The 57153-nt window shown below is 65.4% G+C and carries 48 protein-coding genes and 1 pseudogene (2 of these 49 running past the window's edge); 30 read left to right on the top strand and 19 right to left on the bottom strand.

Features of this window, described 5'->3' with window-relative positions:
- The 12 genes and pseudogenes from M3I56_RS04495 to M3I56_RS04440 form a co-directional block, all read left to right on the top strand.
- Positions 1 to 1271: the 3' portion of an amino acid permease gene (locus tag M3I56_RS04495; protein ID WP_254352739.1), read on the top strand. It extends 124 nt beyond the left edge of the window; only the last 1271 of its 1395 coding nucleotides appear in the window; the start codon falls outside the window, past its left edge; its stop codon occupies positions 1269 to 1271.
- 43 nt (positions 1272 to 1314) lie between these two features.
- On the top strand, positions 1315 to 2511 hold the full coding sequence (locus tag M3I56_RS04490; protein WP_254352738.1) for an amino acid aminotransferase: 1197 nt from the start codon (positions 1315 to 1317) through the stop codon (positions 2509 to 2511).
- 297 nt (positions 2512 to 2808) lie between these two features.
- Entirely contained in the window at positions 2809 to 3219 is a 411-nt protein-coding gene (locus M3I56_RS04485) for a DnaJ family domain-containing protein (protein WP_254352737.1), read from the top strand.
- Between the two features lie 98 nt (positions 3220 to 3317).
- Positions 3318 to 3911, top strand: a complete 594-nt coding sequence (gene tadA, locus M3I56_RS04480) for a tRNA adenosine(34) deaminase TadA (RefSeq protein WP_254352945.1) — start codon at positions 3318 to 3320, stop codon at positions 3909 to 3911.
- 25 nt (positions 3912 to 3936) lie between these two features.
- The gene (gene ldcA / locus M3I56_RS04475; RefSeq protein ID WP_254352736.1) at positions 3937 to 4863 is read left to right on the top strand and encodes a muramoyltetrapeptide carboxypeptidase; all 927 of its coding nucleotides are present in this window, start codon (positions 3937 to 3939) and stop codon (positions 4861 to 4863) included.
- A gap of 309 nt (positions 4864 to 5172) precedes the next feature.
- Positions 5173 to 5895 (top strand): GntR family transcriptional regulator, encoded by a 723-nt coding sequence (locus M3I56_RS04470; RefSeq protein ID WP_375541682.1) that lies wholly within the window; start codon positions 5173 to 5175, stop codon positions 5893 to 5895.
- 300 nt (positions 5896 to 6195) lie between these two features.
- Positions 6196 to 7710: an NCS1 family nucleobase:cation symporter-1 gene (locus M3I56_RS04465; protein WP_254352735.1), complete on the top strand. Its 1515-nt coding sequence runs from the start codon at positions 6196 to 6198 to the stop codon at positions 7708 to 7710.
- Positions 7711 to 7747: 37 nt separating this feature from the next.
- Positions 7748 to 8649 (top strand): annotated as a pseudogene (locus tag M3I56_RS04460) (aspartate/glutamate racemase family protein).
- A 144-nt stretch (positions 8650 to 8793) separates the two neighbouring features.
- Positions 8794 to 9753 carry an allantoinase PuuE gene (puuE, locus tag M3I56_RS04455; protein WP_254352733.1) on the top strand — a complete coding sequence of 320 codons (960 nt, stop codon included), beginning with the start codon at positions 8794 to 8796 and terminating at the stop codon, positions 9751 to 9753.
- The gene (gene uraD / locus M3I56_RS04450; RefSeq protein WP_254352732.1) at positions 9750 to 10271 is read left to right on the top strand and encodes a 2-oxo-4-hydroxy-4-carboxy-5-ureidoimidazoline decarboxylase; all 522 of its coding nucleotides are present in this window, start codon (positions 9750 to 9752) and stop codon (positions 10269 to 10271) included. Before puuE ends, uraD begins: the two co-directional genes overlap by 4 nt.
- A gap of 81 nt (positions 10272 to 10352) precedes the next feature.
- A complete protein-coding gene (gene alc, locus M3I56_RS04445) occupies positions 10353 to 11363 on the top strand; it encodes an allantoicase (protein WP_254352731.1) in 1011 nt (336 codons plus the stop codon).
- Positions 11364 to 11381: 18 nt separating this feature from the next.
- Positions 11382 to 11906, top strand: a complete 525-nt coding sequence (locus M3I56_RS04440) for an ureidoglycolate lyase (RefSeq protein WP_254352730.1) — start codon at positions 11382 to 11384, stop codon at positions 11904 to 11906.
- Between the two features lie 394 nt (positions 11907 to 12300).
- Here M3I56_RS04440 and M3I56_RS04435 read toward each other — a convergent pair whose 3' ends face one another.
- Both M3I56_RS04435 and uraH read right to left on the bottom strand, forming a co-directional pair.
- The gene (locus M3I56_RS04435; protein WP_254352729.1) at positions 12301 to 13494 is read right to left on the bottom strand and encodes a urate hydroxylase PuuD; all 1194 of its coding nucleotides are present in this window, start codon (positions 13492 to 13494) and stop codon (positions 12301 to 12303) included.
- A 214-nt stretch (positions 13495 to 13708) separates the two neighbouring features.
- Complete coding sequence (uraH, locus tag M3I56_RS04430; protein ID WP_028204021.1) at positions 13709 to 14062, bottom strand: hydroxyisourate hydrolase; 354 nt, start codon at positions 14060 to 14062, stop codon at positions 13709 to 13711.
- A gap of 579 nt (positions 14063 to 14641) precedes the next feature.
- Between uraH and M3I56_RS04425 the strand changes: the two genes are divergently transcribed.
- Positions 14642 to 16051, top strand: a complete 1410-nt coding sequence (locus M3I56_RS04425; protein ID WP_254352728.1) for an 8-oxoguanine deaminase — start codon at positions 14642 to 14644, stop codon at positions 16049 to 16051.
- Between the two features lie 71 nt (positions 16052 to 16122).
- Here M3I56_RS04425 and M3I56_RS04420 read toward each other — a convergent pair whose 3' ends face one another.
- Positions 16123 to 17055 carry a LysR substrate-binding domain-containing protein gene (locus tag M3I56_RS04420; protein WP_254352727.1) on the bottom strand — a complete coding sequence of 311 codons (933 nt, stop codon included), beginning with the start codon at positions 17053 to 17055 and terminating at the stop codon, positions 16123 to 16125.
- A gap of 254 nt (positions 17056 to 17309) precedes the next feature.
- On the opposite strand from M3I56_RS04420, the gene M3I56_RS04415 reads away from it, so the two are divergent.
- From M3I56_RS04415 to M3I56_RS04400, 4 genes are all read left to right on the top strand, one after another.
- Positions 17310 to 18938 (top strand): ABC transporter ATP-binding protein, encoded by a 1629-nt coding sequence (locus tag M3I56_RS04415; RefSeq protein WP_254352726.1) that lies wholly within the window; start codon positions 17310 to 17312, stop codon positions 18936 to 18938.
- A 76-nt stretch (positions 18939 to 19014) separates the two neighbouring features.
- Positions 19015 to 20121: an ABC transporter permease gene (locus M3I56_RS04410; protein ID WP_254352725.1), complete on the top strand. Its 1107-nt coding sequence runs from the start codon at positions 19015 to 19017 to the stop codon at positions 20119 to 20121.
- A gap of 37 nt (positions 20122 to 20158) precedes the next feature.
- Positions 20159 to 21088 (top strand): ABC transporter permease, encoded by a 930-nt coding sequence (locus tag M3I56_RS04405; protein WP_254352724.1) that lies wholly within the window; start codon positions 20159 to 20161, stop codon positions 21086 to 21088.
- A gap of 105 nt (positions 21089 to 21193) precedes the next feature.
- Entirely contained in the window at positions 21194 to 22279 is a 1086-nt protein-coding gene (locus M3I56_RS04400) for a BMP family ABC transporter substrate-binding protein (protein WP_254352723.1), read from the top strand.
- Positions 22280 to 22432: 153 nt separating this feature from the next.
- Here M3I56_RS04400 and M3I56_RS04395 read toward each other — a convergent pair whose 3' ends face one another.
- A complete protein-coding gene (locus M3I56_RS04395) occupies positions 22433 to 22642 on the bottom strand; it encodes a dodecin (RefSeq protein WP_254352722.1) in 210 nt (69 codons plus the stop codon).
- Positions 22643 to 22831: 189 nt separating this feature from the next.
- Here M3I56_RS04395 and M3I56_RS04390 point away from each other — a divergent pair, with 189 nt between their 5' ends.
- The 5 genes from M3I56_RS04390 (at position 22832) to M3I56_RS04370 (ending at position 29279) form a co-directional block, all read left to right on the top strand.
- Entirely contained in the window at positions 22832 to 23731 is a 900-nt protein-coding gene (locus tag M3I56_RS04390) for an NAD(P)-dependent oxidoreductase (RefSeq protein WP_254352721.1), read from the top strand.
- A 198-nt stretch (positions 23732 to 23929) separates the two neighbouring features.
- Positions 23930 to 25522, top strand: a complete 1593-nt coding sequence (locus M3I56_RS04385; RefSeq protein WP_254352720.1) for an ABC-F family ATPase — start codon at positions 23930 to 23932, stop codon at positions 25520 to 25522.
- 241 nt (positions 25523 to 25763) lie between these two features.
- On the top strand, positions 25764 to 27197 hold the full coding sequence (locus M3I56_RS04380; protein WP_254352719.1) for an aldehyde dehydrogenase family protein: 1434 nt from the start codon (positions 25764 to 25766) through the stop codon (positions 27195 to 27197).
- A 165-nt stretch (positions 27198 to 27362) separates the two neighbouring features.
- Positions 27363 to 28553, top strand: coding sequence for a nitronate monooxygenase family protein (locus tag M3I56_RS04375; RefSeq protein WP_254352718.1), 1191 nt, complete (start codon positions 27363 to 27365; stop codon positions 28551 to 28553).
- A gap of 126 nt (positions 28554 to 28679) precedes the next feature.
- Positions 28680 to 29279, top strand: coding sequence for an OmpW family protein (locus M3I56_RS04370; protein WP_254352717.1), 600 nt, complete (start codon positions 28680 to 28682; stop codon positions 29277 to 29279).
- Positions 29280 to 29339: 60 nt separating this feature from the next.
- On the opposite strand, the gene M3I56_RS04365 is transcribed toward M3I56_RS04370, so the two are convergent.
- Complete coding sequence (locus M3I56_RS04365; protein WP_028204006.1) at positions 29340 to 29543, bottom strand: DUF1289 domain-containing protein; 204 nt, start codon at positions 29541 to 29543, stop codon at positions 29340 to 29342.
- Positions 29544 to 30002: 459 nt separating this feature from the next.
- Between M3I56_RS04365 and M3I56_RS04360 the strand changes: the two genes are divergently transcribed.
- The 4 genes from M3I56_RS04360 to M3I56_RS04345 all read left to right on the top strand — a co-directional run bounded on the left by M3I56_RS04360 (position 30003) and on the right by M3I56_RS04345 (position 34131).
- Positions 30003 to 31103 (top strand): polyamine ABC transporter substrate-binding protein, encoded by a 1101-nt coding sequence (locus tag M3I56_RS04360; protein ID WP_254352716.1) that lies wholly within the window; start codon positions 30003 to 30005, stop codon positions 31101 to 31103.
- Positions 31104 to 31223: 120 nt separating this feature from the next.
- Complete coding sequence (locus tag M3I56_RS04355; RefSeq protein ID WP_302056661.1) at positions 31224 to 32384, top strand: polyamine ABC transporter ATP-binding protein; 1161 nt, start codon at positions 31224 to 31226, stop codon at positions 32382 to 32384.
- The gene (locus M3I56_RS04350) at positions 32381 to 33316 is read left to right on the top strand and encodes an ABC transporter permease subunit (protein WP_254352715.1); all 936 of its coding nucleotides are present in this window, start codon (positions 32381 to 32383) and stop codon (positions 33314 to 33316) included. The genes M3I56_RS04355 and M3I56_RS04350 overlap by 4 nt, the downstream gene beginning before the upstream one ends.
- Positions 33313 to 34131 carry an ABC transporter permease subunit gene (locus tag M3I56_RS04345; RefSeq protein WP_254352714.1) on the top strand — a complete coding sequence of 273 codons (819 nt, stop codon included), beginning with the start codon at positions 33313 to 33315 and terminating at the stop codon, positions 34129 to 34131. Before M3I56_RS04350 ends, M3I56_RS04345 begins: the two co-directional genes overlap by 4 nt.
- 83 nt (positions 34132 to 34214) lie before the next feature.
- Here the strand turns inward: M3I56_RS04345 and M3I56_RS04340 are convergent, their stop codons facing one another.
- Positions 34215 to 35636 (bottom strand): methyl-accepting chemotaxis protein, encoded by a 1422-nt coding sequence (locus tag M3I56_RS04340; RefSeq protein WP_254352713.1) that lies wholly within the window; start codon positions 35634 to 35636, stop codon positions 34215 to 34217.
- 256 nt (positions 35637 to 35892) lie between these two features.
- Between M3I56_RS04340 and M3I56_RS40985 the strand changes: the two genes are divergently transcribed.
- Together M3I56_RS40985 and M3I56_RS04335 are read left to right on the top strand one after the other, a co-directional pair.
- Positions 35893 to 36024: a hypothetical protein gene (locus tag M3I56_RS40985; RefSeq protein WP_256094777.1), complete on the top strand. Its 132-nt coding sequence runs from the start codon at positions 35893 to 35895 to the stop codon at positions 36022 to 36024.
- Positions 36025 to 36042: 18 nt separating this feature from the next.
- Positions 36043 to 36813: a class I SAM-dependent methyltransferase gene (locus tag M3I56_RS04335; protein ID WP_028204000.1), complete on the top strand. Its 771-nt coding sequence runs from the start codon at positions 36043 to 36045 to the stop codon at positions 36811 to 36813.
- On the opposite strand, the gene M3I56_RS04330 is transcribed toward M3I56_RS04335, so the two are convergent.
- The 4 genes from M3I56_RS04330 to M3I56_RS04315 all read right to left on the bottom strand — a co-directional run bounded on the left by M3I56_RS04330 (position 36810) and on the right by M3I56_RS04315 (position 41433).
- Complete coding sequence (locus M3I56_RS04330) at positions 36810 to 38300, bottom strand: NAD(P)/FAD-dependent oxidoreductase (protein WP_254352712.1); 1491 nt, start codon at positions 38298 to 38300, stop codon at positions 36810 to 36812. The genes M3I56_RS04335 and M3I56_RS04330 overlap by 4 nt on opposite strands.
- 111 nt (positions 38301 to 38411) lie before the next feature.
- A complete protein-coding gene (locus M3I56_RS04325; RefSeq protein ID WP_254352711.1) occupies positions 38412 to 39572 on the bottom strand; it encodes a tetratricopeptide repeat protein in 1161 nt (386 codons plus the stop codon).
- A gap of 127 nt (positions 39573 to 39699) precedes the next feature.
- Positions 39700 to 40380, bottom strand: coding sequence for a PspA/IM30 family protein (locus tag M3I56_RS04320; protein ID WP_254352710.1), 681 nt, complete (start codon positions 40378 to 40380; stop codon positions 39700 to 39702).
- 399 nt (positions 40381 to 40779) lie between these two features.
- Positions 40780 to 41433: a hypothetical protein gene (locus M3I56_RS04315; protein ID WP_254352709.1), complete on the bottom strand. Its 654-nt coding sequence runs from the start codon at positions 41431 to 41433 to the stop codon at positions 40780 to 40782.
- A gap of 600 nt (positions 41434 to 42033) precedes the next feature.
- On the opposite strand from M3I56_RS04315, the gene M3I56_RS04310 reads away from it, so the two are divergent.
- Positions 42034 to 44562 (top strand): penicillin-binding protein 1A, encoded by a 2529-nt coding sequence (locus M3I56_RS04310; RefSeq protein ID WP_254352708.1) that lies wholly within the window; start codon positions 42034 to 42036, stop codon positions 44560 to 44562.
- Between the two features lie 391 nt (positions 44563 to 44953).
- Here the strand turns inward: M3I56_RS04310 and M3I56_RS04305 are convergent, their stop codons facing one another.
- From M3I56_RS04305 to M3I56_RS04290, 4 genes are all read right to left on the bottom strand, one after another.
- On the bottom strand, positions 44954 to 45574 hold the full coding sequence (locus tag M3I56_RS04305; RefSeq protein WP_254352707.1) for a 2-hydroxychromene-2-carboxylate isomerase: 621 nt from the start codon (positions 45572 to 45574) through the stop codon (positions 44954 to 44956).
- An 84-nt stretch (positions 45575 to 45658) separates the two neighbouring features.
- Positions 45659 to 47245 carry an efflux transporter outer membrane subunit gene (locus M3I56_RS04300; protein ID WP_254352706.1) on the bottom strand — a complete coding sequence of 529 codons (1587 nt, stop codon included), beginning with the start codon at positions 47243 to 47245 and terminating at the stop codon, positions 45659 to 45661.
- A complete protein-coding gene (locus M3I56_RS04295; RefSeq protein ID WP_302056660.1) occupies positions 47242 to 50397 on the bottom strand; it encodes an efflux RND transporter permease subunit in 3156 nt (1051 codons plus the stop codon). The genes M3I56_RS04300 and M3I56_RS04295 overlap by 4 nt, the downstream gene beginning before the upstream one ends.
- A complete protein-coding gene (locus tag M3I56_RS04290) occupies positions 50394 to 51530 on the bottom strand; it encodes an efflux RND transporter periplasmic adaptor subunit (protein WP_254352705.1) in 1137 nt (378 codons plus the stop codon). The genes M3I56_RS04295 and M3I56_RS04290 overlap by 4 nt, the downstream gene beginning before the upstream one ends.
- Before the next feature lie 253 nt (positions 51531 to 51783).
- On the opposite strand from M3I56_RS04290, the gene M3I56_RS04285 reads away from it, so the two are divergent.
- Complete coding sequence (locus tag M3I56_RS04285) at positions 51784 to 52401, top strand: TetR/AcrR family transcriptional regulator (protein ID WP_254352704.1); 618 nt, start codon at positions 51784 to 51786, stop codon at positions 52399 to 52401.
- Between the two features lie 34 nt (positions 52402 to 52435).
- On the opposite strand, the gene M3I56_RS04280 is transcribed toward M3I56_RS04285, so the two are convergent.
- From M3I56_RS04280 to M3I56_RS04260, 5 genes are all read right to left on the bottom strand, one after another.
- Positions 52436 to 52666, bottom strand: coding sequence for a DUF2795 domain-containing protein (locus M3I56_RS04280; protein ID WP_254337638.1), 231 nt, complete (start codon positions 52664 to 52666; stop codon positions 52436 to 52438).
- A 243-nt stretch (positions 52667 to 52909) separates the two neighbouring features.
- Positions 52910 to 53182 carry a hypothetical protein gene (locus M3I56_RS04275; protein ID WP_254352703.1) on the bottom strand — a complete coding sequence of 91 codons (273 nt, stop codon included), beginning with the start codon at positions 53180 to 53182 and terminating at the stop codon, positions 52910 to 52912.
- Positions 53183 to 53427: 245 nt separating this feature from the next.
- Positions 53428 to 54786: a C45 family peptidase gene (locus M3I56_RS04270; RefSeq protein WP_254352702.1), complete on the bottom strand. Its 1359-nt coding sequence runs from the start codon at positions 54784 to 54786 to the stop codon at positions 53428 to 53430.
- A 151-nt stretch (positions 54787 to 54937) separates the two neighbouring features.
- Complete coding sequence (locus tag M3I56_RS04265) at positions 54938 to 56683, bottom strand: ClcB-like voltage-gated chloride channel protein (protein ID WP_254352701.1); 1746 nt, start codon at positions 56681 to 56683, stop codon at positions 54938 to 54940.
- A 159-nt stretch (positions 56684 to 56842) separates the two neighbouring features.
- On the bottom strand, positions 56843 to 57153 hold the 3' portion of the coding sequence (locus M3I56_RS04260; protein ID WP_254352700.1) for a glutathione S-transferase. 424 nt of this gene lie beyond the right edge of the window; the window shows 311 of its 735 coding nt (coding positions 425–735); the start codon falls outside the window, past its right edge — the gene reads right to left on this strand; its stop codon occupies positions 56843 to 56845.

Genomic DNA, 57153 nt, shown 5'->3' with positions numbered 1-57153 from the left:
CGATTCAGACCGCCGGCCCTTCGGTGCTGCTCGGCTACGGCATCGCCGGCATCATTGCGTTCTTCATCATGCGGCAACTGGGCGAGATGGTCGTGGACGAGCCCGTCGCCGGTTCGTTCAGCTATTTCGCCGACAAGTATTTCGGCCCGTTCGCGGGCTTTCTCTCCGGCTGGAACTACTGGGTGCTCTACATCCTCGTGAGCATGGCCGAGCTTTCGGCGGTCGGCATCTACATGCACTACTGGTGGCCGACTTTGCCCACGTGGGTCTCGGCGCTCGTGTTCTTCGTGGTCATCAACGCGATCAACCTCACGAGTGTGAAGTCGTACGGCGAGCTCGAATTCTGGTTCGCCATCATCAAGGTGCTCGCCATCGTCGGCATGATCGCCTTCGGCGGCTGGCTGCTGTTTTCGGGCTCGGCCGGTCCCGAGGCGAGCGTGTCGAACCTCTGGCGCAATGGCGGCTTCTTCCCGCACGGCGTTTCGGGTCTCGTCATGGCCATGGCGGTCGTGATGTTCTCGTTCGGTGGGCTGGAGCTGGTCGGTATCACCGCGGCAGAGGCCGATGATCCCTCGCATAGCATTCCGCGCGCGACGAATCAGGTGATCTACCGCATCCTGATCTTCTACATCGGCGCGCTCGGCGTGCTGCTCTCGCTCTACCCGTGGCAGAAGGTCGTGGCCGGCGGCAGCCCCTTCGTGCTGATCTTCCACGCGATGAACAGCGACCTCGTGGCCAACGTGCTTAATCTCGTCGTGCTGACGGCGGCGCTCTCGGTCTACAACAGCGGCGTGTACTGCAACAGCCGCATGCTCTACGGCCTTGCGCAGCAGGGCAATGCACCGAAGGCGCTGCTCAAGGTGAGCCGGCGTGGCATTCCGCTGGCGGCGCTCGGCGTGTCGGCGTTCGTCACGGCCGCCTGCGTGATCATCAACTACTTCATGCCGGGCAAGGCGTTCGAACTGCTGATGGGGCTCGTCGTGTCCGCGCTCATCATCAACTGGGCGATGATCAGCCTGATTCACCTGAAGTTCCGCGGCGAGAAGGCGCGCGCGGGTCAGACGACCACGTTCCGCAGCCTCGGCTATCCGCTGACGAATTACGTGTGTCTCGCGTTCCTCGGCGGCATTCTCGTTGTAATGTATCTGATTCCGGATCTGCGCATTTCCGTGTACCTGATTCCGGTCTGGCTGGGCGTGCTTGGGCTCGCCTACCGCCTGTGGTGCCGCAAGTCGGCGCCGGCGCTGCAACGCGGCGTGCCGGCTCCGTAAGCGCTGATATTCGTCCCGAATTTCGTCCAGAGAGTTAAACAGCATGTTCGAACACATCGATGCCTACCCCGGCGACCCGATCCTCTCGCTCAACGAGAACTTCCAGAAGGACCCGCGTCAGAACAAGGTCAATCTGAGCATTGGCATCTACTTCGACGACGAAGGCCGTCTGCCCGTCATGAAGGCCGTACACGCGGCCGAGGCGGCGATTCTCGAGGAGCCGGGTCCGAAGCCGTATCTGCCGATGGCCGGTTTCGCGCAGTACCGCGACGCCGTGCAGGCGCTGGTGTTCGGCGCTGACTGCCCGTCGCGCGCGGCCGGCCGCATCGCGACCGTGCAGACGCTGGGCGGCTCGGGCGCGCTCAAGGTGGGCGCCGATTTTATCAAGCGCTACTTTGCGACCAGCCAGGTGTGGGTGAGCGATCCGACGTGGGAGAACCATCGTTTCATCTTCGAGCGCGCGGGCTTCACGGTGAACACGTACCCGTACTACGACGAGGTGACGGGCGGCCTGAAGTTCGACGCGATGCTCTCGGCCATCGACGCGCTGCCGGCGAAGAGCGTCGTGCTGCTGCACGCGTGCTGCCATAACCCGACGGGCGTCGATCTGGATCGTGCGCAATGGGAGCAACTGATCGATGTGCTGCAAAAGCGCGACCTGCTGCCGTTCGTCGATATGGCGTATCAGGGCTTCGGCGCGGGCCTCGAGGATGACGCGTTCGCGGTGCGCGAGCTTGCGCGCCGTGGCGTGCCGGCGCTCGTGGCGAATTCGTTCTCGAAGAACTTCTCGCTCTACGGCGAACGCTGCGGCGGCCTGCACGTGATCTGCGAAGATGCGGCGGCCGCCGACCGTGTGCTCGGCCAGCTCACGGGCTCGGTGCGCGCGAACTACAGCAATCCGCCGACTCACGGCGCGAAGATCGTCACTCGTGTCTTGAGCACGCTGGAACTGAAGGCGTCGTGGGAGCAGGAGCTGACGGCGATGGGCGAGCGCATTGCGCGCATGCGCCGGGCAATTCACGACGGCCTGAGCGCCCACGCGAGCGAAGCGGCGCTCGCTCGCTACGTAAAGCAGCGCGGCATGTTCACGTACACGGGCTTGAGCGAGAAGCAGGTCGAGCGCCTGAAAGAGGAATTCGGCGTGTATGTCCTGCGCTCGGGCCGCATGTGTGTGGCAGGCCTGAACGAGAAAAACGTGAGCGTGGTGGTCGACGCGGTCGGCAAGGTAATGAAGGACTAAGGGAAGGGCAGGGCTGAGTGCCCCGATATCCTTCTAGCGCCGCTGGTGTGCCGGTATGAGCCGGACACACCAGCGGCGCTTTCGCATCCAGCCCCAGAACCGCGCTCCGGTGCCGCATCCACCGGCAACGCCGCCTGCCATCTGACGATTGCAGGATTCGCCGTTCATGCCGATTCATTCCGCATAAACCGCCAGTCTGTCAAGCGGCAGGGGGTAGATGGCACACATGCCAGCCGTGCACGGTCTTCCAGGTCTTACCCTGATAGAATGCGTGAGCCGCAACGTAGTGGATTGCTGATGAAATTGCTTGATGCCCTCGTCGAACAACGGATTGCCGCCGCGGCCGCGCGCGGCGACTTCGACGACCTGCCCGGCGCTGGTGCGCCGCAGACGCTCGACGACGACCTGCTCGTGCCCGAAGAAGTGCGCATAGCCCACCGCATCCTGAAGAACGCGGGCTTCGTGCCGCCCGCAGTCGAACAGCTGCGGGCCTTGCGCGACCTCGATGAAGCGCTCGCCACGGTGGGCGACAAGGCCGCGCAATGCCGTCTGCGCGCGCGCATGCTGGCGCTCGACATGGCGCTCGAATCCTTGCGCGGCGGACCGATGGTCGTGCCGCACGAATATCGCCGCCGCATCGCGGAGCGTTTGTCCGAACGCGCAGCGGGCGAGCCCGGCCGCCCGGGGCTCCCGGCGGGGGCCGCGTGACGGGCAGTCCCGTCCAGCCAGACGCCCCCGGCGGCGAACACGAAGAGGCGCACCCGGCTGCCGGTTTGCCTGCCAGATCGGTTCCCGCCGATCCCCTCATGACGGCGTCCGCGGCCGCGCCTCAATCCGACGTCCAACCCGATCCCGTCTCCGAGCGCGACCGGCATTTCATGCGCCTCGCGCAGGCCGCCGCCGAAGAGGCGCGCGCCGCCGGTGAAGTGCCCGTGGGCGCGGTGCTCGTGCGCGGTGACGAAGTGATCGCCTCGGGCTTCAATCACCCGATCGGCGCGCACGATCCCTCCGCGCACGCCGAAATGGCGGCCTTGCGCGCGGGCGCGCACGCGCTGGGAAACTACCGCTTGCCCGGCTGCGAACTCTATGTGACCCTTGAACCGTGCCTGATGTGCGCCGGCGCGATCATGCACGCGCGCATCGCACGTGTGGTGTTCGGCGCGCATGACCCGAAAACCGGCGCGTGCGGCAGCGTGGTCGACGCCTTCGCCAACGAGCAACTGAATCATCACACGAGCGTGTCCGGTGGCGTGCTGGCCCACGAGTGCGGCGAGGCGCTGCGCGCGTTCTTCGCCGATCGCCGGCGTGCGAGCCGGGAAGCGCGTCGCCCGGCTCGGGAACAGGCTGAGCAAGCGCGGGAAGGGACTGGCGGCGCCGGTCCGGCCGAACCCGCGGGTTGAATCTCACGGTTGAATCGAATTCGACATGACCATTCATCGCACCATCGAACTGATCGCACCGTCCGGCTATCCGCATGACCAGGAAGCGGTGCACCGCGCGCTTGCGCGGTTGCGGGCGCAAGGCCATCACGTCGACGGCGTGCAGGCGACCGAGCGGCGCTATCAGCGCTTTGCCGGCACGGATGGCCAGCGCGCGGCCGAACTGAATCGCCTCGCCGACCCGTCGCGCGAGTTGCCGGACATCGTACTCGCGGTGCGCGGGGGCTACGGCGCGGTGCGCATCCTGCACGGCCTCGATTACGACGGACTGCAACGGCGTTTGACGGATCAGCCCATTGCGTTCGTGGGGCATAGCGATTTCACCGCCATTCAGCTTGCGCTGCTCGCGCGCGCCGGGCTCACGACATTCGGCGGTCCGATGCTCTGCAGCGACTTCGGCGCCGAAAGCCTCAGCAGCTTCACGATGCATCACTTCTGGGATGCGCTCTCGAAACCGAAATACACGCTCAAGGTGAATGCGCCGCAGGCCCAGTCGACGAATGTTTCGGGCACGCTCTGGGGCGGCAATCTGGCCGTGCTGACTTCGTTGATCGGCACGCCTTATCTGCCGCCGGTCGAGGGCGGCATCCTGTTCGTCGAAGACGTGAACGAGCAGCCGTTCCGCATCGAGCGCATGATTTATCAGCTGCATCTAACCGGCATTCTTGCTCGCCAGCAAGCCCTGGTGCTGGGCGACTTCATCGGCCACAAGCAGTTCGATTACGACAACGGCTACGATCTGCGCGAAATGGTGGAGCAGGTGCGTGCCGTGGTCGGCATTCCGGTGGTGACGGGCCTGCCGTTCGGCCATATTCCGGATATGGTCACGCTGCCGATGGGCGCGCCGGCGCAGCTGACCACCACCCCACATGGTTTCGAGCTGACCGTGAGCGGGTATCCGCATCTGGGTTGATTTCGCACTGGCACAGAAGCGCTTCCGGGCGCTTTTTTCATGAAGTCTTATGCAACTAACAGCCAATACCGGACGGCATCAGACAATGTTCACGTCAACGCTTCTTCTCTAAATTGTTGACAAAAAATGTGACCGGTTTGGGGCGACGAATCACCATGCAGGTGCTGAATTCCCCGAAATAAAGCGCGTTTCACCGATAAGAGGCATGTGGCAGCCGACGCGCAGGTGGGGATCTTCCCCAGGTTCGCCCACAAAATTGTTGACAATATTTATGTCCAACCTAGGATACCCAACATAGAGACCCGAGCCATGCGAAAGACCGATATCGACGCCGAAGCAATCGGCATGAAGCCCGAGGCAATCGCCGCGCGAATCCGCGCCGCGATTCTCGAGCACCGGCTGCCGCCCGGCGCGAAGTTGACTGAAGCGCAGTTGTGCGAAGTATTCGGCGTGAAGCGTGGCCCGATCCGCCAGGCGCTCGCGCTGCTCGCGAAGGACCATCTCGTGGATCTGGAGCCCAATCGTGGCGCGTTCGTCGCAAGCCCGTCGCTCCAGGAAGTGCACGAGGTGTTTGAGATGCGGCGGATCATCGAGTTGGCAGTGGTGGGGCGCATCTGCAGCGCGCAGCACAGCAGCCGTCGGCTGAAGACCATCGGCGAGACAATCAGGCGCGAGCGCAAGGCCTTTGAGGGGCGCGACTTTCCGACGTGGATCCGCCTTTCGGGCGAGTTTCACACGTCGCTGGCCACGCTCACCGGCAATACAGTGCTGTGCGATTGCCTGGGCGGGCTCGTGGCGCGCTCGACGCTGATTTCAGCGCTCTACGAATCGCCGGGACGCAGTCCGTGTTCGTTCGACGATCACGAGGCGATTCTCGCGGCGCTCGAGGCCGGCGACGAGCAAGAGGCCGTCGACCTCATGGTGCGCCATTTGCAGGGTGTCGAGCTCAGGATGCTCGACCGGCCGGCTGGCGCTTCGGTCGACTTGCAGGAAGTATTCAGCGCTCGTGAGGCGACCTCGCTTGCACGCTGATGCGCTTCTGGCGCGGCACTGGAACGGATTGAAGTAAAGGATTGCAGTAAAGCGCGGTGGCCCACAACGAACGGTGGCCGCCGCGGCTGAAAAGGATGGAGTGGGGCGCATGCAGGGCATGCGTACGGCTCGAACAAGCACAGCGTTACAGGGCGCCCGCAAGCGGCGACCGGCGCAGTGCCCGCGAAGGCCAGACCATTCGGGGATATCGCGGCGGCCGCGTCCAGCGGCGGTCCGCACGCGTTTCGAGGCGTTCAGGCGTCTTTTTTCCGTCGGCATATCCCATCCAAGGAGCGGATCATGGCTCAGTTCAGCGCGTCACCTGGCAGTCCGGCAGTGCCCAACTTCGAATCCGGCGAAAGCAGCGAGTCCGCAGATAATCTGCGCTTGCCGGCCGGCTACAGCGAGCGGCTCTACAACCACGACCTCGCACCGCTCAAGGAGCAGACCTGGGGCGCGTACAACATCTTCGCGTTCTGGATGTCCGACGTGCATAGCGTCGGCGGCTATGTGTTCGCGGGGAGCCTCTTCGCGCTCGGCCTCACGAGCTGGCAAGTGCTCGTCGCGCTGATCGTCGGCATCTCCATCGTCAATGTGCTCTGCAACCTGATCGCGCGGCCGAGCCAGCGTCACGGCGTACCGTACCCGGTGGCGTGCCGCGGCACCTTCGGCGTGCTCGGCGCCAACATTCCCGCCGTGATCCGCGGCCTCATCGCCGTGGCGTGGTACGGCATCCAGACCTATCTCGCTTCGAGCGCGCTCGTGATCGTCGTGCTCAAGTTCGTTCCGCAACTCATGCCTTATGCCGATGTACACAAGCACGGCATGCTCGGGCTTTCCGCGATCGGCTGGGCCGGCTTCATGACGCTCTGGGTGCTGCAGGCGTTCGTGTTCTGGAACGGCATGGAGACCATCAAGAAGTTCATCGACTTCGCGGGGCCGGCGGTTTATGTCGTGATGTTCGCGCTCGCGGGCTACATGGTGTATCGCGCGGGCTGGCACAACATCGGTCTGAATCTTGGCCAGGTGAAGTATCACGGTACCGAAGTGATTCCCGTGATGATCACGGCGATCTCGCTCGTGGTGTCGTATTTCTCGGGGCCGATGCTCAATTTCGGTGACTTTTCGCGCTATGGCAAGTCGCTCAAGAGCGTTCATAAGGGCAACTTCTGGGGACTGCCGGTCAACTTTCTCGCATTCTCGCTCGTCACTGTCATCACGACGTCGGCTACCCTCCCTCTGTTCGGAGAACTGATTACCGACCCCGTCGAAACGGTCAGCCGCATCGATCATCCGACCGCTGTGATTCTCGGCGCGCTCACGTTCACGATTGCGACCATCGGCATCAACATCGTCGCGAACTTCGTTTCGCCGGCGTTCGATTTTTCCAACGTCGCGCCGCGGCTCATTAGCTGGCGTGCGGGCGGCATGCTCGCCGCCGTGGCCTCGATCTTCATCACGCCGTGGAATCTCTTCAACAATCCCGCCGTGATTCACTACACGCTCGACGTCCTTGGCGCCTTCATCGGGCCTTTGTATGGTGTCCTGATCGTGGACTTTTATCTCGTGAAGCGCGGGCGTCTTGCCGTGGACGATCTCTACTCGGTGTCGCCGCAGGGGGCGTACTGGTATCGCAACGGCGTGAACTGGCGTGCGGTGTCGGCTTTGCTGCCCGCCGCGGTTATCGCGATTCTCTGCGTGATGGTGCCTTCGCTCGGTGGCGCGGCGAACTTCTCGTGGTTCATTGGCGCCGCGCTCAGCGCGTTGTTCTATCGCGCGCTCACGATGGGCGAACGCGCTCGCGCAAACGCATGAGCTTCACGCAAAGCCAGGCATCGACGAAGGAACCGAAATGCGCATCAAATTAATCAATCCGAACACCACGCAGCGTATGACCGCCGCAATGGAGCAGTGCGCTCGCGACGTGATCGCACCGGGCACGGAGGTGGTGGCGGTGAGCCCGACGATGGGCCCGCCGTCGATCGAAGGCTATTACGACGAGGCGCTCGCCACGCCCGGTCTGCTCACCGAAGTGGAGGCGGGCGAGCGCGAAGGCTTCGACGGCTACGTGATCGCGTGCTTTGGCGACCCGGGCCTTTACGCGGCGCGCGAGTTGGCGCGCGGGCCCGTCGTGGGCATCGCGGAAGCCGCGATGCATGCGGCGAGCGTGCTTGCGCCGGGCTTCTCCGTCGTGACGACGCTCTCGCGCACACGCGCCATGGCCTGGCACCTTGCCGAGCGCTATGGCATGACGCGTTTTTGCCGCAACGTGCGCGCGATCGACGTGGCCGTGCTAGAACTCGATGAACCGGGATCGGCCGCGCGCCGCGCGATCGTCGACGAGTGCCGCCGCGCGCTCGAAGAAGATGGCGCGGACGCGATCGTGCTCGGTTGCGCGGGTATGACGAGTTTGTGCGCCCAGGTGGAGGACGCACTCGGCGTGCCGGTGGTCGACGGCGTGACGGCCGCAGTGAAGTGGGTGGAGGCGCTCGTCGCGCTGCGCCTCACGACCGCCAAGCGCGGCGACTTCGCACGGCCGCTCGCCAAGCGTTACGAGGGCGAATTCGCGCGATTCAGCCCGGTAAATCCAACCCCGGTCACGGAAACGCCGCCGCCTGTGCGGCCGCTGCGCTACGGGTAAACGCGCAACGCGTGCAAGCGGAGATGGCCGCCCGGCTGACGCCAGGTCGGGCGGCCACATACACCTCGCTTGACCCGTACTATCTGAGCGTGCGTATGGGCGCGTACGGGTGATTTCGCTACACTGGTCCGGTCCTGTAAGCAGGTTGCGCGGACCGTCCGTCGGGCCTGCAAAGCAGCGCCGGCGGCCGCTTCACGGCGCCTCGCCGTTACGCGGATATTTCGTTTCATCCTCTCTATTCGATTGATTCGACCAGCATGCCACTCGATCCCCAATATCCCCGCGATCTGATCGGTTATGGCCGGTATCCGGTGCAGGCCAACTGGCCCGGCCAGGCGCGCGTCGCGGTGCAGTTCGTGCTCAACTACGAAGAGGGCGGCGAAAACTGCGTGCTGCACGGCGACCCCGGCTCCGAGCAGTTCCTCTCCGAAATCGTGGGTGCCGCGGCGTATCCCGCGCGCCATATGAGCATGGAGTCGATCTACGAATATGGCTCGCGCGCGGGCGTGTGGCGCATCCTGCGCGAATTCGAAAAGCGTGGCCTGCCGCTCACCGTGTTCGGTGTGGGCATGGCGATCGAGCGTCATCCCGAAGTCGCGCGTGCGTTCGTCGAGCTGGGCCACGAGATCGCGTGCCATGGGTATCGCTGGATTCACTACCAGGACGTCTCGCCCGCCAAAGAGGCCGAGCATATGAAACTCGGCATGGAAGCGATCGAGCGCGTGACGGGCGTGCGCCCGCTCGGCTGGTACACAGGACGCGACAGCCCGAACACGCATCGCCTCGTGGCCGAGTATGGCGGCTTCCTCTACGACTCCGATTACTACGGCGACGACCTGCCGTTCTGGATGGACGTCGAGGTCACAGGCGGCAAGTCGGCGCCGCAACTGATCGTGCCTTACACGCTCGACACGAACGACATGCGCTTCGCTTCGCCCCAGGGCTTCAACACGGCGGATCACTGCTTCACCTATTTGCGCGACGCATTCGACGTGCTCTACGAGGAAGGCGACGAAGCGCCGAAGATGCTCTCGATCGGCATGCACTGCCGGCTGCTCGGGCGTCCTGGGCGTTTTCGCGCGCTGCAGCGCTTTCTCGATCACATCGAAAAGCACGAGCACGTGTGGGTCACGCGCCGCGTGGACATCGCGCGGCACTGGCGCGAGCATCATCCCTACCAACCGCAGCAGAACGACCACCGCGGGGCCGCCGCATGAAGGCAATGCACTACACCCTCGAACAGCTGAATCAAGCCTCGGTCGACGCCTTCGTGGCGGCGCTTTCAGGCATCTTCGAGCACTCGCCCTGGGTCGCCGCTGCGGCCGCGCAGCAGCGCCCGTTTGCGAGCATCGACGCGCTGCATCGCACCATGTCGCAGGCCGTGGAAACCTCGGGCGAGGTGCAGCAGCTTGCGCTCATCAACGCCCACCCGGAGCTTGCGGGCAAGGCCGCCGTGCGCGGCGAGCTGACCGCCGAATCCACGCGCGAGCAAAGCGGCGCGGGTCTGAACCAGTGCACGCAGGAAGAGTTCGACAAGCTGCTCGCGCTCAATGGCGCGTATCGCGAGAAGTTCGGATTCCCATTCATTCTCGCGGTGCGCGGCTATGACCGCCGCGGCATCATGGCCAACTTCGAGGCGCGCGTGAACAACAGCCGCGCCGATGAATTGCGCGCGAGCCTCGACCAGATTTACCGCATTGCGCGCTTCAGGCTGGACGAGCTGATCGACGCGTAACGTGGCGATGCGCCCGCCGGCTTTTCGCGAGGGGGCGCAGCGCCGTTTTGATCTACAGAAAAGACACGAAGGAAGACAACGATGGCACTCCCGACTCTCGACCCCAACGCCCCCGATTTCACGCGCCGCTTCGTGAATCTCGCGGACCCGCGCCTGGGCGCGCAGGCGCTCGAGGCGAGCGACGACTTCTTCGCACCGAAGGATCGCATGCTCAATCCGGAGCCGGCCGTCTTTATTCCGGGCAAGTACGACGAACACGGCAAGTGGATGGACGGCTGGGAAACGCGCCGCAAGCGCACGACCGGCTACGACTGGTGCATCGTGAAGCTCGCGCGCCCCGGCGTCATCAAGGGCCTCGATATCGACACGAGCCACTTCACGGGCAACTACCCGCCGGCGGCGTCGGTGGAGGGCGCGTATGTGCCCGATGGCGCACCCACTGCCGCGACACAATGGACGGAGATCGTTCCCTCGACGTCGTTGAACGGCAATAGCCACCATTACGTGGAAGTGTCCAGCGACAAGCCGTACACGCACCTGCGCGTAAATATCTATCCCGATGGCGGCATCGCGCGTCTGCGCGTGTACGGCCAGCCGCAGGTGGACTGGGCGGGCGCGAGCCGCACCGAACTGTTCGACCTGGCCGCGATGGAAAACGGCGCGTACCTCGTTGGCGCGAACAACCAGCACTTTGGCATGGCCTCCACGCTGCTCATGCCGGGCCGCGGTGTGAACATGGGCGACGGCTGGGAAACGCGCCGCCGCCGGGAACCGGGCAACGACTGGGCGATCATCGCGCTCGCGCAGCCGGGCATCATCAAGAAGATCGAAGTCGATACGGCGCACTTCAAGGGCAACTACCCCGACAGCTGCTCGTTCCAGGCCGCGCGCGTGGTGGGCGGCACGGACAGTTCGCTCGTGACCCAGGCCATGTTCTGGCCGGTGCTGCTTGGCGAGCAGAAGCTGCAGATGGACAAGCAGCACTACTACGAAAGCGAGCTCGCGGCGCTCGGCCCGGTTACGCATGTGCGCTTCAACATCATCCCGGACGGCGGCGTTTCGCGTGTACGCCTCTGGGGCACGCTCGCCTGATACGCTGACGAGGCCATCATGAGTGAAACAAGGACGACGCTGACCATCGAGCTGCTCACGCCCGAGGCGTTCGCACCCTTCGGCGATGTGATCGAGCTCGCGGGCGCGAAGCAGATTCCGATCAATCTGGGCACGACCATCCGCTTTCACGATCTCGCGAACGTGGATGTGACCGACGAAGGCGGCCGCACGCTCGTGAATCTTTTTCGCGGGCAGCCGCGCGAGTTGCCGTTCGAAGTGAAGATGCTCGAACGGCATCCGCTGGGCAGCCAGGCGTTCGTGCCGCTCAACGACAAGCCGTATCTGGTGGTGGTCGCGCCGGCGGGCGAGCTGGACGTCACGCAGATTCGTGCTTTCGTTTCGCGCGGCTGGCAGGGCGTGAATTATGCGAAGGGCGTTTGGCATCATCCGCTGATCGCGTTGGGCGAGGTGAGCGATTTCATCGTCGTCGATCGAGGTGGAGACGGGCTCAATCTCAACGAGCAGGATCTGGCGGAGTCATTTTGGTTGACAGAAGACGCGATGAAGGCAGCGATGCGCTGATTCAGGAAATTACGCAGCAGTCCGTATCAGCTGGAAAAGCCACGGTCGAGACCGTGGCTTTTTTGCGTCTGGCGGATGAAGTACGGTGGTGGTCCAGGTCGAGCCAGCTGCTCAGGGCACGTTAAAGCGTGGCGAGTCATGCATGGCTGTGTGCGCCGCTCGATGCTTCAATGCCTCGATCGGGCCAGTTGGCGAGGCTCGCGTCATACGCGTTCCGTACGTTCGGTGGGCGCCTGACTGGGTGATGCGCACCTGCGCATCGCCGCCCAACGCGCAAGCTCTTCAGCAAAGAAACCGTACCAAAAGAGAAAGGACCCGAAGCGCATCGCACTTCGGGTCCTTCCCGTCGCAACTCACGTAGCGCGATGCAAACCAATCGCGCTGCCAGCTACCGTCATTGCTTCGCGCCGCCCTGGAACCACATCGCGATCTTCTGCCGCTCGTCGTCGGTCATGTGCGTGACGTTGCCTAGCGGCATCGCCTTGAGCGTCACAGCCTGCTGATACAGGCGTTGTGCGTTCTGCGAAATCTCATCGGGCGTATCGAACATCACGCCTGCGGGTGCGGCACCCATCAGCGTCGGATGGGCCGAGTGACAGGATGCGCAGCGTTGCTGCAGGATCGGCTGGATATCGGAAACCCTCAGCGACGGCGCGTTCGCGGCTTCGGCCTGCGGCACGACCGGACGCGGCAGCGTCCAAACTAGCGCGACGAACATCAGTGCCACGCCGCCGATCGGCAGATACCAGAGCTGCTGACCACGATGACGCATCACGAAGAACTGGCGAATCAGCGCGCCGGCCAGCATGATCACCACGAGCACGGCCCAGTTGTAGGCGTGGGCGTAGGTCATCGCGTAGTGGTTCGACAGCATCGCGAACACCACGGGCAGCGTGAAATAGGTGTTGTGCACCGAGCGCTGCTTGCCGCGCTTGCCGTAGATCGGATTCGGCACTTCGCCCTTGAGCATCGCGGCGACCATCTTGCGCTGGCCCGGGATGATGACGAAGAACACGTTGGCCGACATGATCGTCGCGAGCATCGCACCCATGATGAGGTACGCAGCACGGCCCGAGAAAATGTGGCACGCGAGGTAGGCCGCGATCACGACATAGATGCCTACGCACACGCCCAGCAGCTTGTCCTTCGTGCCGAGCACGCGGCACAGCGAGTCATAGACGATCCAGCCCGCGGCGAGGAAACCGAGCGCCGAGAAGATCGCGACGACCGGGCCCATGTCGAGCACGTTCTTGTCGATGAGATACGTGTTCGGCGCCATGAGGTAGAGCACCGTGAAGAGCGACGCGCCCGAGAGCCATGTGGTGTACGACGGCCACTTCGACCAGTGGAGGTCGTCGGGCATTTCAGGCGGCGCCACGGTGTACTTCTGCATGTTGTAGAAGCCGCCGCCGTGCACGTGCCACAGCTCGCCGAACACGCCGCGGCGGCGCTGGTTCGGGTCCGTGGGCGGTTTGAGGCTGTTGTCGAGCGCGACGAAATAGAACGACTCGCCAATCCAGGCGATCGCCGCGATGACGTGGAACCAGCGCAGCGCGAGGTTCAGCCAATCGGTAATAAAGCCTTCCATGAAACGTCTCCAGTCCTGATGCATTGCGCGCGCGCCTGAACGCACGCGCTAACTGCGGGGTATGAGCGCGCCGCGTAGCGTCGGGGCCGCTGGACGACCCTTGCGCTGCTGCGCTGCCGTTGTTGTTCGTATGTCCTTGGGCTTGATGACCCGGGCTAGAAGATCGCGCGGAATGCCCTATGAGTATGTATTGCGGTGGCCGCCCAGGGCCCGCTCAGCTGCCCCGATAGGTGCTGTACGACCACGGCGAAACGAGTAGCGGCACGTGGTAGTGCGAACCGGCGTCGGCGATGCCGAAGCGCAACACCACGCGGTCGACGAAGCGCGGCTCGGGCACCTTCGTGCCGAGAGCGGCGAAATAGTCGCCGGCATGGAACACGAGTTCGTATTCGCCCTTGGCGAGTGCAACGCCCTCGAGCAGCGGCGCGTCGCAGCGGCCGTCGTCATTGGTGGTCACGGTCTTGAGCGCGCGCCGCGCGTCGCCCGAGAGCGCAAAGAGCTCGACCTTGATGCCCGCGCCGGGACGGCCGTTCGCGGTGTCGAGCACGTGGGTAGTCAGCTTGCCCATTCGCAGTTTTCCTTGTGAGTGCCTGGTGCGATTGCGAGGTTTCAGCGGCAGCCCCCGATCCCATGCATGACGCATTGCGGCGGATCGAGGCTCCACGTCAGTGGCTACATACCCGTCGGCGGATCGAAGCGAGCGCCGTGAACGCATTTTAAGAACGATCGCACCCGGCGCGCGCGAGCGATAGGAAAGATAAAGCTACGCGCATGAGGGTGAGCCCTGGGTGCCTGTCGCTCATTGCGCCCTGGATTCAGGCGACCCTTGTTTGTATCGTAGCGACGCCAAAAATCGACCTTTATATGCGTGGTGTAAATGTGGGTATCGCAGTGGCGCGAATTGCCACGACAATTTTGGTTGCGGATCGTAGAGGCCATGCGCAGCGCGTGCTGCGCGTCCCGAAGACGGCGGTGGACGCCGGGTAACCGGGCCAGCGGCGTCCTCGTCGGGACGCGTCGGCACCGGGCGCCTGGGCGACCGGCGAGGTCGGCGGGTGAGGCGAGGGCGTCTGGTTCACACGCCGTGCGCGAGTCCGAAGGAATAGCCAGGGCTCGCGGCGGCACGACAACGGAGCGAACAAGGACGATGGAACCCACACTCGCACAGCGGCAAAACCCGCAAGACCCGAAAAAGCCCAGCAAGACGTTGCTGGTAAAAAACGCCGACATGCTGGTGACGATGGACGGTGCGCGGCGGGAGATTCGCGGCGGCGGCCTCTACGTCGACGGCAACCGCATCGTCGCGGTCGGCCCGACGGTGGAATTGCCCGCCACGGCCGACGAGGTGATCGACGCCAGCGGCCACCTCGTGACGCCGGGGCTCGTCAACACTCACCACCACATGTATCAGAGCCTCACGCGCGCCGTGCCGGCCGCGCAGGACGCCGAACTGTTCGGCTGGCTCACGAGTCTCTACAAGGTATGGGCGAACCTCACGCCCGAGATGATCGAGGTCTCCACGCTCACCGCGATGGCGGAGCTGCTGCTCTCGGGCTGCACGACGTCCAGCGATCATCTGTACATCTATCCGAACGGCAGCCGCCTCGACGACAGCATCCGCGCGGCGCAACGCATCGGCATGCGCTTTCACGCGAGCCGCGGCAGCATGAGCGTCGGCCAGAAGCACGGCGGCTTGCCGCCCGATGCCGTGGTCGAGCGCGAGGACGCGATTCTCGCCGACACGCAGCGCCTTATCGAGACGTATCACGACGAGGGCCGGTACGCGATGCTGCGCATCGTCGTGGCGCCATGCTCGCCGTTCTCGGTGAGCCGCGACCTGATGCGCGAATCGGCGGTGCTCGCGCGGCATTACGGCGTGTCGATGCACACGCATCTCGCCGAGAACGTCAACGACATTGCTTACAGCCGCGAAAAGTTCGGCATGACGCCCGCCGAATACGCAGAGGACCTCGGGTGGGTGGGCCGCGACGTGTGGCATGCGCACTGCGTACAGCTCGACGACCAGGGCATCGATTTGTTCGGCCGTACCGGCACCGGCGTCGCGCATTGCCCGTGCTCGAACATGCGGCTCGCCTCGGGCATCGCGCCCGTGAAAAAGATGCGGCTCGCTGGCGTGCCGGTCGGCCTCGGCGTGGATGGCTCGGCGTCGAACGACGGCGCGCAGATGGTGGCCGAGGCGCGCCAGGCCATGCTGCTCGCGCGCGTGGGCTTCGGCCCGGACGCCATGACGGCGCGCGAGGCCCTCGAAATCGCGACGCTCGGCGGCGCCCAGGTGCTGGGCCGCGACGACATTGGCGCGCTCGCACCCGGCATGGCGGCCGACTTCGTGGCCTTCGACCTGCGCCAGCCGCTTTTCGCGGGCGCGCTGCACGACCCGGTCGCCGCGCTCGTTTTCTGCGCACCCTCACAGGTCGCGCTGAGCGTGATCGGCGGGCGCGTGGTCGTGAAGGAGGGCGTGTTGCAGACGGTGGAGCTTGGGCCGGTCATCGAGCGGCATAACCGGCTCGCGGCACAGCTCGTGCAGATGGCGCGCTGAGGCAGTCAAGCGCGCAACGCTCAGGTGTGTTGATCAGGTCAAGCGGCCGCCGCAACGTGCGGCCGTGCAACTCAAGGCTTGTCGATCAGCGTCTTCGTCGCTTCGGCGATGAGGCTGCGCAACCAGCGTACTTCGTCCGAGTAATGACAGCGTTCGTGCCACAACTGGTAGTACTGCATCGGCGGGAAGTCGAGCGGCGCGGGCACGACCGTGAGCGGCAGGAATCGCGCATAGTGGTCGGCGAAAAGGCGCGTGGTCGTGAAGACCAGGTCCGACTTCACGAGCACGTAGGGCGCGAGATTGAAGTAGGGCAGCGTGACGACCACGTGGCGCTTGAGGCGCTCGCGCGCGAGATGTACGTCGATGGCGCCGCGCTGGCCCACGGAGTAGGGCGTGGGCGCGAGATGCGGCGCGTTCAGATACTGGTCGAGCGTGAGCCCGCCGCGCTTGGCGAACGGGTGCGCGTTGTTCATCAGGCAGACGATCTGGTCGACGAACAGGTTCGATAGATGCAGCTGTTCGGGCGGCTCGGGCCAGTTGCCGATGACGATATCGAGCTTGCCTTCCTCGAGCGCGAGCTCGTAGTCGAACGCAGGCCCGAGCGAGTGAAATTCGAGCGTGGCGTTGGGCGCGGCCTGGCGAAAGCGCTCGACCACGGTCGGTACGAACAGGACGTTCAGATAGTCAGGACAGCCAATCCGATAGCAGCGGATGGAGGTGGCCGGATCGAAATTGTGCTGCTGGAAGCGGATGCGCTCGATTTCGCGCAGCGCGTTCTGGACGGGTTCGAGCAGGCGCAGGCCGTACTCGGTCGGCACCATGCCGGACTTGCCGCGCACGAGGAGCGGGTCGCCGGTGATGTCGCGCAGGCGCCGAAGCGCCGCGCTGATTGCGGGCTGGGACTGATTGAGCTTGACGGCCGCGCGTGTCACGCTGCGCTCCATCAGAAGCGTGTGCAAGACGCGCAAGAGGTACGTGTCGATCGCCTCGCGTTGCTGACTCATGAATTCTCCGAATTATATGTTCTGGCTGATCGATGAGGCTTGGGAGTATATCGTTTTTAATATGGACAAAAAGTGGCGTCAAGCGAGGCTTACCCCGAGGCTCGCGCCGCTTCGCCCGTGCAGCGAGGCAACAGCGATTTTTGGCGGCTCGACCTTCGCAGGGCTAACAGGTATCGTCACCCCCGCACGGCGGCGCGCGGCGGCCAGCGTCAAACGGTTAACGGACAGCAATAACGTACATCGGCGGAACCTCCATGGGTGATTCTTCTTCACGTCAGGCAAAACTTGCGCAAAGCGGCAGCGGTGTGCCGCGCCTCGCGCTTGCCGGCATCACGAAGCAGTACCCGGCGGTGCGCGCGAACGACGATGTCACGCTCTCGGTCGCGCCTGGCGAAATTCACGCCTTGCTCGGCGAGAACGGCGCGGGCAAGAGCACGCTCATGAAGATCGTCTACGGCGCGGTGCGCCCGGACGCGGGCGAGATCCGCTGGGAAGGCCACACGGTTGAAATCGCGAGTCCGGCTGCGGCGCGCAAGCTCGGCATCGGCATGGTGTTCCAGCATTTTTCGTTGTTCGAAACGCTGACCGTTGGCGAGAACATCGCGCTCTCGCTCGACGAACCGTTCGACCTGAAAACGCTCGGCAAGCGGATTCGCGAGGTGTCGGCGCAATACGGCCTCGATGTGGATCCGCAGCGCCACGTGCATAGCCTCACGGTGGGCGAGCGTCAGCGCGTGGAGATCGTGCGCTGCCTGCTGCAGAATCCGCGTCTGTTGATCATGGACGAACCGACCTCGGTGCTCACGCCGCAAGCGGTGCGCAAGCTGTTCGGCACGCTGCGGCGACTGGCTTCCGAAGGCTGCAGCATTCTCTATATCAGCCACAAGCTCGACGAAATCCAGGCGCTTTGCGATACGGCCACCGTGCTGCGTGGCGGCAAGGTCACGGGCCACGTCATTCCGCGCGAAGAAACGCATGCGTCGCTCGCGCGGCTGATGGTTGGGCGCGACCTGCCCGACTACACGCGGCGCGCGCACGCGCCCGGCGACGTGCTGCTCGAAGCGAAGCATCTGTCGATGCCGAGCGACGACCCGTTCGGCACCTCGCTCAACGATGTTTCGTTCAGCGTGCATGCGGGGGAGATACTCGGTATTGCCGGTGTCTCGGGCAACGGCCAGGCGGAATTGCTCGCCGCGCTCTCGGGCGAGGCGCAAGCGGCCCGTCATGGAGTGAGCGCCGATGCCGTCAGGATTTGCGGCAAGCCCGCGGGACGCCTTGCGGCCGGGGCGCGCCGCAAGCTCGGCTTCGCGTTCGTGCCGGAGGAGCGGCTGGGGCGCGGCGCCGTCCCGGCCATGTCGCTTGCCGAAAACGCCTTGCTCACGGCACACCGCGAAGGCATGGTGCGCTCGGGCTGGCTCAGGACCGGCGCGATGCGCGCGTTCGCCGAGCGCTGCATCGGCGCGTTCGATGTGCGCTGCGGCGGTCCGGACGCGCTCGCGCAAAGCCTCTCGGGCGGCAATCTGCAGAAGTACATCGTGGGGCGCGAGATTCTCCAGGCGCCGAAGGTGCTCGTGGTCGCGCAGCCCACCTGGGGCGTGGACGTAGGCGCGGCTGCATTCATTCGCCAGGAGTTGCTCGATCTTTCGGCGCGCGGCGTCGCGATACTCGTGATCTCGGAGGAACTGGAGGAGCTGTTCGACATCTGCGACCGCATTGCCGTGCTCGCGGGCGGACGCCTGTCACCCGCGCGTTTGACCGGCGAGACGAACGCCGAGGAAATCGGCCGCTGGATGGCGGGGCTCTTTGGCGAGCGCTCGGATCGTGGAGACGGCGGCGGCCGGCCCAACGGCGAGCCGCCCGCGCAGACCGTAGCGAACGCATGAAAAGCTACACATAACGACAGGCAACGGCGCGCGAACGCACATCAACCACCCGAGACAGACCAACGACTTCACGACCATGATCTTCCCGTACCGACTCGAAGCCCGCACGACGCCGTCGCGCACGGTGCGCATCGCCGTGCCGCTGATTGCGGCGCTGCTCACGCTCGCCATCGGCTTCCTGATCTTCGGCCTCGTGGGCCGCGATCCCTTGCAGGCGATGCACGCGTTCTTCATCGAACCGCTTTCGAGCATCAACGGCTGGTCCGAGCTCTTGCTCAAGGCTTCGCCGCTATGCCTGATCGCGCTCGGTCTCGCGGCGGGATATCGCGCCAACGTGTGGAACATCGGCGCGGAAGGGCAGATGGTGCTGGGTGGCATCGCGGCGAGCGGCGTGGCGATCCATTTCGATCAAGCCACGGGCTGGTGGATCCTCTTCCTGATGATGTTCGCGGGCGTGCTGGGCGGCATGGCGTGGGCGGCGATTCCCGCGTGGCTCAAGAGCCGCTTCAACACCAACGAGATCCTCACGAGCCTGATGCTCACCTACGTCGCCACGCAACTGCTGATCTGGCTCGTAAGCGGTCCGTGGCGCGACCCGCAAGGCATGAACTTTCCGCTCTCCGAAATGTTCAGCGGCGACGCGCTCTTTCCGACCTTCGGCGGCGACTGGCGCATCCACTGGCTGCGCGGCACGCGCGTGAACGCATCGATCTTCCTGACGCTCGCGGCCATTCCGCTCGTGTGGCTCTTCATGCGCCGCAGCTTCGCAGGCTATCGCATGAGCGTGGGCGGGCTCGCGCCGCTCGCGGCGCGCTATGCGGGTTTTTCGGAGAAAAAGACGATCTGGACCTCGCTGCTGCTGTCCGGCGGCCTCGCGGGCCTGGCGGGCATGGGCGAGATTGCCGGCCCCATCGGCCAGCTGCAGGCGACGTGGTCGCCGGGCTACGGCTTCACGGCGATCATCGTCGTGTTTGTGGGGCGTCTGCACCCGGTCGGCATCGTGCTCGCAAGCCTCTTGATGGCGCTGCTCTACCTGGGCGGCGAAGCCGTGCAGACATCGCTGCAATTGCCGCAGGCGCTTTCCGGCGTGTTCCAGGGGCTGCTGCTGTTCTGCCTGCTCGGCGCGGACCTCTTCGTAAACTATCGCGTGCGCCGCCGTCATCCGGTCGCGGTTGCGAACTGACCAGCGCAATCCAGAACAATCAAACGGGCCACACGACATGGATATCCAGCAAGCCAGCTCGCTCGCCTCGAGCGCCGTCACCGCCGCCATTCCGCTGCTGTTCGCGGGCGTGGGCGAACTCGTCACGGAGAAGTCGGGCGTGCTCAACCTCGGCGTCGAAGGCATGATGCTGATGGGCGCCGTCACGGGCTACGCGGTCACGACCATAACTGGCAGTCCCTGGGTCGGCCTCGTTGCGGGCATGGCCGCAGGAATCGTCATGGCCTTGCTGTTCGGCTTTCTCGTGCTCACGATGCTGGCCAACCAGGTCGCAACGGGCCTCTCGCTCACGATCTTCGGCGTCGGGCTCTCGGCGTATGTCGGCAAGCCGTATACCTCGGCCGCCACGTCGGCGACCATCGCCGCCTGGCCGATTCCGGGGCTCTCGCAACTGCCCGTGGTCGGGCAGGCGTTCTTTAGCCTCACGCCTGTCGACTACCTCGCGTTCATCATGTTCGCCGTGGTCGGCTGGTTCCTCTATCGCACGCGCGCCGGGCTCGTGCTGCGCTCGGTGGGCGAGTCGCCGCAGGTCGCGCATTCGGTGGGCTTTCCCGTGATCGGCGTGCGCTATGGCGCAACGGCCTTCGGCGGCGCAATGGCAGGCCTCGCGGGCAGCTACTACTCGGTGGTGCAACTGCATTTGTGGCAGGAGCAGATCACGGCGGGGCGTGGCTGGATCGCGCTCGCCCTGGTCGTGTTCGCGACGTGGCGCCCGGGCCGCCTATTGATCGGCGCGCTGCTCTTTGGCGCGGTCACGGGCGCGCAGTTCTACGCGCAGGCGGTGGGCGTGCCGGTGCCCACGCAGTTCCTGGCCATGTTGCCGTATGTCGCGACGATCGTCGTGCTCGTGCTCATTTCGCGCAACCCGAACACGATCCGCCTGAACGCGCCGGCTTCGCTCGGCAAGCCGTTCTTTGGGGCCGCCTAGGTGGGCCGCCTAGGCGGGGGCCGCCCACGTGGGTCCAATTATCCGGAATGCTAACCAACACGCCTTGAACGCTCGCCGTTCCCAATCCACGACAGGAGAACCACGATGAAAAAAACCATCCTGACCGCTTTCGCCGTTGCCGCCACGTGCGGCACGGCGGCCCTCGCGCCTGCGGCCCACGCCGCCGATGCGCCGGGCGTCGCGTTCGTCTACCTCGGCAATCCGGGCGATGCCGGCTGGACCTTCGCGCACGATCAGGGCTCGAAAGTCGCCGAGCAGAAGTTCGGCAACAAGATCAAGATCACGCGCGTGGAAAACGTGCCGGAATCGGCGGATTCGGAGCGCGTGTTCCGCGATCTCGCGAACAAGGGCAACAAGATCATCTTCGGCACGAGCTTCGGTTATCAGGACTTCCAGCTCAAGGTGGCAAAGGATTTCCCGGACACCGTGTTCCTGCACGCAACGGGCTACAAGAAGGCGCCGAACTTCGGCACCTATGACGTGCGCATGTATCAGGGCGCCTATCTCGCGGGCGTCGCGGCGGGTTACGCGACGAAGACCAACACACTCGGTTTCGTCGCCTCCGTGCCGATTCCCGAGGTCGTGCGCAACATTAACGCGTACACGCTCGGCGCGCGCTCGGTGAATCCGAAGGTGCACACCAAGGTCATCTGGATCAACAGCTGGTTCGATCCGGGCAAGGAGAAGCAGGCCGCCGAAACGCTGATCGGCCAGGGCGCCGACGTGCTGCTGCAAAACACCGATTCGAGCGCCACGCTTGCCACCGCCGAAGAGAAGAAAGTCCACGCGTTCGGCTGGGATTCGAACATGAAGAAGTTCGGCCCGCACGCGCACCTGGGCTCGGTCGAGGCGAACTGGGGCGTGTGCTACGTCGCGGCGATCCAGCAGGTGCTCGATGGCAAGTGGAAGAATGACCCCGTGTGGTGGGGCATTCCGCAAAAGGCCGTCGATCTCGGCGACGTCAACACGTCTGAGCTTTCGGCCGACGCGCAAAAGGCCGTCGCCGCGAAGCGCGAACAGATCGCGAGCGGCAAGTGGGACGTCTTCTCGGGCCCGATCAAGGATCAGACGGGCGCAGTCAAGATCCCGGCCGGCAAGACGCTGACCGACCCGGAACTGCAACGCCTGAACTGGTACGTCGAAGGCGTGGACGGCTCGCTGCCGAAGTAAGCATGAGTCGGGCGCTCGCGCCGCCTTACGCGGCGCGGGTGCGAATGCATTCTTCGTACGATTTCGACGTCCGCACATGAAACGGCTGCGTGTAGCCTGCGAGGCGCGCGCAGCCGTTTGACTTTCTCGCCACCAACGCAACGCAGCGTCGCGTCAGTCGTCGATGCGTATACCGACCTTGATCGTGACCTGCCAGTGCGAGACCTGATCGTTTTCGATCAGGCCGCGCGTTTCCACGACCTCGAACCAGTGCAGGTGGCGCAGCGTCTTCGATGCCCGCGCGATGGCGCAACGAATGGCGTCGTCGCTGGACTCCTTGGACGAGCCGGTAAGTTCGATCTGCTTGTAGACGTGGTCGTTCATAACAGTGTCTCCTCGTGGGTCGCGCGGCGTCGGCGCGTCAATCGAGTATAGGTAACGGACCGGGGCGCAAGGGCAAAGATGAGAGAAGCCCGGCGCCGGTTATCATGGCGCCTCTCGCGAAAACGGGCATTCGACGTGCCCGTTTTGCAGGCGTGAAAGCGCAACGGCGATCGACAGGAGACGAACAAGATGGGCGGTCAGGTATTGGGGTTTTGCGGACCGGGGCTGATGGGCGCGCCGATGATCGGTCATTTGCTGCGCACCGGGCACGCAGTGCGCGTGTGGAACCGCTCGCCGGCGAAGGCCGAGGCGCTGATCGCCGATGGCGCGCAGGTGGCCGCGACGCCCGGCGAGCTGGCGCGCGAGGCGGACGTGGTGTTGCTGTGCGTCGCCGATGCGGCGGCGGTCGAGCAGGTGGTGTTCGGCGAGCACGGGCTCCTGGCCGGTGCGCCCGGCGCGAGCGTGCGCGTGCGCCGCATCGTCGATCATTCGAGCATTCCTCCCGACGCGACGCGCAGGCTCGCAGAGCGCGCGGCGGCATTCGGCGTGGGCTGGATCGACGCGCCGGTTTCGGGCGGCGTGGCGGGCGCGCAGAACGGCACACTGGCGATCATGGCGGGCGGCATAGCGGCGGACGTGGAAGCCGTTGCGCCGATCCTCGGCGCCTACGCGGCGCGCGTGACCCATATGGGTGGCGTGGGCGCGGGCCAGACCACCAAGCTGTGCAACCAGGCCATCGTCACGGCCACCGTCGCCGCGATTGCCGAAGCGGTGAGCCTCGCGCGGCGCAGCGGCATCGACGCGGCCCAGCTGCCCGAAGCGCTCGCGGGCGGCTGGGCCGATTCGACGTTGCTGCGCACGTTCGTGCCGCGCATGACGCAAGACGGGCTCGAATCCATCGGCGCGCTCAAGACGTTTCAGAAAGACGTGGACACGATCGCCGCAGCGGCCGCCCAGACCGGTACGCCCATGCCCGTCTCGGGCACGGTCCAGCAATTGCTGCGTCTGGGGGCAGCCATGGGCCTCGCGCAGGCCGATTTTTCGGGTTTCATCGACGTCCTGCAGACGCCGCGCACCGGCGAAGCTTGAGCGGATCGGCCACGCGAAGGTCTCGCAGGCGATGCGGCCCCGTTGTAACCGGCGTGCATGGCGGCCTTCACATTGCTCACTTCTTGCCGTGTCATGCTGCGCGCAGCAGAGCTGTCCGCGCGGCTGGAACTCGCGCGCGAAGTGGCATAACCTGCTAAAATTACAGGTTTTTCGTCGATCTACTTACCGGGACGCGCTGTGCTCTCTACCGCCAACATCACCATGCAATTCGGGCCGAAGCCCTTGTTCGAGAACATCTCGGTCAAATTCGGCGAAGGCAACCGCTATGGCCTGATCGGCGCGAACGGTTGCGGCAAATCCACGTTCATGAAGATCCTCGGTGGGGATCTCGAGCAGAGTTCGGGCAACGTCATGCTCGAGCCGAACGTGCGTCTGGGCAAGCTGCGCCAGGACCAGTTCGCGTACGAAGACGTGCGCGTGCTCGACGTCGTCATGATGGGCCATACCGAAATGTGGGCCGCGATGACCGAGCGCGACGCGATCTACGCGAACCCCGAAGCCACCGACGACGACTACATGCATGCCGCCGAACTCGAAGCGAAGTTCGCCGAGTACGACGGCTACACGGCCGAAGCGCGCGCGGGCGAACTGCTGCTGGGCATCGGCATCGGCACGGACTTCCACAATGGGCCGATGAGCGGCGTGGCGCCGGGCTGGAAGCTGCGCGTGCTGCTCGCGCAGGCGCTGTTCTCGAAGCCCGATGTGCTGCTGCTCGACGAACCGACCAACAACCTCGACATCAACTCGATCCGCTGGCTGGAAGATGTGCTCAACGAGTACAACTCGACGATGATCATCATCTCCCACGATCGACACTTCCTGAACCAGGTCTGCACGCACATGGCGGACATGGATTACGGCACGCTCAAGATATACCCGGGCAACTACGACGACTACATGCTCGCTTCGGCGCAGGCGCGCGAGCGTCAGGCCAACGCCAACGCCAAGGCGAAGGAGCGCGTGGCCGATCTGCAGGACTTCGTGCGCCGCTTCTCGGCGAACAAGTCGAAGGCGCGCCAGGCCACCAGCCGTCTGAAGATGATCGACAAGATCAAGATCGAGGAATTCAAGCCCTCGTCGCGCCAGAATCCGTTCATCCGCTTCGAGTTCGAGAAGAAGCTGCACAACATCGTCGTGGTCGCGGAAGAGATCACGAAGACCTACGAGCGCCGCATCTTCAACAAGCTCAGCATCAGCGTGCAGCCGGGCGAGCGTATCGCGATCATCGGCGAGAACGGCGCGGGCAAGACCACGCTGCTGCGCTCGCTGCTCGGCAACCTGGCCGTCGATAACGGCTCGGTGAAGTGGGCGGAGAACGCGAACGTGGGCTACATGCCGCAGGACACGTACGAAGAGTTCCCGGCCGACGTCACGCTGATGGACTGGATCGATCAGTACCGCCAGGAAGGCGACGACGAGCAGTCGGTGCGCGGCACGCTGGGCCGTCTGCTCTTCAATGCGGACGACATCAGGAAGTCGGTGAAGGTATTGTCGGGCGGCGAGAAGGGCCGCATGATCTGGGGCAAGCTGATGCTCGGCCGCCACAACGTGCTGCTCATGGACGAGCCCACGAACCACATGGACATGGAGTCGATCGAGTCGCTGCAAATCGCGCTCGAAAAGTTCGAAGGCACGCTCATTTTCGTGTCGCACGACCGCGAGTTCGTGAACGGCCTCGCCAACCGCATCATCGAGGTGAAACCCGATGGCACGGTCAAGGACTACAGCGGCAACTACGAAGACTTCCTGGCCAGCCAGGGACTGCAATGAGTTTCGATCGCTGATCGAAGCGCGAAATGAAAACGGGCGGCGCGTGAGCGTCGCCCGTTTTGTTTTTGGCCCGCGTGCCTTAGCCTACTGCACGCCCGCTTTACGTATGCGTCAACCACGCTAGAATGCACTGTCGCCGCGGCGAGTGCCGCGATGAAATCGCGAACGAACACGGAGCTTGGTATGGGATGGCAGTAAGCGCCGAGGCGCAAACTGTCATCGACAGACAGGAGGAACACCCATGAACGACTACGCGCAGTTCTACATCAACGGCCAATGGGTCGCCCCGCACGGCAAGGGCACGATCGACGTGATCGACTCGGGCACCGAGGCGGTGATGGGCCGCATCCCCGAGGGCATCGAAGCCGACGCCGAGGCGGCCGTCGCCGCCGCGCGCGCCGCCTTCGACGGCTGGGCCGCGACGCCCGCCGCCGAGCGCGGGGCGTATCTGCAGAAAATCGCCGACAACCTCAAAGCCCGCACCGATGAACTCGCGCAGCTGATCGCAGGCGAAGTCGGCATGCCGCTCAAGCTCGCGCGAGCGATCCAGGTGGGCGGCCCGGTCTACAACTGGGGCGCTTACGCGCAGCTCGCAAGCGAGTTCCAGTACGAGGAGCGCGTGGGCAACTCGCTTGTCGTGCGCGAACCGGTGGGCGTCGTCGCGGCCATCACGCCGTGGAACTATCCGCTCAACCAGATCACGCTCAAGGTCGCCGCCGCGCTTGCCGCCGGCTGCACCGTCGTGCTCAAGCCCTCCGAGGTCGCGCCGCTGAACGCATTCGTGCTCGCCGAGGCCATTCACGAAGCCGGCCTGCCCGCGGGCGTGTTCAACCTCGTGACGGGCTACGGTCCGGTGGTGGGCGAGGTGCTGGCGCGCCATCCGGACGTCGACATGGTGTCGTTCACTGGCTCGACGCGTGCGGGCAAACGCGTGTCGGAAGTCGCGTCGGCCACGGTCAAGCGCGTCGCGCTGGAACTGGGCGGGAAGTCGGCCGCCGTCGTGCTCGACGACGCCGACTTCGCGGCCGCCGTGAAAGGCACGGTGGGCGCGTGCTTCCTCAACTCGGGGCAGACCTGCTCGGCCCACACGCGCATGATCGTGCCGGAGTCGCGTTACGAAGAAGCGCGCGACCTCGCGAAGCAGGCCGCCGAGGCGTTCAGGGTGGGCGATCCGCGTGACGAGAAAGCGAAGCTCGGCCCGCTCGCCTCGAAAGTGCAGCAGGAGCGCGTGCTTCACTACATCGAGCGCGGCATGGCCGACGGCGCCGAGCTCGTGACGGGCGGCCCCGGCATGCCGGAAGGCGTGACGCAGGGCTTCTTCGTGAAGCCGACCGTGTTCGGCCGCGTACCGCGCGACGCGGCCATCGCGCAGGAAGAGATCTTCGGCCCGGTGCTGACGATCCTCACGGCGAAGGACGAAGACGACGCCGTGGCGATCGCCAACGACTCGCTCTACGGCCTCGGCGGCGCAGTCTGGGCGGGCAGCGACGAGCGCGCGATGCGCGTGGCGCGCCGCATCCGTACGGGCCAGATCGACATCAACGGCGGCGCCTGGAACATGGCCGCGCCCTTCGGCGGCTTCAAGCAGTCGGGACACGGCCGCGAAAACGGCGCATACGGCCTCGAGGAGTACCTGGAATACAAGTCGATGCAGTTCAAGGTGCCGAAGGCCTGATGAGGCATCTCGTCGCGCGCTATCGCAAATCTTTTAATGCGACGTGTTGATGCAAGTCATAAACGCGGATTTCTTTACAGAAGTCCGCGTTTTTGTTTGATGTGCGTCAATGTCATATGTGGGGTACGCGCGACCATAAGCGCTTTGTCATCGACAGAGCACAACATGTTTCCTGGACACTCCTTCGCTCCGCTCCAGATTCGCGGTCGTCAACTCCTGCCCGTCGTGCAGGGCGGCATGGGTGTCGGCATTTCGGCACACCGGCTTGCTGGCAGTGTCGCCCGTGAAGGCGCGCTCGGCACGATCGCGAGCATCGACCTGCGCCATCATCACAGCGATCTCATGGACATGTGCCGCGCGGACCCGCAGCACGAAACGCTCGCTCGCGCGAACCTGATCGCGCTCGGCCGCGAAATCGCAGCGGCACGCAAGCTTGCAGGCGGCAACGGCATGATCGCCGTGAACGTCATGAAGGCGGTGAACGCCCATGCCGACTACGTGCGCACGGCCTGTGAGCACGGCGCCGACGCCATCGTCATGGGCGCGGGCTTGCCGCTCGATCTGCCCGACCTCACGGCGGGCGTGGATATCGCGCTCGTGCCGATCCTCTCCGACGCGCGCGGCGTCGCGCTCGTGCTCAAGAAGTGGATGAAGAAGGGCCGCCTGCCCGACGCCATCGTGATCGAGCATCCTGCTTACGCGGGCGGCCATCTCGGCGTGACCGACATCGCCGACATGGGCAACGAGCGCTTCGCCTTCACGCAGATCTTCGAGGAACTCGAAGGCGTCTATGCCACGCTCGGCATTTCGCGGCGCGACGTGCCGCTCGTCGTGGCGGGCGGCGTGAATAGCCACGAGGCCGTGCGCAAATGGCTCGAGGCGGGCGCGAACGGGGTGCAGGTCGGCACGCCGTTCGCGGTGACCGAGGAGGGCGACGCGCACCCCGCCTTCAAGCGCGTGCTCGCCGACGCGAAGCCTGAAGACATCGTCGAGTTCGTGAGCGTGACGGGCCTGCCCGCACGCGCCGTGAAAACGCCGTGGCTCGAACGTTACTTGCGCAACGAGTCGCGCATTCGCACCAAGATCGGCTCGCTCAAGCTTGCATGCCCAACCGGTCTCGAATGTCTTTCGGCCTGCGGGCTGCGCGACGGCATCGAGAAGTTCGGCCACTTCTGCATCGACACGCGCCTCGCTGCAGCATTGCGTGGCGACGTTGCGAACGGCCTGTTCTTCCGCGGCCGTGAAGCGTTGCCGTTCGGCAATGCGATCCGTAGTGTACGCGACCTGCTGGAGTTGCTGCTGACCGGCGCTGCGCGACCTGCGGTCGCACAACGAGCAGCGTTCGCACTGGCTTGATACGTATCAAAACGGTGCCAGACCCCGTCTCTGACAATTTGTAGGCCTTCAAGGCTAGACCTACAGACACGGGGATTAACGATGTATAAAGCAATTAGAAAGGCAGCAGCAACTGCCGCGCTCACCATGAGCGCGGTCTTCCTGGCAGTGCCAGCCAGCGCGGCTGGTTCTCCCGACTCGGGCATTTACGCTGGCGACTGGCTGGTGCGCCTGCGCGCGATCGAGATCGCGCCGGACGCGCGCGGCAGCGGTACGCTCGGCGCGCTCGGCGCGGACGTGAACAACGCCATCGTGCCCGAGCTCGACTTCACCTACATGGCGACCAACAACATCGGCGTCGAGCTGATTCTCGGCACGTCGCGCAACCAGGTGACGTCGAATATCGGTGCGCTCGGCGGCGTGGGCGTGCTGCCGCCTACGCTGCTGCTGCAGTATCACTTCAACAACGCGGGCAGGGTGCGGCCGTACGTGGGCGCGGGTATCAACTACACGCTGTTCTACAACAACGGTCTGCACGCCGGCGGGCAGTCGGTTTCGATCGACAACCACAGCTGGGGTCCGGCGCTGCAGTTCGGCATCGACTTCCAGGTGACGAAGCGCATCTTCGTGAACGCGGATATCAAGAAGATCTGGATGCACACCGACGCGTCGCTGGCTGGCACGTCTCTCGGCACGCTGCATATCGATCCGCTCGTGGTGGGCCTGGGCGTCGGCATGAAGTTCTGATCGATCGTCCGACCATCGCTTTTTCGAACGCCGGCTTGCCCGGCGTTTTTTTATCCGCGTTCAGGCGCGGTCTTTCTGGAAGCGCATGGCAGTGCCTTCGCGCTCGATGCGCTCCCACACGGCGCGCTTTTCCTCGTCGCTCAGAAAGACCCAGTTGGAGACTTCCACGGCGGTGCGCCCGCAGCCTTTGCAGACGTCGTCGAAGAGTGTCGAGCACACACCGATGCACGGGCTGTCGGGGAGGTCGTGGAGATTAGATGCCATTGAAGAGCCTTGGGGCGTGGCCGGGCGTCGCGCGCGCCGGCTTCGGTACGAAACGCCGCTATGTTAACCGATACGGAGGGGGGCGGCCGCCCGCGCCTCCATGTGAGCCGCGATGATGCGCGATGAATCGGCCACGCCACTGCAAGGCGATAGCAAGGTGAAGGGCGGCGCCGTGCCCCGCCGGTAGCAGGCCGTCGCGCGCATGCACTACCGGAGCGGTTTTTTGTGGACACGGCCCGTGAAACGGCTAAAATTGCGCGCGATTTACCGTCCGCGCGTGGCTTGCCGTTGTTCCATGGCCCATGTTCCGTTTGCGCGACACGCCCGCGTTTTATTTCTTGCCGGGCGGGTTTGATGGTAGGTTTTGGGAAAGTCAGGGGAGCCGTGCACAAGCGATACGGAGCACGGCACGAAGCGAGGCAGGCAGCCGGCCGGAGCCGGTCAGGATCGGAGAACGGGATGAAGAAAGGGGTTGTGGCGCAACTGGCCGCGCTCGCACTGTGCGCGGCGCCGTGGATGACGTCGGTGGCGAAGGACACGCAGCTGAACGTGTACAACTGGTCCGATTACATCGCCAAGGACACGATTCCGAACTTCACGAAGCAGACCGGTATTCAGGTCAAGTACGACAACTACGACAGCGACGACACGCTCCAGGCCAAGCTGCTCGCTGGCAACTCGGGCTACGACATCGTCGTGCCGACCAGCAACTACGCGGGCAAGCAGATCGCCGCCGGCATTTTTGCGCCGCTGGACAAGTCGAAGATCCCCAACCTCAAGTATCTCGATCCGCAGCTGATGGCGCTCGTCGCCGGCGCGGATCCGGGCAACAAGTATGCGGTGCCCTGGGCGTACGGCACGACGGGTCTTGCCTATAACGTCACGAAGGCGCAACAGATCCTCGGCAAGAACGTGCCGCTCGACAACTGGGACATCCTCTTCAAGCCCGAGAACATCTCGAAGCTGAAGGCCTGCGGCGTGTCCGTGCTCGACGCGCCGGACCAGATGTTCGCGGCCGCGCTGCACTACATCGGCCGTGATCCGCTTTCGACGAATCCGGACGACTATCGCGCCGCGCTCGCGATGATGAAGAAGATCCGCCCGTACATCACGCAGTTCAACTCGTCGGGCTACATCAACGACCTCGTGGGCGGCGACATCTGCTTCGCGTACGGCTGGTCGGGCGACGTCGTGATCGCCAAGCATCGCGCCATCGACGCGAAGAAGCCCTACAAGATCGAGTACTACATCCCGAAGGGCGGTGCGCCGATCTGGTTTGACGTGATGACCATCCCGAAGGATGCCCAGCACAAGGAAGCCGCGAACGAATGGATCAACTACATCGAGACGCCGCAGGTCCACGCGGCGATCACGAATGCGGTCTACTACCCGAGCGCGAACGCGGAGGCGCGCAAGTACGTGGACAAGGACATCGCCAACGACCCGGCCGTCTACCCGCCGCCCGAGGTCCTGAAGACGCTGTTCCTGCTCAAGCCGCTGCCGCCTGAGATCCAGCGCCTGCAGACGCGTCTGTGGACCGAGTTCAAGTCGGGCCGCTGACGCGCTCGCAGCGGTTGAAATTCGATCCTGTTTTACCCCGAGCCCTCGGCAAGATGCCGGGGGCTTTGTTCGTCAACCCCGTCCAGCATTCACGCAGAAACAGGCAGGGCAGAGAGAATCATGAGTGACCAGTCGAGCGCGCCGGCATCCGCCGGCTCGCTGCCTTCGGGCTTCACCGCGGCAGATTCGGCCGCGGACAACTTCGTGCAGATCGTCGATGTCGTCAAGAAGTTCGGTGAGACGGCAGCCGTTAAGGGCGTCAACCTGTCGGTGAAGAAGGGCGAGCTGTTCGCGCTGCTCGGTAGCTCGGGCTGCGGCAAGTCCACCTTGCTGCGCATGCTCGCGGGTCTCGAAACCGTGACGTCGGGCAAGATCCTGATCGACGGCGAGGATCTCGCGTCGATGCCGCCGTACCGCCGCCCGGTCAACATGATGTTCCAGTCGTACGCGCTCTTTCCGCACATGACGGTGGAGGCGAACGTGGGCTTCGGGCTGCGCCAGGAAGGCGTCAAGAAGGGCGAACTCAAGGATCGCGTGGCGACCGCGCTCGAACTCGTGCAGATGACGCGATTCGCCAGGCGCAAGCCGCACCAGCTCTCGGGCGGCCAGCAGCAGCGCGTGGCGCTCGCGCGTTCGCTCGTGAAGCGCCCCAAGCTGCTCCTGCTCGACGAGCCGATGTCGGCGCTCGACAAGCAGATTCGCCAGCGCACGCAAATCGAACTCGTCAACATTCTCGACAAGGTCGGTGTCACCTGCATCATGGTCACGCACGACCAGGAAGAAGCGATGACGATGGCGGGGCGCCTCGCGGTGATGAGCGAAGGCGAGATCGTCCAGCTCGGCACGCCGAACCAGGTCTACGAGTTCCCGAACAGCCGCTTCTCTGCGGAGTTCATTGGCTCGACTAATCTTTTCGATGGCAATGTGGTCGAGGACGAGCCTGACCACGTGTTCGTCGAGTGCGGCGAGCTGCCGGTGCGTCTCTACGTGAACCACGGCATCACCGGGCCGCTCGGCATGCCCGTGACGATCTCGGTGCGCCCAGAGCGTATCGCGCTCACGCGCAAGCCGCCCGAGGGCGTGTTCAACTGGGGCAAGGGCGTGGTCAAGAACATCGCCTACATGGGCGGCTACTCGCTCTATCACGTCAAGCTCGACTCGGGCAAGACGGTGATCGCGAACATGTCGAGCCTCGCGCTCTCCGAGATCGACTCGCCAACGTGGGAAGACGAAGTCTACGTGCGCTGGAGCGCTTCGGCTGGGGTGGTGCTGACGTCATGAGCGCCACGCCTTTGCGCAACATCCTGAACTGGCCGGCGAAGCGCTTCAACCTGACCGGGCGCACGGCCGTCGTGGCGGGCCCGTTTATCTGGCTGCTGCTGTTCTTCCTCGTGCCGTTCATCCTGGTGGTGAAGATCAGCTTCGCCGACCAGCAGCTCGGCATTCCGCCGTACACGGAGCTGACGTCGTTCGCGGATGGCGTCTGGCATATCGCGCTCGACTTTTCGCACTACGCGTTCCTGTTCCAGGACAGCCTGTATTTCGCGACCTACGTGAATTCGGTCGTGGTGGCGGCGATTTCGACGCTGCTATGCCTCATCATCGGCTATCCGATGGCGTATTACATCGCGCGCTCGAATCCGGCCTCGCGCAATATCCTCATGATGGCCGTGATGCTGCCGTTCTGGACGTCATTCCTGATCCGCGTGTACGCATGGATCGGCATCCTGAAGAACAACGGACTGCTGAACAATTTCCTGATGTCGATCGGCGTCATTCATTCGCCTATCGAGCTTTATCACACGAACACGGCGGTCTATATCGGCATGGTGTATTCGTATCTGCCGTTTCTCGTGATGCCGCTCTACGCGCACCTCGTGAAGATGGATCTCACGCTGCTCGAAGCCGCCTACGACCTCGGCGCGAAGCCGTGGCGCGCGTTCGTGGAGATCACGCTGCCGCTCTCGAAGAACGGCATCATCGCCGGCTGCCTGCTCGTGTTCATTCCGGCGGTGGGCGAGTACGTGATTCCTGAGCTGCTCGGCGGCGCGAACACGCTGATGATCGGCCGCGTCATGTGGAACGAGTTCTTCGACAATGCCGACTGGCCGATGGCCTCCGCGGTGACCTGCGCGATGGTGCTGCTGCTGCTCGTGCCGATGGCGCTGTTCCAGCACTACCAGGCGAAGGAACTGGAGGGCCGCGGCAAATGAAACCGAATCGGCTTCTGCAGTTCATCGCGCTCGGCCTCGGCTTCGCGTTCCTCTATATTCCGATCCTGAGCCTGATCGTCTACTCGTTCAACGAGTCGCAACTCGTGACGGTGTGGACGCGCTTTTCCACGCGTTGGTATCAGGCACTCGTTACCGACGATGAGTTGATCACCGCTGCGTGGCTCTCGCTGCGCATCGCGTTGATGACGGCGTTCGCCTCGGTGTTCATCGGCACGTGGGCGGGCTTCGTGCTCGCGCGCATGGGGCGCTTTCGCGGCTTCACGCTCTTCTCGGGCATGATCAACGCGCCGCTCGTGATTCCCGAAGTGATCCAGGGCATTTCGCTGCTGCTGCTCTTCGTGGAAATGGGCAAACTGATCGGCTGGCCCGCGGGGCGCGGCGTGTTCACGATCTGGATCGGCCACGTCATGCTGTGCATTTCGTACGTCGCCATCATCGTGCAGTCGCGCGTGCGCGAGTTGAACCCGTCGCTCGAAGAGGCTGCACTGGACCTTGGCGCAACGCCGTTCAAAGTGTTCTTCCAGATCACGCTGCCGCTCATCTCGCAGGCGCTTGCCGCGGGCTGGCTGCTGTCGTTCACGCTGTCGATCGACGATCTGGTGCTCTCGGCGTTTCTTTCGGGCCCGGGCTCGACCACGTTGCCGCTCGTGGTGTTCTCGCGCGTGCGCCTTGGCCTGAACCCGGAGATGAACGCGCTCGCCACGCTCTTCATCGCGGTCGTCACGGTGGGCGTGATCGCCGGCAACTACTTCATGCAGCGCGCGGAGCGCAAGCGGATGGCGTTGGCGGTCTGAGAGCCGCCGCGCTTCGAGGCGCATGCAAAAGCGGCGCGCGGGCAGCCATGCCCGCGCGCCGTTTGCTTTTTGCGGCGCAGTCGTTACAGCCGGTATCCCATACGAAACCCGCCCCAGTGCCGCCCGTTCACGAAGATCGGCGCGGAGGCGTCCTTCATCATCACGAACGTGCCGCCGCCCATGTCGCGACGGTAGGTTTGCAGCAGGAAGGGCTTGGTGTGCGAACCGGCGGCGCGCCCCGCGCGGTCGTTGAAAATTCGATGATTGCGGCAGTTCGCGGCGTTCCACACCGGGTCGGCGCCCTGCGGATGTGAGAACTTGCGATTGTGGGTCGGTATGTAGCCGCGCGGATCGATCGCTACGCAGAAGGCGACGCGTTCGTCGAACGTGAGCAGCGGTTCGAGGATCGGGGGCAACACCCGATCGGTGAAGGCCGTGAAGCGCGTCATATGCTGCTGCGGGTTCGTGTTCGGCACTGGCGCGTAGACGCTGTCGAACAGATCCGCTTCGCCGATCTCGCCACGCGCGAGCGCGCCTTCGAGCAGCTTGCTCACCTGGGCGGCGGCGCGCTGCACCGTCTCGATAAAGCGGGTGTCGTCGGTTTCCACACCGGTTGCGGCGGAAAGCTCGATGAGCGTTTCCGAGACCTCGAGCAGCTTGCCGAGCTGATCCTTTGCCTGCACAAAGTTGCGCCCCGAATCCTCGACGCCCGCGACCATCTCGCCCACCTGGCTTTCGAGCCCATCGCATTTCGTCTCGATCTCGCCCGTGAGCTGGGCGATCTGGCCGGCGTGCTCGTCGAGCTGCATGATCGCCTGGCCGGTGCTGTGCACGGCCTCGCCGATCGTGTGCGTGCCCTCGCGCACGCGATGCGCGCGTTCGGTGTTGGCGGTGCCCTCGGCAATGAGCTGCTCGGTCTGCTGCGTGAGTTGGCCGAGGGTTTTCTCGATCTGGCCGGTGGCCTGTGCAGTCTTGGCGGAGAGGTTCTTCACCTCGGCCGCGACCACGGCGAAGCTCTTGCCGGACTCGCCCGCGCGCGCCGCTTCGATGGCCGCGTTGAGCGCGAGAAGCTGGGTCTGCCGCGCGATCAGCGAGATTTCCTCGGAGACCTTCGAGACATGCGCGAGCGCGCTTTTGAGCGCCCGGATCTGCGTCTCGATGACGGTGACGCTCTCCACGAGACCGTGAATGTCGGCAAGCGAATCCTCGATGGTCTGCTGCGACTGCTGGACGGTGGCGGCGGTGCCGGTGCTCAGCGCGCGCATGGCGCGCGCGGCCGTGGCGATCTGATGGTTGCCGGCGAGCGTGTGGGCCGCCGACTCGCGCAGGGCGTGGCAGACGTCGGTCTGACGCTGCACGCGCGCGGCGACTTCGTCGACATGGCCCGCCACGTCGCAGATCTCGATACCGAGCCTGCCGGCGTGTGCGGCAATGTCGCCGACGACGCCGGCGGATTTTCCCGCGCGGCGGCGGCCGCGCAGACCCAGCAAACGCAAACGTGTCATCGGGTGTCTCCTTTGTCGATGGCGCGAGGCGCTTTAGCGCCTCGCGCCATCCCATGCAAAGCTGCCCGGTGCGGACAACTGCGGAAAGGCTGCGTGCCCGCTCGTCGGCAGGTCCGATCGCCGGGCTTTCTGAACTTGTTTACGGCGTGTAACACGGCGACTTGAGCGCAGGGGCAGCGCCTGGCGCTATGATCGGGAACTCGGGCGCTTCGAAAGCCGGCAATGAGGAGCAAAGGGGCGTCGCGACGGGAGCAAGATGATAGAAGCGATTTTCGGCGGGAGCGCGCCGCTCGCGCTCTGGCAGCAGCTGATCCAGCTCTGGGAGCTGATCGTGATGGTGTTGCGCTTCCTCTGGGAGCTGGTGAAGCTCCTCGGCGGCGGCGGTTGAACGACGAAAGGGCAGACGATGATCGACGATTCCACCCGGCGTTTCACCGACCGGGTCGCAGACTACGTGAAATTCCGGCCGACCTATCCACGCGAAGTGGCGACCTTCGTGCATGTGGAGTGCGGCATCGCGCCGGGCGCGCCCGTGGCCGATATCGGCGCGGGCACGGGCCTTTCCACGAAACTCTTTCTCGACGCGGGCCATCCGGTCACGGCCGTCGAGCCGAACGCAGCCATGCGCGCCGCGGCGGACGAGCTGCTGGGCGGCTATCCAGGCTATCGCAGCGTGGCGGGCACGGCGGAGGCGACGACGCTCGAAGCCGCGAGCGTGGACCTCGTGAGCGCCGCGCAGGCGTTCCACTGGTTCCACAAGACCGACACGCAGCGCGAATTCGCGCGCATCCTCAAGCCGCGCGGCAAGATCGTGCTGTTCTGGAACAGCCGCCTGCTCGAAGGCTCGGCGTTTCTGGCGGGCTACGAGGCGCTCCTGCAGCGTTTTTGCCCCGACTACGCACGGGTGGCCGAAACCTATCCCGACTCGGCCGCGATGGCCGACTGGTTCGGCGATGGCTTCGAGCATCAAACCGTGTTCCCGAACGCGCAACTGCTCGACTTCGATGGCCTGCGCGGACGGCTGATGTCATCGTCATACGCACCGCGCGCGGGCGATGAACGCCACGAGCCGATGCTCGCGGCGCTGCGCGAGCTGTTCGCAGCGACGCAAAAGGACGGCACCGTGAACTTCGCCTACGAGACGCGCGTGTACGCCGGGCATCCGCAGCGCGTCTAGCGCTCGAACGCGTAGTCGGCGGTGCGCACGCGGCGCGTTCTGCGGCGGAACATGAACGTGAAGCCGGGCCACAGCGCAGTGTTCTTGCCCGCCTGCGTGAGGTAGTAGCTGCGGCAGCCCGATTGCCACACGGTGCGCGCGAAGCGCGCTTGCACGCGCGCGTTCCAGCTTTGCTGCGCCTCGGCGCGTACCTCCATCGTGCGGGCGCCCGAGCGCTGCAGCGCGCGAATGCAGGCCGCGATATAGGCGATATGCGACTCGATCATGTAGATCATCGAGTTGTGCCCGAGCGCCGTGTTCGGCCCGATCACGAAGAAGAGATTCGGGAAGCCCGCGACGCTCGCGCCGAGGTAGGCCTCGGGGCCGTCGCGCCGCCACGTCTCGCCGAGATCCTGGCCGCCGACGCCCGTCACCTGGAAAGGCGCGTCCACATCGTTGACCTGGAAGCCCGTGCCGCAGACGATCGCGTCGTAAGGCCGATGCGTGCCGTCGGCGGTCACGATGCCGTCGGCGACGACCTCGCGGATCGCGTCGGTGACCAGCTCGACGTTAGGCTGCGCGAGGGTAGGGTAGTAGTCGCTCGAGAGCAGCACGCGCTTGCAGCCCAGCAGATAGTCGGGCGTGAGGCGCGCGCGCAGGCCGGGGTCTTTCACCTTGTGCGCGAGGTAGCTCAGCGCGAACTTCGTCGGCGTCTTGAGCAGGCGCGGCTCCACCGCGAAGCCAAGCGCGCGCGATTCGTGCTGCCAGTAAATCGCGGCGCGCGCCACGCGTTGCGCGAACGGCATGTGCCGGTAAATCCAGCGCCAGCGCTCGCTGATGGCGCGATCGCGCCGCGGCATGATCCACGGCGGCGTGCGCTGAAACACCGTGAGCTGCGCCGCGTGCGGCTGGATATGCGGCACGAACTGGATCGCGCTCGCACCGGTGCCGATCACGGCGATGCGCTTGCCTTCGAGCGCGTAGTCGTGGTCCCAGCGCGCCGAGTGGAAGAGCTTGCCTTCGAAGCGCTCGATGCCCGCGACATGCGGCAGCGCCGGGCGCGAGAGCGGACCGTTCGCGGCGATCACGATATCGGTTTCGATCGTCGTGATCGCGCCGTCGCGTTCGATCTCCACCTGCCAGACGCCGCGCGCCTCCAGGAAGCGCGCCGCGCGCACGCGCGAACGGTATGCGATGAAGCGCTCGACGTCGTACTTGTGCGCACAATGGCGCAGGTAGTCGAGAATTTCGTGCTGCGGTGCGAAGGTGCGCGTCCACGCCGGATTCAGCTCGAACGAAAACGAGTAGAGGTGCGAAGGAATATCGCAGGCGGCGCCCGGATAGGCGTTGTCGCGCCAGGTGCCGCCGAGGCCTTCGGCTGCCTCATAGATCGTGAACGAGTCCACGCCCATGCGACGCAGCCGGATCGCCATGCCGATGCCGGAAAAGCCGCTGCCGATGATGGCGATGCGCAGCGCGCCCAAGTTGCCGAGCGCTTCTTTGGCCATGTGTGCGTCCGCCGTTATGTGTGTTGTGCCGGGTTTGCGCCGATGCAAAACGGGCTCCCTGGAGGAGCCCGTCGTTGCTTTAGCGGCGTGCGCTGGGGAAACCTCAGGCGTTCAGGAGTTGTTCCAGTCGTCCGAGCTGTCGTTGCTGCCCATATCGACGCCGCCGCCGCCCGAGCCGTCGTCCCAGTCGTTCGAGCCCTGACCGAAGTCGAGGCCGCCGCCATTGTTGCCGTCGCGCTGAACCCGGCGGCCTTCGTCGTCGACGAACACATCGCGCTCGATCACACGGTCACGGCCATGGTTCAGTGCTTCGCCGAGCAGCACGCCCGTGAGCAGGCCACCCATGCCGCCCATGCCACCGCCGCCTTGCTGCACGATGACCTGCGGCGGTTGCTGGGGCGCCGCAGGCGGATACTGCGGCTGGCGTCCGAAGGCGGCGTCGGCTTCTCGTGCGTAGGTGGAGTTGCTGCCGTAGTCCGGCGCGGCAGGCTGCGCATTCGGATCGGGGCGGCCTTCGGCGCGCGCCTTGAGGCTCGCGAACTGGCGTTCGAGATCCTCGATCTCATACGGCGGCCGCGGATTCGCGCTGTTCGAGAGCGTTTCGACGAGGCTGCGCAACTGCGCTTCGAGTCCTTCGACTTCCTTTTCGAGCGCTTCGTGGCCGGGTGCGGTCGAGAGCTTTACGTCGAGCTTGAGCGAACGCACGCCGTTGAGCAGCTCGGTGGCGCGCTTGAGCTGGTCGCGGCGGTCGTCGCCGGCCTTCGCGTCTTCGGTGGACTTCGCGCGGCGCAGGGTCCAGCGCAGCACGAGCGCAATGCCGACAAACAAGATGGCGATACCGATCCACATGCCCATACCAGGACCTCGCTTTTGCGGCGCCGCCGCTTGCTGCTGCGCGAACGGGTTGTCCGCGCTGCTCGTCTTCACTGCGCCGGCGCGCGAGGCGTCGGAACGAATCTTCGCTTCGACCTGCGCGAAATGTTGCGGCTGGGTGAAGCGGATTTGCGGGTCGAGCGACTTCGCTTGCTCGACCTGGGCGAGCGCGTCACTGTAACGGCCTTCGCGGTCGAGCACCTGGGCGTAGAGATAGTGAGCGCGAGCGTTGTCCGGATGCGCCTGCAGGACTTCGGTCAGGCCGGAGTCGGCACGCTGCCAGTCGCCCTGGGACATCGCGGATTCGATCTGCTGCACGCCAGGCACGGCGAACGCAACGCCGCCCGTGAAGGCGAGCGACGCGACAGCGACGCTAGCAGCGGCAAGAAACTTTTTCATGTTGCAGGCCGGGCGGATTGACGCCCGTCTCCATGGCATTCGATACGGGGATGCGACGCTATCGGGCGCCTGCCGACCATGCCGGCAGCACGGACCATGCCGCGCCGCATCCAGCACCCCGGCACGTTTACTGTGCCGGCGTGTTCATCTGCTTCTTGAGCGCCTCGAGGCGCTCGTCTACCGACGGACCCTTGTTGAGCGCCGCGAGCTTGTCCTCGAGCGCCTTGCCGCTCGACTGATCGGACGAATTCAGCCGGGCGTCCGAGCGCGCGTTCGACAGCGCGACCTTGTCTTCCAGCTTCTGGAAGTCGCCATCGAGATTCTTCCCGCCGATGCCGCCCAGCGCCGTGGCCGCGACGTCCTTCGCCTGGGCGATCTGCTGCTTCGCCTGCAGGATGTTCGAGCGCGCGTTCAGATCGTTGCGGCGCTGCCGCATGTCGTCGATCTGCTGCTTCAGTTGATCGACCGACGGTTCGAGCTTCGCGAGTTCGCCCGCGAGCGCGTCGCGTTCGGCTTCGGCGGTTTGCTGCGCGCCGAGCGCTTCGCGTGCGAGCGCTTCGTCGCCCGATTGCAGCGCGCGCTTCGCGCCGTCTTCGTACTTCTTCGCCTTGTCGGCGGCCACATCGCGCTTGCTTTGCTGCGTCGCGACCTGCGCCTGGATCTCGACGAGCGAGTTCTCCGCGCGGGCGATGCTGTCATCGAGCTCACGCACGATCTGGCGCGCGTCGCGCGACGGATCCTGCACCGAGTCGGCCGCGTCGTTGAGCAGGCCCTTGACGGTGCGGGAGATGGAGTCGAAAAGCGACATGAATTCCTCCAGTGAAATAAGATCGGCCATGGCGGGCCGAGGTGCGTGCATGCGGTTTGGTTTCACGCGCCAGCCGGCTGCCAAATGGCTGATCCGTCTGCCAGCTTACGCCGCTTTGCGCCGGGCGCCCATGCACGGCGCAAATCGGGGCGAGTGCGGCAATTGCAATAGCGTGAACGGGTTTTCTTGCACGCGTGTGTTCATCAGAACGGGGCCTGGCTGCGCGGCTCGAAGCACCGCTGCAGGCCGGGCGCCGCCATCGATCGCGGATATTACACCACGGGCCGTCTTAAAAGGGACTTAAAGGAATTGGGCCCGCCCGGCGCTCGCGGGCGCGTGTGTAAGCGGGCGTTAAGCCGATTGTGACGCGTGCGTATGGTGGCGCAGATGCGGCGCGTGTCAGGCGTATTTGCCGCCTTCGGGGGCGGCGGCGTCGCTGCGGGCTTCGTCGCGTGGATCGTTTGCGTCGCGCCGCGAGCGGGCGAAGGGCGCCGAGCTCAGCGGCTGCAGCGGTTCAACGTCCAGCGATTGCGCAGCGCTCGCGTCGAGCGCGGCGCTTTCCGCTGCGGCGGCCGCTTCGGCGCTCAGCCGGGCGACAGCCTGGGCGATTTCACGCGCGGCATGGCTCACGTTCGTCTCTTCGGTGTGCGCGGCAGGCAGGGGGGTGTTTGGCGCTTGAGGCGTTGCCTCGTGGGTGGCGTCGCCGTGAACGGCCGCAGCCGCTTCGCCAGCCGTTTGCGCGTCGGCGGTCGCTGCATTCGTACCAATGGCATTCGCCGCGCCCGCAGGTGGCCGGAACGCGCCCGCACGGCCTGCGCGCAGCGGTTTCGCCGCCTTTTGCAGCACCTGGGCGAGGGCGTCGGGCTGACGAGGCGCGTTCAGCCGGTCGACGATGCTCGCGGCCTTCACCTGATCGCTCGTGGCGCTGAACGCGATCACGGCGCGGCGCATGAGTTCGCTGAGGCTGATGCCAAGTTCGTCGGCGGTGGCCGAGATCGCGCGCTTTTGCGCGGGCGTAACGAAGACGACGATGCGTTCGCTGGGCTTGTTCATGATCGACGGGCCGTTGGGTCGGCTTCGTATGACGTCGGTTTGCCTGCCTGCGCAACAGCTTTTTGTAAGAATGGATGCGTGCTCGCCTGGGCGCGGACAGGGGCGTGTAGCAGATCTTTCATCATAAAACGAGTGCGCCGATGCGCAATTGGAAGGTGCGCGGATAGGAACAACCCTGCCTGCAAGAATCTGCCGTCAAGAGCCGATCAGCGTCTAATTGTCGCGCGACAGATGGCGTGATTGCGAAATTTTTCGCGCATAAAGCCACAAACGACGCAAGCGAGCGCCTAGGCCGCCAAAAAATCGGGCAGGAAGCGTTTCCCAAGAAACTCTTACAAAAAAAGCGCGACCCGGCGCCCGCGATTTCTTTAGAATGCGCTGTTACATTTCGCGAATGGCGCCTGAACAGGCGTGTATTCGCCCGTGGCGTGCCGTAGTGCGCGCCGCGCGGCCGGACGGGGGCGTTGCCGGTCGCGCCGCGTCGCCGGGTTTGCGCCGGCGACGTCGTATGCCGCAGTGGCGCCATGACGCCGTGGTCGAGATCCATGCGCGCGAGTTGCGCGCAGCCGGCGCGCGCGAGACGCGCCCATCATTCCAGTCATGCCTATCATCAAACGACCGCCTTCACCGCAGTACCCGAACGAAGATCGGGAACCCTCCTTCAACAACGGGCGCCAGCCGCCTCGCCGGCCTGAATCGGGCGGCGGGTCCGGCGGTAACGGGCCGCGCGACGGGAGCCCGAAGCGGCGCTCCATCGGCACCACGCTCGCGCTCTGGTTCGTCGGCCTGATCGGCACGCTTTGCGTGGTCGGTGCGCTGCTCTTGGGCTACGCACTCGTCGTGATGGGGCCGCAACTGCCCTCGCTCGACGCGCTCACGAACTATCAGCCCAAGGTGCCGCTGCGCATCTATACCGCCGATCACGTGCTGATCGGCGAGTTCGGCGAAGAGCGTCGTCAACTCGTGCGCTTCCAGGATATTCCTGACATCCAAAAGAAGGCGGTGCTCGCCATCGAGGACTACCGGTTCTACGAGCACGGCGGCGTGGACTTCATCGGCATCCTGCGCGCCGGCGTGGCCGACCTGATGCACGGCGGCGCCTCGCAGGGTGCGAGCACGATCACGATGCAGGTGGCGCGCAACTTCTTCCTGTCGAGCGAGAAGACCTACACGCGTAAGGTCTACGAGATGCTGCTCGCCTACAAGATCGAGCGCGCACTCACAAAGGACCAGATTCTCGAGCTGTACATGAACCAGATTTATCTGGGGCAGCGCGCCTATGGTTTTTCGGCCGCCGCGCGCGTGTACTTCGGCAAGGACCTGAAGGACATCACGCTCGCCCAGGCGGCGATGCTCGCGGGCCTGCCGAAGGCGCCTTCGGCGTATAACCCGATCGTCAATCCGCACCGCGCGAAGATTCGCCAGGAGTACATCCTCAAGCGCATGCTCGACCTCGGCTACATCACGCAGGCGCAGTACGACGAAGCGATCAAGGAGCCGCTGCAGACGAAGACGGCCGGCACCGAGTACAACGTGCACGCCGAATACGTCGCGGAAATGGTGCGCCAGATGATGTACGCGCAGTACAAGGACGAGACCTATACGCGCGGCCTGACCGTGACGACGACGATCGATTCGGCCGACCAGGACGCCGCGTACGCGGCCGTGCGCAAGGGCGTGATGGACTACGAGCGCCGCCACGGCTATCGCGGACCGGAAGGCTTCGTGCAACTGCCCGCCGACGGCGACGACCGCGAGCAGGCGATCGAAGACGCGCTCACCGATCATCCGGACAACGGCGACCTCGTTTCGGCGGTCGTCACCGACGCGGGCCCGAAGTCGGTCACGGCGCAACAGCTCGACGGCACCTCGGTGACGGTGACGGGAGAGGGCCTGCGCTTCGTCGCGGCCGCGCTCTCGCCGCGCGCCTCGCAGGCACTGCGCATTCGCCCCGGCTCGATCGTGCGCCTGATGGAGGACGCGAAGGGCAACTGGCAGATCACGCAGCTGCCGCAGGTCGAAGGCGCGCTCGTCTCGCTCACGCCGCAGGACGGCGCGATCCGTGCGCTGATTGGCGGCTTCGACTTCAACAAGAACAAGTTCAATCACATCACGCAGGCATGGCGTCAGCCGGGTTCGAGCTTCAAGCCGTTCATCTACTCGGCCTCGCTCGAAAAGGGCCTCGGACCGGCGACGATCATCAACGACGCGCCGCTGTACTTCCCCCCCAGCACGCCGGGCGGCGATGCGTGGGAGCCGAAGGACGACGACCAGCCCGAAGGGCCGATGTCGATGCGCCTCGCGCTGCAGAAGTCGAAGAACCTCGTGTCGATCCGCATCCTTTCGTACATCGGCACGAAGTACGCGCAGGACTACGTGACGCAGCGTTTCGGCTTCGACGCGGACAAGACCCCGCCGTACCTGCCGATGGCGCTCGGCGCGGGCCTGGTTACGCCGCTGCAGTCGGCGGGCGCGTATAGCGTGTTCGCGAACGGCGGCTATCGCATCAACCCGTACCTGATCGCCGAAGTGGACGACGCGCGCGGCCAGCCGATCCTGCGCGCGCAGCCGCTGGTGGCGGGCCAGAATGCGCCGCAAACGCTTTCGCCGCGCAACGCGTTCGTGATGAACAGCCTGCTGCACTCGGTGGCGACGGCGGGCACGGGCGCCGGCACCAACGTGCTCCATCGCAACGACTTGCAGGGCAAGACGGGTACGACCAACGACGCCAAGGACGGCTGGTTCGCGGGTTATCAGCGCACGCTGGTCGCCGTGGCGTGGATGGGTTACGACCAGCCGAAGAGTCTCGGCAGCCGCGAATTCGGCGCGCAACTCGCGTTGCCGATCTGGGTGGAGTACATGCAGCGTGCGCTGCGCGGCGTGCCGCAGGAAGAGCCGGCGATGCCCGAGGGCCTCACGACGATCAACGACGAACTGTACTTCTCGGACATGACGCCGGGTAACGGCTTCGTGGCGAGCATCGGTCTGGACTCGGCGAACCCGGCGGGTGCGGCGAGCGATGCCAGCGGCGCGACCGGCAGCATGGGTCCGGGCGGCATGACGCCGCCGAACGTGACGACGACGGAGAAGAAGCAGATCATGGATCTGTTCGAATCGAACAAGCCTTGATGCTGGTTTGATGAGTTCTGCAGGATAAACACGGCGCGTCGGCAACGGCGCGCCGTTTTTTGTTTGGCGAGCGGAATTTCCTTGTGGGCCAATGGGTTGGTCGAGCTTTCCAGGGCTTTTCCACAGGGCTGTCAACGAAATCTGTGGGTAACTCTCGCGCCGACTTTTCCACAGTTTTTGTTGAAGCCCCTGTTCATAACCCTGGGATATCGAAGCTAACTGCCTGACGCCAAAGGCTTTGTACGCAGACGAGCGGTATGAGGCATCGCGCTTCAAAACACGCTGTCATCACGCAGTCCGAAGGTTTGGCTGTGCGAACCGCGCGAATACGTGACGGCCTGATATGCAGGAATACGAATGGCCCTATGGCAGTGAAGCGCGGAGATGAGGGCTACGCAATATCCCGGTTTCGCGGCGCGCAGAGCGCCGCCTCGATCGCGTCCTCCAGCCGGTCGTTGCCCCAGAACATTTCCGCGCCGACGAAAAACGTCGGTGCGCCGAAGATACCGAGATCGCGAGCCGCCTGGGTCCGCTCGCGCAGGCGCAGCCGGTTCGCCTCGCTGCCGGCTTCCTCGATGAGCCGCTGTGCCGGCAAGCCCAGCGCGGCGAGCAGGTGGGTGACCGCTTCGGGCGAATCGACTTCACGGTCGTCGCCATAGTTGCGCGTCATGACGGCGCGGCACCAGTCGGGCAGCCACGGCTCGTCGGCGGCGAGCACGGCGATGCGCGTCGCGAGCACGGTGCGGCGCGGAAACTCGGTGGGCTGTTGCCACGGCAGCGCGTATTTGCGGCACTCCCGCCGCATGTCCTGCCACACATAGGCGCCTTTTTCCTTCTGCACGACGAAGGGCGGACCTTCCCAGCCGAGTGCGTCGAGAATGGGGCCGAGGAGGAAGGGCCGCCAGTGAACCTCCACGCCACCTCGCGACGCGAGCGCGGCGATGCGCATCACGCTCAGATAGCTGTAGTTGCTGGCGAGGTCGAACCAGAAGTCGAGCGATGGGCGGGGCATGGTGTCGTCTCCGTGAAGCGGTTGCGCCGGCGTGAGCGGCGCTTGCGATCATGGTACGCCGAGGCGCCCGGAAAACCGCGTGTGTCACTTGCCTTGCGCGGCTCCAGCGTCCGATGCGGGCGCGGCGGCGGCAGCGGCCGTGTCCGCCCCGCGCCCGCTGCCGAGCGTCGCCGGATTGACCGGCGGATTGCCCATCGCCTGTAAGAGCGCGGCCGTATCGGAAAGCCGCGTGCCGCGATAGCGGATTTCATCGAGCCGCGCGTTACGCCATTGCTGCTCGCTTTGGCGCACCGCGTACCACGGCACCGCGCCGAGCTTGTAGCGCGCGTCGGTGTCCTCGTAGACGCCCTGGGCAGTGCGCGCCGAGGTACTGGCCGCGTCGAGAGCCTGGGCGTCGTGATCGAGCGCGGCGAGACGGTCGGCGACATCCTGGAACGCCGTGAGCACCGTTTGCTTATAGGTGTCGTTGGCCGCCTCGTAGGACTGCAACGCCGCGCGCCGCTGCGCGACGAGTGCGCCGCCGTGGAAAATCGGCTGCGAAAGCGAAGCGCCGATCGCCCACAGCGCGCCAGCGCCGGAAGTCACGACCGGCCAGCTGAAGCCGCCCTGGCCGAGCGCCGCCGAAAGCGTGATGCTCGGGTACATCTGCGCAGTCGCGGCGCCGACGCCGGCTGCGGCCGCCTTGAGCGTGGCTTCGGCGGCTTCGATGTCGGGACGGGTTCTCAGGAGTTCCGAAGGGATGACCACGGGCACCTGCGCGGGCAAGGTCAGGCTGGCGAGATCGAGGTCGGGCGGCGCCTGGTCGGGTGTGCGGCCGATCAGCACGGCGAGCGCATGGCGCTGCGCGACCCATTGCTGGCGTAGCCCCGGCAGACTCGCCGCGAGCGACGCCGCGCTCTGCTGCGCACTGAGCAGATCGGTGCGCGAGGCCGAGCCGAGCGCGTAGCGCTTTTGCACGTCGTCAGCCTGCGCATTGGCGAGCGCGATCAGCTCCCCGGTCGCGTCGATCTGCGCATGCAGTGTTGCCGCGCCGAGCGCGCTCGCCACGATGTTCGCCGCGAGCGCGCGCTGCGCAGCCTCGAACTGGAACGCCTGCACGTTCACGCGCGAGGCGAGCGCCGCGTTGTTCAGGCGGGTTGCGCCGAACACGTCGAAGGTGTAGCGAACGTCGATCAAGCCCGCAAAAATCCCGTATTGCAGCTGGTCGATGCCGAACTGCGGGATCGCGGGTTGCTGCTGGCGTTGCGCGATGCCGATGGCGTCGACGGTCGGCAGCAGCGAGCTGCCGATCTGGCCGCGCAACTGCTCGCGCGCGGCTTGCAGGTTGTGGTCGGCGGCGGCGAGGTTCGGGCTGTTGGCGAGGCCCTCGCTCACCAGCGCGTCGAGCGCGTCGGAGCCGTAGAGCGTCCACCATTGCGGCACCGGTTCCGCGCCCGTCACGAACTGCTGCGCGACGCCCTGGGCGGCGACCGTCTGTGCCGGTTGCGCCTGCGCACCGTAGTGCTCGGGCAGCGGCATGGCGGGCGGCTCACCGGTCGGGCCCAGCGCGCAGCCGGCCAGCGCAAGCGCGACGCATGCGGCGAGCAAGCCCGGCGCGAGCGCAAAACGGGTTGCGTGCAAGCGCGTCGTTTCGCGCGCGCCCGACGCCAATGTCGAAGAATCCATCTTCATGATGCCTGTTCCGGCGTCTTGCCGGTCTCGTCAGTCTCGCTGCTGCGCACGCGGAACGCGGCCGCGTAAGCCGCGGGCAGGAAGAACAGCGTGAGCACGGTCGCAATCGTGATGCCGCCCATCAGCGCCGTGGCCATCGGTCCGAAGAAGTTCGAACGCAAGAGCGGAATGAGTGCGAGCACGGCGGCCGCGGCGGTCAGCATGATCGGCCGGAAGCGGCGCACCGTGGCGCCCACCACGGCGTCGAAGCGCTTGTGGCCGGCGCGGATGTCCGTTTCGATCTGGTCCACGAGAATCACCGAGTTGCGCATGATGATCCCGAACATGGCGATCACGCCGAGCATGGCCACGAAGCCGAACGGCTGCCGGAACACGAGCAGGGCGATCACCACGCCGATCAGACCGAGCGGCGCGGTCAACACGACCATCAGCACGCGCGTGAGGCTTTGCAGCTGGATCATGAGCAGCGTGAGCACGGCAATGGCGAGCACCGGCAACTGCGCGAAGATCGACGCCTGGCCCTTCGCGCTTTCCTCCACGGAGCCGCCCACCTCGATGTGGTAGCCGGGCGGCAGCGCGCGCTTGATCGAGTCCAGTTTGCCGTCGAGTGCATGCGTGACGTCGATGCCTTGCGCGCCCGCTCGCACGTCGGACTGCACGGTGATCGTGGGCTGCCGGTCGCGCGACCAGATCACGCCGTACTCCAGATCGTTGGCGAGATGCCCGAGCGCGCCGAGCGGCACCGGGCCGTTGGGTGTGGGCATGGCGAGCGTGAGCAGACGCGCGGGATCGACGCGCTCGGCCGCGGGCGAGCGCAGATCGACGCTGATGAGCTTGTCGCGCTCGCGAAACTGCGTGACGGTATAGCCCGAGTACGTCATCTGCAGGAAGTTGGCGATGTCCTGCGACGAGACATTGAGCGCGCGCGCCTTTTGCTGGTCGATCTGGAAGTGCAGCGAGCGTCCCGCCGGTTCGTCCCAGTCGAAACTGACGTTGTCGGTGCGCGGATCGGCACGCATCGTCGCCGCCACCTTGTTCGCGATGTCGCGCACGGTCGGGATGTCGTCGCCGCTCACGCGGAACTGCACGGGGTAGCCGACCGGCGGCCCGTTCTCGAGCCGCGAGAGACGCGTGCGGATGGCCGGGAACTTGTCGCGCAGCATCGGTTCGAGCCAGCTTGCGAGCTTCTCGCGGTCTTCGACCGACTTCGTCGTGATCACGAACTGCGCAAAATTGGGCTGCTGCAGCTGCTGATCGAGCGGCAGATAAAAACGCGGCGCGCCGGTGCCGACGAAATCGATGAAATGGTCGATCTCGGGGCGACCCTTGATCGCCGCTTCGAGGCGCTTCGTCTGGCGCAGCGTCGCATCGATCGAGGCGCTTTCGGGCAGGCGCACGTCCACAAGCAGTTCGGGCCGATCGGAACTCGGGAAGAACTGCTGCGGCACGAGCTTGAAGCACGCGAGCGCGGCCACGAAAAGCGCGATGGTCAGCACGAGCACGACGGCATGGCGCTCGATGCACCAGCCGATCCAGCCGCGCAGGCGCCGGTAGAACCGCGTGTCGTAGATCTCGTGCTCGTGATCCTCACCGTGCGCGGCGGGCGCCACATCCGGATCGGGCTTGCGCTCCGGCAACAGCCGGTAGCCCAGCAGCGGAATCAGCACCACAGCCGCGAACCACGAGGCGATCAGCGCGATGGCGGACACCTGGAAGATCGAGCGCGTGTACTCGCCGGTGCTCGACCTCGCGAGCACGATGGGCAAGAAGCCCGCAACGGTGACGAGCGTGCCGGTGAGCATCGGGAACGCGGTACTGGTGTAGGCGAATGCGGCGGCGCGCGTGCGGTTCCAGCCCTGCGCGAGCTTCACCGCCATCATCTCGACGGAAATGATGGCGTCGTCCACGAGCAGGCCGAGCGCAAGCACGAGCGTCCCGAGCGAAACCTTGTGCAGACCGATGCCGAAGAGGTACATCGCGAGCGAGGTGACGGCGAGCACGATCGGAATCGTGATGACGACCACCATGCCCGTGCGCACGCCCAGCGAAACGAGGCTCACGAGCAGCACGATGCCCACGGCCTCGGCCACGGCTTCGACGAAGTCGTCCACCGAGCGCGAGACCGCGTCGGGCATGCTCGACACCTCCACGAGCTTCAGGCCCGCAGGAAGTTGCGCGCGCAACTGCTCGACGCGCGCATCGAGCGCCTTGCCGAGGCGGATCACGTCGCCGCCCGGCTGCATCGTGAGGCCGATGCCGAGCACCGCCTGGTTCTGGAAGCGCATTTGCGTGGCGAGTGGCTCGTCGTAGCCGCGCCGGATCGTGGCGATGTCGCCCAGACGAAACGTGCGGTCGTTCACGCGGATCAGCGTATCGGCGATTGAGTTGAGGTCCTCGTACTGACCGCTCGGGCGCACGAACACGCGGTCGTCGGCGGTCGTGAGCGTGCCCGCGGCGGAGACGCTGTTCTGCGCGCCGATCACCTGGCCCAGCTGCGTGGGCGAGATGCCGAGGCGTGTGAGCTGCGTGTTCGGAATCTCGATGTAGATGCGCTGCTGCGGATCGCCGAAATAATCGACCTTGCCGACGTCGGGCACGCGCAGCAGCTGCTCGCGCAGCTTGTCCGCGTAGTCGTGCAGTTGCGCGGGCGAAAAGCCGTCGCCCTCCAGCGCGTAGATGTTGGTGTAGACGTCGCCGAATTCGTCGTTGAAGAACGGCCCTTGCACGCCCTGGGGCAGCGTGTACGCAATGTCGCCGACCTTCTTGCGCACCTGGTACCAGGTCTCGCGCACTTCGCTCACGGGCGCGGAGTCCTTCATCGTGAAGAACACGAGCGATTCGCCGGGCCGCGAATAGCTGCGCAGAAAGTCGATATAAGGCGTTTCCTGAAGCTTGCGGCCGATGCGGGTCGTCACCTGGTCCTCGACCTGGCGCGCGCTCGCGCCGGGCCAGAAGGTCTGGATGACCATCACGCGGAACGTGAAGGGCGGGTCTTCCGATTGCGCGAGACGCGTATAGGCGAGCGCGCCGAAGATCGTTGCCAGCGCAACGAGAAAGGTGACGAGCGCCCGATGCCGAAGCGCCCATGCCGACAGGTTGAAGCGGCCCTCTTCGTGATCGGAGCCGGGACCCGAGCCCGTCATCTGGCTCATGACGCAAAGTCCTCGGGATGCAGCGGCGCCACCGGGCGCACCTGCTCGCCCGCATGGACCGTGTGGACGCCTTGCAGCACGATGCGTTCGCCGTCCTGCAATCCGCCCGCCACGGTGATCGTGCGCGCGTCGTAGCGCGCAATGCTTATGCGCCGCAGCTGCAGCACGTTGTCGGGCGCGTGTATGACCCAGATGGCGGCCGCTTCGCCGTCGTGGAAGAGCGCGGTAGCGGGCACGGTAAACGCGGCCGGCGCATTGGCCTCGCCAGGGGCCGCGAACGCCACGTTGGCGGTCATGCCGAGACGCAGGTCGGCATCGGGATGTTCGAGCGTGAGCCTCGCGCGCCACGTGCGGCTTTGCGGGTCCGCCGCGGCGGCGAGTTCGCGCAGGCGCGCCGTGTAGTGTCGGCCGGGCAGCGCGCCGAGCGTGACCTGCGCGGTGTCGCCGGTGTGCAGCGCGGCCACGGCGCGCTCGGGCAGGTCGCATACGACGTCGACGTCACCGCTCCACGCGAGCTGATAGACAGCCTGGCCGGCCTGTACGTTTTGGCCGGTATCGGCGTTTTCGGCGGTGATGACGCCCGCATGGTCAGCGACGATCTGCGTGTAGCGCAACTGGTTCTTTGCCAGTGCGAGCTGCTGCTGGGCCTGATCGCGCTGGGCCGCGGCCGATGCGTACGCATCTTGCGTCTGTTCGAGCTGCGCGCGGGCGATGAGATTGGCCGCCGACTGGGCCGTGTCGCGATCGAGCTGCTGCTTCGCGAAGACGAGGCGATGTTGCGCGGCGTCGAATTGGGCCTGCGCGCTGGCCGCGTTCTTTTCGAAGTCCGCCGGATCGAGCCGCGCGAGCGTCTGGCCGGGCTTGACGCTGTCGCCGAGGCGCACGCTGCGCTCGATGATCTTGCCGTTCACGCGAAACGAAAGCGGCGTGGCGTTGCGCGCCTCGATATCGCCGGGATAGACGGGGCTCACGCCGCCGCCGTCCGGGTGCACGGTCATCGAGACGACCGGGCGCGGCTGCAGCGGCGCTTCCTTTTGCTTGCCGCAGGCAGCCAGCGCGGCAACGCCGAGCACGAGAAGCACATTCGCAGCACGCCGCCACGGCGCACTGAACTTACCGGTACCACTGCACATCTTGCTCGATGCGCCACGACCGCAACGATTCACCTGGACCTCGATAGGGTGGGTGCGCACGCAGACCGCAAAACCGCCGGGCCGGTTGCGCCGCCGTTGAATCGCGGGCGCGGCGCGGCTCTCGCACCGACCCGGACTTGGGATGATGAACCGGATTCTAATACAACCTTGTATCTGAGTACGAAACTGAATCCGAGGAATGTTTCAGTGCTAGACTCGCGTCAATCCGTGACACATAACGACGCCCCACGCCATGAAGCGCATTCGACTCACCCGCGAACAAAGCCGCGACCAGACGCGCGAGCGTCTGCTCGACGCTGCACAGGCCATGTTCATGAAAAAAGGGGTCGTAGGCGCGAGCGTCGAGGACATCGCGCATGCGGCGGGGTACACGCGCGGCGCGTTCTACTCGAACTTTTCGGGCAAGTCGGACCTGCTCGTGGAATTGTTGAGGCGCGATCACGAAGCCATGCAGACCGACCTGCGCGCGATCTTCGAAACCGAGGTCTCGCGCGAGCAGATGGAGGCGCGCGTGCTCGCCTACTACAGCCGCATGCCGCAGGACAACAAGGTTTTCCTGCTGTGGGTGGAAGCCAGGCTGCTGGCCGCGCGCGACGCGCGCTTTCGCACGCGCTACAACGCATTCATGAAGGAAAAGCGCGAGAGTCTTGCCGTGTACATCGAAGAATTTGCGGCGCGCGTGGGCATGCCGGTGCCGCTCGATCCTGAGTTGCTCGCGCTCGGGCTGATGGGGCTGTGCGATGGGGTGCAGTTTCTCGCCACGGCCGATCCGCAGCACGTCACAACGCCGGTCGTCGAAACCGTGCTGGGGACGTTCTTCGCGCGAGTCGTGTTCGGCCGCGACGCGTGAGCCCAGGAAGCACGCAGCCTGCGACGCGCGCGCTTCAGGCGCCGAGGCCAGGGCCGTAGTTGCTGCCGATCAGCCGCGTAACGGACGCGACGTCCTGATAATCCTGCTCGGGCATGCCGTCGAGGATCGCCAGCACCTCGTTGCTGGCGCCGGCCTCGCGCGCGGCGTCCACCAGTTCGTCCTTGTTGGCGGGCCAGCGCACTTCGCGCAGCACGTCGGCGAATTGCAGGTCGATGGGTTCGTCGGGAATGCGAGAGGCTGACATGCGTGGCGTCCTTTGCGCGGGCGGCCGGCGTTGGCGGTCCGCGTCGTCGTCTCGTTTGTTGTGCGGTTTTTGTTCAGATTGTGTTCGCGCCTGGTTTGCATTGCGGCGCGCAGCGCTAGCGCCGCGCCTCAAGCATACACAATCCGCCTCACACGCCCTCGCGGCGTGCGCACGCGCTGTTCATTTGCCGCCCATGCGCCACTTTTCTTTGCCGCTTGTTCGCAACCGGGGTACCGCTCGGGCTCAGGTCTGTTCGTGCAGATCCGGGCTTAGCGTCTTGTCCAGCCGATGCGACCTGGGCAGCGTGAGGTACTCCCAGTGTTGCCGACCGTTCGCGGTCACGGGCACGTTGGGGGCGGGGGGCGCCACGGGGGCGTCGTAGGCGTGGGACTGTCCACTTGCGAGCGGGATGTGCGCGCTGGCCTGGACGACCGGTGAGTCCTGCGCGGTGCGTACCGGAGCGGCGAAGCAAGACGCCGACAACAGCACGGTGGTCATCAGTGTCGAGGTTTTCATCGCTCGACCTCCTTTCCATGCGGCCTACAGGCCGCAGCAAGCGCCGTACCGCGTCCGCCAGCCTTGGTGGCGGCGCAGGCGGCCGCGCCAGCCGGGGCGGCCCGGCGCGCCGCTACGCAACGGCGCCACAAACCGCCTGGACGGCTCATGTGCGCGAGGCGCATACGGAAATACCATAATGGCAGGAAATGCGCCGACACGTCTCGAACGCGTGTGCTTTTTTCTCGCGCCGCCGTTACGCGGGATTAAGGCGAGGGCCTGCGCAGCGCCTCGAAGCGCGTCCAGGGCCACGACGGGCGGTCGCGCATATAGCCGTTGAGCCAGTTCCATTGCGGGTGGCGCTGCATGAACGCCTGGGCGTCGAACGGGCGGCCGCAAGGATGGCCCCAGCGCGCCCAGAACGACAGATCGCGCGCCATTTCGCTGTCGACCACCTTGCCGTCGTTCGCGCCCCATGGGTTGAACGGCCCGTGGTCCGCGCCGCCGAAGCGCGCGTCGTCGAGTTCGAGATGGCCGCAGATCGTGCGCGAGCACGGGTTGTCGCTGCGCTCGAGGTAGACGTCGTGATGGTCCGCGATCATCGCCTTGGCGAGTTCGGCGTCGATGGCGCCGCGGTGCTCCTGCGCGAGTTGCATGAAGCGCAGGCGGCGCGCGCCGTTGCGGCGGACGTCGGTGTAGTCGTCGGCTTCGCCGGTGCATTCCTGGTTGCGGATCTTCAGGTCCGTGGCCGTGTTAAAACCGCTGTAGAAGCCGTCTTTCGTGCTCTCGAAGCCCGCGTGCTGCAGGCCCAGTTCATAGCGCGCGATCTCGCCCGTTTTGGTGTCGCCGAGAAGCCAGCTGTTCACATAGCCCGCGTTGTTCGCCTGGGCGAACATCTCGCACCATTGCGCTATGCTCGACGCATACTGCGTCGCCCGGCGCGAGCGATAGAACTCGGGGGCGCCGTTCGCGCGGTAACCGATGAAGTTCGAGATGGTCGTCTCCGTCACCATCAGGCCCGCGCCGTTGATCCAGAAGTCGGTGAGGCTCGAAATGCAGCCGGGCAGGCCCTGCATGAGGATGCGGTGCCCCGAGTCGGGCACGATATCGAACACGACGTTGAAGGCGTCGCCGGCCGCGTAGCGGTCCCACGAATTGTGCGCCATGACGATGCGGCCGTCGCGCGTCGCGCTGCCCGTGGCGATGAAGGCGCTGCAGTGGTGGCCGCGCCGCCCGCGCCATGGGCGCACCGCGCCTTGCCCCTGGGACGCCTGCTGCGCTGCGACATGAACCGGCCACCAGCTTTGCAGCAGGTCCATGTAGCCGTTCCAGGCGAGGACTTCGGCGAACTTGAGGCCGGCGCCGTCGGCGATGCCCTGGACCTCGTCGGCGAATTCGGTGTCGAGGCGCGGCGCGAACTGCACAATCGCCGCGTTTATGAAGGTGTCGAAGTCCTCACCCGTGTCCCATTTCGCCAGGTAGCGCGCGGTGCGAATCGCGTTGCGGATTTCGGTGGCTAGCAACTTGCCGTGCTGCTCGCCCCGGTCGTAGGGTTCGCCCTGCAAGTGCACGAATATCCAGCCCGCATGGTCGTGGCGTACGGCTTCGAGTGAGGGTTCGCTCATCTTCGCTCCGGTCATCCCCGCGCCGATTCTCGCTGACTCCTGCGCGCGCGTCGGTACGCAGACGCACCGCGCGGGCCGCGTAGCGGCGTTTCCTTCTAGATTCTAGAAAATCCGCTGCGCTTTGCCACGCGCCTCGCGCGCCGGCCGGGCCCTACCGCTCCGCGTTCATCCGCTGATAGGCGTCGAGGAGCGAAGTCTTATACACCACGCCGGCGAGCGTCGGCTCGCGCGTGCTTTCGACCACCGGCAGGCGTTCGCCCTGGAACGACATGAAGTGCTGCAGGCCGACGGCGAGCGGCATGTCGGGCGTGAGCACGTCGAACGTCGGCTTCAGGTAGTCGCGGGCGTGCCTGTTTGCGGTGTCGCGCTTTTGCAGCAGGTCCGAGGTGATGTCGGCCAGCGCGACCGCGCCGAGAAAGCGCCCCGTCTCGTCGGTCACGTAGAGATACTTGACCGGATATTCGAGGAACACGCGCGTCATCTCCTGCACCGTGGCGCTCTCCAGTACGACAGTCTGCGCGGGGCGCACCAGCTCGCGCATCTGCGTCATGCGCAGGCGCATGCGCTCGGCCTCCTCACGGTTGCGATGCAACGTGATTTCGTACATCGACGCCTTGCCGATCGCGCGCGCGACGAAATACGCAACCACGCACGAGAGCATGAGCGGTAGCACCACCTGGTAGCTCAGCGTCATCTCGAAGATCATCAGGATCGCCATCAGCGGCGCCTGGGTCGCGCCTGCGAGAAACGCGCCCATGCCCACCATCGCGTAGGCGTACGACGCGGAGGTGCCGTCGGGCCAGAGCGTGTGCATGCCCTGGCCGAACAGGCAGCCGAGCACGGCGCCCATGAAGAGTGTCGGCGTGAACACGCCGCCCACGGCGCCCGAGCCGACCGTCGCGGCCGTCGCGATGAGCTTGAAAACGAGCACCGTGGCAAGCGCGGTCCAGGTCCACGGCGAATGCAGGATGGAGTTCACGACGCTATAGCCGTTGCCCCACACCTCGGGCGTCCACACGGAAAGGATACCGACCACGAGGCCGCCGAGCGCGAGCCGCACGGGCAGCGGCGCATTGATGCGGCCAAAGCCCTTTTTCGCGGTGGCCATCATCATGAGGAACTGCGGCGCGAGCACGCCGCACAGGAGGCCGAGCGCCACAAAGAGCAGCACCTCGACACCCGTCACGGGCGGGAACACGGGCATCTCATACGGCGGCTTGTAGCCCGCGAACTCGCGCATGGTGATATTGGCGACCACGGAGGAGACGACGATCGGCCCGAAGCTTTCCATCACGATGGAGCCGAGCACGATTTCGGTCACGAAGAAGGCGCCGGCGATGGGCGCGTTGTACGCCGAGGTGATACCGGCCGCCGCGCCGCACGCGACGAGCAGGCGCAGCCGCGGCGGATCGAAGTGGACCCAGCGACCGATCAGCGAGGCGGCGAGGGCGGCGAGCTGCACCATCGGGCCTTCGCGGCCGATCGAGCCGCCGCTCGCGATCGTGAAGAGCGACGAGAGGCTGCGCCAGATGCTCGTGCCCACCGGCATGACGCCGTCGCCGATCGCCACCGCCTCGATGTAGTCGGCATGGATCGCCTTGCCGCCATTACTGGGCGCCTTGCGTCGCGCGAGCAGCAGCAGGCATCCCGCGATGAAGCCGCCCGCGGCCGGCATCCAGATGCGCCGGTGCCACGGCAGATGGCGCGCCATCTCGACGAGGCTGCCTTCGCTGCCCGTAAAGAGCATTTGCACATGGGCGATGCCCTCGCGAAAGATCACGGTCGCAAACGCGCCCGCCACGCCGACGATGACCGACCAGATCAGCATCGTGTGGGCGTCGGACAGGCGAAAGAGATCGCGGGCGCGGGTGCGCAGTTTCAGCAGGAATGACAGCACGGCGGGCGGGTCAGGTTACGGGTGAAAGGAAGCCGCGCGTGCGCGCGGCGCGACGTGCGGCGGCAAGCATAACGGGTGCAGTGCGGCAACTGCGCGGCAACTGCGCGCCTCGTGCGTGAAACCGGGCGGCGGCGGACGCCTTCCACGGCCCGCGCGCATTCAGCGCACGGCCCGGTCGAGTTCGGGGTAGTGCCGGAAGATGCCCGTTTCGTTGAACGGCAGCCGCCGCTCCGAGGCGAGATAGGCGGCGATATTCGGGCGTTTCGCCACGGCGTCGCACAGCGCAACGACATGCGGATAGTGATCCGCGAAGTGCTTCGTCGCCTTTGGAAACGCATAGTGCAGACCCTCGACGATCTGAAACATCGACAGATCGACATAGCTGGGCGCGTTGCCCACCATGTGGCGCGGGCCGTCCGGATTCTGTGCGAGCACGCGCTCGAAATAACTCATGAATTTCGGAATGCGAT

It is taken from the genome of Paraburkholderia sp. CNPSo 3281, assembly GCF_024206515.1.
GTDB lineage: Bacteria > Pseudomonadota > Gammaproteobacteria > Burkholderiales > Burkholderiaceae > Paraburkholderia > Paraburkholderia nodosa.
This window is presented reverse-complemented; position numbering and strand designations above follow the sequence as displayed.

Excerpts from the sequence above, each read along its gene's own strand:
- M3I56_RS04435 (WP_254352729.1), bottom strand. The coding sequence starts at position 13,494 with ATGGAAGGCTTTATTACCGATTGGCTGAACCTCGCGCTGCGCTGGTTC.
- M3I56_RS04485 (WP_254352737.1), top strand. The coding sequence starts at position 2,809 with ATGAAATTGCTTGATGCCCTCGTCGAACAACGGATTGCCGCCGCGGCC.
- puuE (WP_254352733.1), top strand. The coding sequence starts at position 8,794 with ATGCCACTCGATCCCCAATATCCCCGCGATCTGATCGGTTATGGCCGG.
- M3I56_RS04290 (WP_254352705.1), bottom strand. The coding sequence starts at position 51,530 with ATGTGCAGTGGTACCGGTAAGTTCAGTGCGCCGTGGCGGCGTGCTGCG.
- M3I56_RS40985 (WP_256094777.1), top strand. The coding sequence starts at position 35,893 with ATGATAGAAGCGATTTTCGGCGGGAGCGCGCCGCTCGCGCTCTGGCAG.
- M3I56_RS04420 (WP_254352727.1), bottom strand. The coding sequence starts at position 17,055 with ATGAGTCAGCAACGCGAGGCGATCGACACGTACCTCTTGCGCGTCTTG.
- M3I56_RS04285 (WP_254352704.1), top strand. The coding sequence starts at position 51,784 with ATGAAGCGCATTCGACTCACCCGCGAACAAAGCCGCGACCAGACGCGC.
- M3I56_RS04305 (WP_254352707.1), bottom strand. The coding sequence starts at position 45,574 with ATGCCCCGCCCATCGCTCGACTTCTGGTTCGACCTCGCCAGCAACTAC.
- M3I56_RS04300 (WP_254352706.1), bottom strand. The coding sequence starts at position 47,245 with ATGAAGATGGATTCTTCGACATTGGCGTCGGGCGCGCGCGAAACGACG.
- M3I56_RS04365 (WP_028204006.1), bottom strand. The coding sequence starts at position 29,543 with ATGGCATCTAATCTCCACGACCTCCCCGACAGCCCGTGCATCGGTGTG.
- M3I56_RS04295 (WP_302056660.1), bottom strand. The coding sequence starts at position 50,397 with ATGAGCCAGATGACGGGCTCGGGTCCCGGCTCCGATCACGAAGAGGGC.
- uraH (WP_028204021.1), bottom strand. The coding sequence starts at position 14,062 with ATGGGCAAGCTGACTACCCACGTGCTCGACACCGCGAACGGCCGTCCC.
- M3I56_RS04400 (WP_254352723.1), top strand. The coding sequence starts at position 21,194 with ATGAAAAAAACCATCCTGACCGCTTTCGCCGTTGCCGCCACGTGCGGC.
- M3I56_RS04440 (WP_254352730.1), top strand. The coding sequence starts at position 11,382 with ATGAGTGAAACAAGGACGACGCTGACCATCGAGCTGCTCACGCCCGAG.
- M3I56_RS04465 (WP_254352735.1), top strand. The coding sequence starts at position 6,196 with ATGGCTCAGTTCAGCGCGTCACCTGGCAGTCCGGCAGTGCCCAACTTC.
- M3I56_RS04330 (WP_254352712.1), bottom strand. The coding sequence starts at position 38,300 with ATGGCCAAAGAAGCGCTCGGCAACTTGGGCGCGCTGCGCATCGCCATC.
- M3I56_RS04375 (WP_254352718.1), top strand. The coding sequence starts at position 27,363 with ATGTTTCCTGGACACTCCTTCGCTCCGCTCCAGATTCGCGGTCGTCAA.
- M3I56_RS04410 (WP_254352725.1), top strand. The coding sequence starts at position 19,015 with ATGATCTTCCCGTACCGACTCGAAGCCCGCACGACGCCGTCGCGCACG.
- M3I56_RS04380 (WP_254352719.1), top strand. The coding sequence starts at position 25,764 with ATGAACGACTACGCGCAGTTCTACATCAACGGCCAATGGGTCGCCCCG.
- M3I56_RS04315 (WP_254352709.1), bottom strand. The coding sequence starts at position 41,433 with ATGAACAAGCCCAGCGAACGCATCGTCGTCTTCGTTACGCCCGCGCAA.
- uraD (WP_254352732.1), top strand. The coding sequence starts at position 9,750 with ATGAAGGCAATGCACTACACCCTCGAACAGCTGAATCAAGCCTCGGTC.
- alc (WP_254352731.1), top strand. The coding sequence starts at position 10,353 with ATGGCACTCCCGACTCTCGACCCCAACGCCCCCGATTTCACGCGCCGC.
- M3I56_RS04325 (WP_254352711.1), bottom strand. The coding sequence starts at position 39,572 with ATGAAAAAGTTTCTTGCCGCTGCTAGCGTCGCTGTCGCGTCGCTCGCC.
- M3I56_RS04280 (WP_254337638.1), bottom strand. The coding sequence starts at position 52,666 with ATGTCAGCCTCTCGCATTCCCGACGAACCCATCGACCTGCAATTCGCC.
- M3I56_RS04355 (WP_302056661.1), top strand. The coding sequence starts at position 31,224 with ATGAGTGACCAGTCGAGCGCGCCGGCATCCGCCGGCTCGCTGCCTTCG.
- M3I56_RS04320 (WP_254352710.1), bottom strand. The coding sequence starts at position 40,380 with ATGTCGCTTTTCGACTCCATCTCCCGCACCGTCAAGGGCCTGCTCAAC.
- M3I56_RS04310 (WP_254352708.1), top strand. The coding sequence starts at position 42,034 with ATGCCTATCATCAAACGACCGCCTTCACCGCAGTACCCGAACGAAGAT.
- M3I56_RS04360 (WP_254352716.1), top strand. The coding sequence starts at position 30,003 with ATGAAGAAAGGGGTTGTGGCGCAACTGGCCGCGCTCGCACTGTGCGCG.
- M3I56_RS04490 (WP_254352738.1), top strand. The coding sequence starts at position 1,315 with ATGTTCGAACACATCGATGCCTACCCCGGCGACCCGATCCTCTCGCTC.
- M3I56_RS04415 (WP_254352726.1), top strand. The coding sequence starts at position 17,310 with ATGGGTGATTCTTCTTCACGTCAGGCAAAACTTGCGCAAAGCGGCAGC.
- M3I56_RS04425 (WP_254352728.1), top strand. The coding sequence starts at position 14,642 with ATGGAACCCACACTCGCACAGCGGCAAAACCCGCAAGACCCGAAAAAG.
- M3I56_RS04270 (WP_254352702.1), bottom strand. The coding sequence starts at position 54,786 with ATGAGCGAACCCTCACTCGAAGCCGTACGCCACGACCATGCGGGCTGG.
- M3I56_RS04470 (WP_375541682.1), top strand. The coding sequence starts at position 5,173 with ATGCGAAAGACCGATATCGACGCCGAAGCAATCGGCATGAAGCCCGAG.
- M3I56_RS04395 (WP_254352722.1), bottom strand. The coding sequence starts at position 22,642 with ATGAACGACCACGTCTACAAGCAGATCGAACTTACCGGCTCGTCCAAG.
- tadA (WP_254352945.1), top strand. The coding sequence starts at position 3,318 with ATGACGGCGTCCGCGGCCGCGCCTCAATCCGACGTCCAACCCGATCCC.
- M3I56_RS04345 (WP_254352714.1), top strand. The coding sequence starts at position 33,313 with ATGAAACCGAATCGGCTTCTGCAGTTCATCGCGCTCGGCCTCGGCTTC.
- M3I56_RS04340 (WP_254352713.1), bottom strand. The coding sequence starts at position 35,636 with ATGACACGTTTGCGTTTGCTGGGTCTGCGCGGCCGCCGCCGCGCGGGA.
- M3I56_RS04335 (WP_028204000.1), top strand. The coding sequence starts at position 36,043 with ATGATCGACGATTCCACCCGGCGTTTCACCGACCGGGTCGCAGACTAC.
- M3I56_RS04390 (WP_254352721.1), top strand. The coding sequence starts at position 22,832 with ATGGGCGGTCAGGTATTGGGGTTTTGCGGACCGGGGCTGATGGGCGCG.
- M3I56_RS04275 (WP_254352703.1), bottom strand. The coding sequence starts at position 53,182 with ATGAAAACCTCGACACTGATGACCACCGTGCTGTTGTCGGCGTCTTGC.
- M3I56_RS04370 (WP_254352717.1), top strand. The coding sequence starts at position 28,680 with ATGAGCGCGGTCTTCCTGGCAGTGCCAGCCAGCGCGGCTGGTTCTCCC.
- M3I56_RS04405 (WP_254352724.1), top strand. The coding sequence starts at position 20,159 with ATGGATATCCAGCAAGCCAGCTCGCTCGCCTCGAGCGCCGTCACCGCC.
- M3I56_RS04350 (WP_254352715.1), top strand. The coding sequence starts at position 32,381 with ATGAGCGCCACGCCTTTGCGCAACATCCTGAACTGGCCGGCGAAGCGC.
- ldcA (WP_254352736.1), top strand. The coding sequence starts at position 3,937 with ATGACCATTCATCGCACCATCGAACTGATCGCACCGTCCGGCTATCCG.